This window comes from Arthrobacter sp. 147(2020) (genome assembly GCF_013116715.1).
Taxonomy (GTDB): domain Bacteria; phylum Actinomycetota; class Actinomycetes; order Actinomycetales; family Micrococcaceae; genus Arthrobacter_D.
Genome location: NZ_JABFOM010000002.1, coordinates 1 through 56,649 on the forward strand (window position 1 = coordinate 1; position 56,649 = coordinate 56,649).

54 protein-coding genes (1 of these 54 only partly in view) are annotated in these 56,649 nt (G+C 65.9%); 20 read left to right on the forward strand and 34 right to left on the reverse strand.

Going from position 1 to position 56,649, the window contains the following annotated elements; all coding sequences use genetic code 11:
* From HMI58_RS02230 to HMI58_RS02250, 5 genes are all read left to right on the forward strand, one after another.
* Window positions 1-1,602, forward strand: a 1,602-nt coding sequence (locus HMI58_RS02230) for an ABC transporter substrate-binding protein (protein WP_171618009.1), incomplete at its 5' end; no start/stop codon positions are given.
* 90 nt (window positions 1,603-1,692) lie between these two features.
* Window positions 1,693-3,195 carry a malate:quinone oxidoreductase gene (locus HMI58_RS02235; RefSeq protein ID WP_171618010.1) on the forward strand — a complete coding sequence of 501 codons (1,503 nt, stop codon included), beginning with the start codon at window positions 1,693-1,695 and terminating at the stop codon, window positions 3,193-3,195.
* 47 nt (window positions 3,196-3,242) lie between these two features.
* Complete coding sequence (locus tag HMI58_RS02240) at window positions 3,243-6,392, forward strand: efflux RND transporter permease subunit (protein WP_171618011.1); 3,150 nt, start codon at window positions 3,243-3,245, stop codon at window positions 6,390-6,392.
* Window positions 6,393-6,476: 84 nt separating this feature from the next.
* Complete coding sequence (locus tag HMI58_RS02245) at window positions 6,477-7,565, forward strand: LLM class flavin-dependent oxidoreductase (RefSeq protein ID WP_171618012.1); 1,089 nt, start codon at window positions 6,477-6,479, stop codon at window positions 7,563-7,565.
* Between the two features lie 37 nt (window positions 7,566-7,602).
* Window positions 7,603-8,106 (forward strand): MarR family winged helix-turn-helix transcriptional regulator, encoded by a 504-nt coding sequence (locus HMI58_RS02250; protein WP_345890608.1) that lies wholly within the window; start codon window positions 7,603-7,605, stop codon window positions 8,104-8,106.
* On the opposite strand, the gene HMI58_RS02255 is transcribed toward HMI58_RS02250, so the two are convergent.
* Complete coding sequence (locus HMI58_RS02255) at window positions 8,100-8,903, reverse strand: transglutaminase family protein (RefSeq protein ID WP_171618014.1); 804 nt, start codon at window positions 8,901-8,903, stop codon at window positions 8,100-8,102. The two genes, HMI58_RS02250 and HMI58_RS02255, sit on opposite strands and share 7 nt — an antisense overlap.
* A 103-nt stretch (window positions 8,904-9,006) precedes the next feature.
* On the opposite strand from HMI58_RS02255, the gene HMI58_RS02260 reads away from it, so the two are divergent.
* Complete coding sequence (locus HMI58_RS02260; protein WP_171618015.1) at window positions 9,007-9,924, forward strand: oxidoreductase; 918 nt, start codon at window positions 9,007-9,009, stop codon at window positions 9,922-9,924.
* Between the two features lie 10 nt (window positions 9,925-9,934).
* On the opposite strand, the gene HMI58_RS02265 is transcribed toward HMI58_RS02260, so the two are convergent.
* Window positions 9,935-10,720, reverse strand: coding sequence for a hypothetical protein (locus HMI58_RS02265; protein WP_171618016.1), 786 nt, complete (start codon window positions 10,718-10,720; stop codon window positions 9,935-9,937).
* 121 nt (window positions 10,721-10,841) lie between these two features.
* Here HMI58_RS02265 and HMI58_RS02270 point away from each other — a divergent pair, with 121 nt between their 5' ends.
* A complete protein-coding gene (locus tag HMI58_RS02270; RefSeq protein WP_171618017.1) occupies window positions 10,842-11,741 on the forward strand; it encodes an alpha/beta hydrolase in 900 nt (299 codons plus the stop codon).
* A gap of 33 nt (window positions 11,742-11,774) precedes the next feature.
* Here HMI58_RS02270 and HMI58_RS02275 read toward each other — a convergent pair whose 3' ends face one another.
* The 7 genes from HMI58_RS02275 to HMI58_RS02305 all read right to left on the reverse strand — a co-directional run bounded on the left by HMI58_RS02275 (window position 11,775) and on the right by HMI58_RS02305 (window position 19,177).
* Window positions 11,775-12,749, reverse strand: a complete 975-nt coding sequence (locus tag HMI58_RS02275; protein WP_318779212.1) for a DUF368 domain-containing protein — start codon at window positions 12,747-12,749, stop codon at window positions 11,775-11,777.
* 42 nt (window positions 12,750-12,791) lie between these two features.
* Window positions 12,792-13,940: a cysteine desulfurase family protein gene (locus HMI58_RS02280; protein WP_171618018.1), complete on the reverse strand. Its 1,149-nt coding sequence runs from the start codon at window positions 13,938-13,940 to the stop codon at window positions 12,792-12,794.
* Complete coding sequence (gene nadC / locus HMI58_RS02285) at window positions 13,937-14,857, reverse strand: carboxylating nicotinate-nucleotide diphosphorylase (RefSeq protein ID WP_171618019.1); 921 nt, start codon at window positions 14,855-14,857, stop codon at window positions 13,937-13,939. Before nadC ends, HMI58_RS02280 begins: the two co-directional genes overlap by 4 nt.
* Window positions 14,854-16,434: an L-aspartate oxidase gene (nadB, locus tag HMI58_RS02290; RefSeq protein ID WP_171618020.1), complete on the reverse strand. Its 1,581-nt coding sequence runs from the start codon at window positions 16,432-16,434 to the stop codon at window positions 14,854-14,856. The genes nadC and nadB overlap by 4 nt, the downstream gene beginning before the upstream one ends.
* Window positions 16,431-17,732, reverse strand: a complete 1,302-nt coding sequence (gene nadA / locus HMI58_RS02295; protein WP_171618021.1) for a quinolinate synthase NadA — start codon at window positions 17,730-17,732, stop codon at window positions 16,431-16,433. The genes nadB and nadA overlap by 4 nt, the downstream gene beginning before the upstream one ends.
* Window positions 17,733-17,749: 17 nt before the next feature.
* Window positions 17,750-18,520, reverse strand: coding sequence for an NUDIX hydrolase (locus HMI58_RS02300; RefSeq protein ID WP_171618022.1), 771 nt, complete (start codon window positions 18,518-18,520; stop codon window positions 17,750-17,752).
* Window positions 18,521-18,694: 174 nt separating this feature from the next.
* The gene (locus tag HMI58_RS02305) at window positions 18,695-19,177 is read right to left on the reverse strand and encodes an Lrp/AsnC family transcriptional regulator (RefSeq protein ID WP_171618023.1); all 483 of its coding nucleotides are present in this window, start codon (window positions 19,175-19,177) and stop codon (window positions 18,695-18,697) included.
* A gap of 297 nt (window positions 19,178-19,474) precedes the next feature.
* Between HMI58_RS02305 and HMI58_RS02310 the strand changes: the two genes are divergently transcribed.
* From HMI58_RS02310 to HMI58_RS02330, 5 genes are all read left to right on the forward strand, one after another.
* Complete coding sequence (locus tag HMI58_RS02310) at window positions 19,475-20,506, forward strand: thiamine pyrophosphate-dependent enzyme (RefSeq protein ID WP_171618024.1); 1,032 nt, start codon at window positions 19,475-19,477, stop codon at window positions 20,504-20,506.
* Window positions 20,507-20,570: 64 nt separating this feature from the next.
* Entirely contained in the window at window positions 20,571-21,536 is a 966-nt protein-coding gene (locus HMI58_RS02315; protein ID WP_225668085.1) for an alpha-ketoacid dehydrogenase subunit beta, read from the forward strand.
* Window positions 21,529-21,858 (forward strand): biotin/lipoyl-containing protein, encoded by a 330-nt coding sequence (locus tag HMI58_RS02320; RefSeq protein ID WP_171618025.1) that lies wholly within the window; start codon window positions 21,529-21,531, stop codon window positions 21,856-21,858. The genes HMI58_RS02315 and HMI58_RS02320 overlap by 8 nt, the downstream gene beginning before the upstream one ends.
* A 26-nt stretch (window positions 21,859-21,884) precedes the next feature.
* The gene (locus HMI58_RS02325) at window positions 21,885-22,685 is read left to right on the forward strand and encodes an alpha/beta fold hydrolase (RefSeq protein ID WP_171618026.1); all 801 of its coding nucleotides are present in this window, start codon (window positions 21,885-21,887) and stop codon (window positions 22,683-22,685) included.
* Window positions 22,686-22,823: 138 nt separating this feature from the next.
* Window positions 22,824-23,819 (forward strand): serine/threonine-protein kinase, encoded by a 996-nt coding sequence (locus HMI58_RS02330; RefSeq protein WP_171618027.1) that lies wholly within the window; start codon window positions 22,824-22,826, stop codon window positions 23,817-23,819.
* On the opposite strand, the gene HMI58_RS02335 is transcribed toward HMI58_RS02330, so the two are convergent.
* Both HMI58_RS02335 and HMI58_RS02340 read right to left on the reverse strand, forming a co-directional pair.
* On the reverse strand, window positions 23,816-23,971 hold the full coding sequence (locus HMI58_RS02335; RefSeq protein ID WP_171584257.1) for a hypothetical protein: 156 nt from the start codon (window positions 23,969-23,971) through the stop codon (window positions 23,816-23,818). The two genes, HMI58_RS02330 and HMI58_RS02335, sit on opposite strands and share 4 nt — an antisense overlap.
* A gap of 17 nt (window positions 23,972-23,988) precedes the next feature.
* Window positions 23,989-24,564, reverse strand: a complete 576-nt coding sequence (locus tag HMI58_RS02340) for a dihydrofolate reductase family protein (protein WP_171584256.1) — start codon at window positions 24,562-24,564, stop codon at window positions 23,989-23,991.
* Window positions 24,565-24,673: 109 nt separating this feature from the next.
* Here HMI58_RS02340 and HMI58_RS02345 point away from each other — a divergent pair, with 109 nt between their 5' ends.
* The gene (locus tag HMI58_RS02345; RefSeq protein ID WP_171584255.1) at window positions 24,674-25,159 is read left to right on the forward strand and encodes a PGPGW domain-containing protein; all 486 of its coding nucleotides are present in this window, start codon (window positions 24,674-24,676) and stop codon (window positions 25,157-25,159) included.
* 36 nt (window positions 25,160-25,195) lie between these two features.
* Here the strand turns inward: HMI58_RS02345 and HMI58_RS02350 are convergent, their stop codons facing one another.
* From HMI58_RS02350 to HMI58_RS02370, 5 genes are all read right to left on the reverse strand, one after another.
* Window positions 25,196-26,092: an Fpg/Nei family DNA glycosylase gene (locus HMI58_RS02350; protein WP_171618028.1), complete on the reverse strand. Its 897-nt coding sequence runs from the start codon at window positions 26,090-26,092 to the stop codon at window positions 25,196-25,198.
* A gap of 93 nt (window positions 26,093-26,185) precedes the next feature.
* Window positions 26,186-27,517, reverse strand: a complete 1,332-nt coding sequence (locus tag HMI58_RS02355) for an MFS transporter (RefSeq protein WP_171618029.1) — start codon at window positions 27,515-27,517, stop codon at window positions 26,186-26,188.
* Window positions 27,518-27,667: 150 nt separating this feature from the next.
* Window positions 27,668-29,404 (reverse strand): hypothetical protein, encoded by a 1,737-nt coding sequence (locus HMI58_RS02360; RefSeq protein WP_171584252.1) that lies wholly within the window; start codon window positions 29,402-29,404, stop codon window positions 27,668-27,670.
* A 115-nt stretch (window positions 29,405-29,519) separates the two neighbouring features.
* Window positions 29,520-30,974 carry a 4-hydroxyphenylacetate 3-monooxygenase, oxygenase component gene (gene hpaB, locus HMI58_RS02365; protein ID WP_171618030.1) on the reverse strand — a complete coding sequence of 485 codons (1,455 nt, stop codon included), beginning with the start codon at window positions 30,972-30,974 and terminating at the stop codon, window positions 29,520-29,522.
* Window positions 30,975-31,031: 57 nt separating this feature from the next.
* Window positions 31,032-31,583: a flavin reductase family protein gene (locus tag HMI58_RS02370; RefSeq protein ID WP_171618031.1), complete on the reverse strand. Its 552-nt coding sequence runs from the start codon at window positions 31,581-31,583 to the stop codon at window positions 31,032-31,034.
* 102 nt (window positions 31,584-31,685) lie between these two features.
* Here HMI58_RS02370 and HMI58_RS02375 point away from each other — a divergent pair, with 102 nt between their 5' ends.
* A complete protein-coding gene (locus HMI58_RS02375; RefSeq protein WP_171618159.1) occupies window positions 31,686-32,441 on the forward strand; it encodes a helix-turn-helix domain-containing protein in 756 nt (251 codons plus the stop codon).
* A gap of 12 nt (window positions 32,442-32,453) precedes the next feature.
* Here HMI58_RS02375 and HMI58_RS02380 read toward each other — a convergent pair whose 3' ends face one another.
* From HMI58_RS02380 to HMI58_RS02395, 4 genes are all read right to left on the reverse strand, one after another.
* Window positions 32,454-33,728 (reverse strand): MFS transporter, encoded by a 1,275-nt coding sequence (locus HMI58_RS02380; RefSeq protein WP_171618032.1) that lies wholly within the window; start codon window positions 33,726-33,728, stop codon window positions 32,454-32,456.
* Window positions 33,729-33,805: 77 nt separating this feature from the next.
* Entirely contained in the window at window positions 33,806-36,940 is a 3,135-nt protein-coding gene (locus tag HMI58_RS02385) for an SMC family ATPase (protein WP_171618033.1), read from the reverse strand.
* Window positions 36,937-38,103, reverse strand: coding sequence for an exonuclease SbcCD subunit D (locus HMI58_RS02390; protein WP_171618034.1), 1,167 nt, complete (start codon window positions 38,101-38,103; stop codon window positions 36,937-36,939). The genes HMI58_RS02385 and HMI58_RS02390 overlap by 4 nt, the downstream gene beginning before the upstream one ends.
* Before the next feature lie 75 nt (window positions 38,104-38,178).
* The gene (locus HMI58_RS02395; protein ID WP_171618035.1) at window positions 38,179-39,222 is read right to left on the reverse strand and encodes an aquaporin; all 1,044 of its coding nucleotides are present in this window, start codon (window positions 39,220-39,222) and stop codon (window positions 38,179-38,181) included.
* 197 nt (window positions 39,223-39,419) lie between these two features.
* On the opposite strand from HMI58_RS02395, the gene HMI58_RS02400 reads away from it, so the two are divergent.
* Window positions 39,420-40,469, forward strand: coding sequence for an ADP-ribosylglycohydrolase family protein (locus HMI58_RS02400; protein WP_171618036.1), 1,050 nt, complete (start codon window positions 39,420-39,422; stop codon window positions 40,467-40,469).
* Between the two features lie 80 nt (window positions 40,470-40,549).
* Window positions 40,550-41,470 carry an SDR family NAD(P)-dependent oxidoreductase gene (locus tag HMI58_RS02405; protein ID WP_171618037.1) on the forward strand — a complete coding sequence of 307 codons (921 nt, stop codon included), beginning with the start codon at window positions 40,550-40,552 and terminating at the stop codon, window positions 41,468-41,470.
* 7 nt (window positions 41,471-41,477) lie between these two features.
* Here HMI58_RS02405 and HMI58_RS02410 read toward each other — a convergent pair whose 3' ends face one another.
* Window positions 41,478-42,476, reverse strand: a complete 999-nt coding sequence (locus HMI58_RS02410; protein ID WP_171618038.1) for an exonuclease domain-containing protein — start codon at window positions 42,474-42,476, stop codon at window positions 41,478-41,480.
* Window positions 42,477-42,566: 90 nt separating this feature from the next.
* On the opposite strand from HMI58_RS02410, the gene HMI58_RS02415 reads away from it, so the two are divergent.
* Window positions 42,567-43,163 (forward strand): HAD family phosphatase, encoded by a 597-nt coding sequence (locus HMI58_RS02415; protein WP_171618039.1) that lies wholly within the window; start codon window positions 42,567-42,569, stop codon window positions 43,161-43,163.
* On the opposite strand, the gene HMI58_RS02420 is transcribed toward HMI58_RS02415, so the two are convergent.
* The 11 genes from HMI58_RS02420 to clpS all read right to left on the reverse strand — a co-directional run bounded on the left by HMI58_RS02420 (window position 43,160) and on the right by clpS (window position 51,051).
* Window positions 43,160-43,846: a hypothetical protein gene (locus HMI58_RS02420; protein WP_171618040.1), complete on the reverse strand. Its 687-nt coding sequence runs from the start codon at window positions 43,844-43,846 to the stop codon at window positions 43,160-43,162. The genes HMI58_RS02415 and HMI58_RS02420 overlap by 4 nt on opposite strands.
* Window positions 43,843-44,763, reverse strand: a complete 921-nt coding sequence (locus tag HMI58_RS02425; RefSeq protein ID WP_171618041.1) for an ABC transporter ATP-binding protein — start codon at window positions 44,761-44,763, stop codon at window positions 43,843-43,845. The genes HMI58_RS02420 and HMI58_RS02425 overlap by 4 nt, the downstream gene beginning before the upstream one ends.
* Entirely contained in the window at window positions 44,760-45,134 is a 375-nt protein-coding gene (locus HMI58_RS02430) for a GntR family transcriptional regulator (RefSeq protein ID WP_171618042.1), read from the reverse strand. The genes HMI58_RS02425 and HMI58_RS02430 overlap by 4 nt, the downstream gene beginning before the upstream one ends.
* Before the next feature lie 318 nt (window positions 45,135-45,452).
* The gene (locus HMI58_RS02435) at window positions 45,453-46,103 is read right to left on the reverse strand and encodes a GNAT family N-acetyltransferase (protein ID WP_171618043.1); all 651 of its coding nucleotides are present in this window, start codon (window positions 46,101-46,103) and stop codon (window positions 45,453-45,455) included.
* Window positions 46,090-46,788 (reverse strand): DedA family protein, encoded by a 699-nt coding sequence (locus HMI58_RS02440; protein WP_171618044.1) that lies wholly within the window; start codon window positions 46,786-46,788, stop codon window positions 46,090-46,092. The genes HMI58_RS02435 and HMI58_RS02440 overlap by 14 nt, the downstream gene beginning before the upstream one ends.
* Before the next feature lie 47 nt (window positions 46,789-46,835).
* Window positions 46,836-47,483, reverse strand: a complete 648-nt coding sequence (gene rdgB / locus HMI58_RS02445) for an RdgB/HAM1 family non-canonical purine NTP pyrophosphatase (protein ID WP_171584237.1) — start codon at window positions 47,481-47,483, stop codon at window positions 46,836-46,838.
* A complete protein-coding gene (gene rph, locus HMI58_RS02450; protein WP_171584236.1) occupies window positions 47,476-48,249 on the reverse strand; it encodes a ribonuclease PH in 774 nt (257 codons plus the stop codon). Before rph ends, rdgB begins: the two co-directional genes overlap by 8 nt.
* 48 nt (window positions 48,250-48,297) lie before the next feature.
* Window positions 48,298-49,101, reverse strand: coding sequence for an MBL fold metallo-hydrolase (locus HMI58_RS02455; RefSeq protein WP_171584235.1), 804 nt, complete (start codon window positions 49,099-49,101; stop codon window positions 48,298-48,300).
* Complete coding sequence (murI, locus tag HMI58_RS02460; protein WP_171618045.1) at window positions 49,098-50,033, reverse strand: glutamate racemase; 936 nt, start codon at window positions 50,031-50,033, stop codon at window positions 49,098-49,100. Before murI ends, HMI58_RS02455 begins: the two co-directional genes overlap by 4 nt.
* 90 nt (window positions 50,034-50,123) lie before the next feature.
* A complete protein-coding gene (locus tag HMI58_RS02465; RefSeq protein WP_171584233.1) occupies window positions 50,124-50,684 on the reverse strand; it encodes a DUF2017 domain-containing protein in 561 nt (186 codons plus the stop codon).
* A gap of 64 nt (window positions 50,685-50,748) precedes the next feature.
* Window positions 50,749-51,051 carry an ATP-dependent Clp protease adapter ClpS gene (gene clpS / locus HMI58_RS02470; RefSeq protein ID WP_171584232.1) on the reverse strand — a complete coding sequence of 101 codons (303 nt, stop codon included), beginning with the start codon at window positions 51,049-51,051 and terminating at the stop codon, window positions 50,749-50,751.
* Window positions 51,052-51,119: 68 nt separating this feature from the next.
* On the opposite strand from clpS, the gene HMI58_RS02475 reads away from it, so the two are divergent.
* Together HMI58_RS02475 and HMI58_RS02480 are read left to right on the forward strand one after the other, a co-directional pair.
* Entirely contained in the window at window positions 51,120-52,469 is a 1,350-nt protein-coding gene (locus HMI58_RS02475; protein ID WP_171584231.1) for a nicotinate phosphoribosyltransferase, read from the forward strand.
* On the forward strand, window positions 52,466-53,089 hold the full coding sequence (locus tag HMI58_RS02480; RefSeq protein ID WP_171584230.1) for a nicotinamidase: 624 nt from the start codon (window positions 52,466-52,468) through the stop codon (window positions 53,087-53,089). Before HMI58_RS02475 ends, HMI58_RS02480 begins: the two co-directional genes overlap by 4 nt.
* Before the next feature lie 7 nt (window positions 53,090-53,096).
* On the opposite strand, the gene HMI58_RS02485 is transcribed toward HMI58_RS02480, so the two are convergent.
* Entirely contained in the window at window positions 53,097-54,125 is a 1,029-nt protein-coding gene (locus HMI58_RS02485; protein ID WP_171618046.1) for a M12 family metallopeptidase, read from the reverse strand.
* Between the two features lie 215 nt (window positions 54,126-54,340).
* Here HMI58_RS02485 and HMI58_RS02490 point away from each other — a divergent pair, with 215 nt between their 5' ends.
* Window positions 54,341-55,240 (forward strand): hypothetical protein, encoded by a 900-nt coding sequence (locus HMI58_RS02490; protein WP_171584228.1) that lies wholly within the window; start codon window positions 54,341-54,343, stop codon window positions 55,238-55,240.
* A 35-nt stretch (window positions 55,241-55,275) separates the two neighbouring features.
* Here the strand turns inward: HMI58_RS02490 and HMI58_RS02495 are convergent, their stop codons facing one another.
* On the reverse strand, window positions 55,276-56,649 hold the 3' portion of the coding sequence (locus tag HMI58_RS02495; protein ID WP_171584331.1) for a DEAD/DEAH box helicase. Its footprint extends 408 nt past the window's final position; the window shows 1,374 of its 1,782 coding nt (coding positions 409-1,782); its start codon lies off the right edge, out of view — the gene reads right to left on this strand; it ends in the stop codon at window positions 55,276-55,278.

The window sequence follows — 56,649 nt, forward strand, 5'->3', positions numbered from 1 at the left end:
CCCACCACCACACCCCCACCCACGGTTCCCGCAGAGGACCCTGAAGCGGTCTTCACCTTCGGCACCGCTGCCGACCCGATCGGCCTCGATCCGGCGCTGGTAGCCGACACCGAGTCCTACCGGGTCACCCGGCAGGTCCTGGAGGGCCTGGTGGGCATCGACCCGACGACGTCCGAACCTGTCCCCCTCCTCGCCGCCTCCTGGGATGAGCGGGACGATGGCCGGGCGTATGCCTTCAGCCTCCGTGAGGACGTCACGTTCCACGACGGTGAGCCGTTCAATGCGGAAGCCGTGTGCGCCAACTTCGAGCGGTGGTATTCGCTGCCCGAGGAGACCCGGGCCTTCGACAGCACCATCACCTTCGGCTCGGTGTTCAATGCCTACTCGGACCAGCCTGAGCTTTCCATCTACTCGTCGTGCCAGCCGCTCGGCGAATATGAGGTGCTCATTGCGTTGAACAGCCGGCTCACCGGGTTCATCCCGGCCCTCGCCATGCCGTCCTTCGCGATGTCCTCACCCAGGGCCCTGGAGGAACTCTCCGCCGATGACCTGTCCGAGGAGATCAATGGGACTGCCGTGTCGCAGTATTCGTTGAACCCGGTGGGCACCGGGCCCTACACGTTCGAAAGCTGGGAGCCGGGAGAGGTCCGCCTGTCCTCCTTCGAGGACTACTGGGGTGTCCGCGGGGAGATCGGCACCCTGGTGTTCACCACACTCCCCCTGGCCGATGAGCGGCTCGAGGCGCTGAACACCGGCCAGATCGACGGCTACGACTTCGTCACCGTGGACAACGCCGGAGACCTGGTCCGGGAGGGCCAGCAACTCCTGCAACGCGACCCCTACTCGGTCCTCTACCTCGGCATGAACCAGGACTTCCCCGGCGTCGACAGCCTCCTGTTCCGCCAGGCAGTGGCGCATGCCATCGACAAGCAGGCAGTCATTGCTGGCCGGTTCCTCGACGGGACGGCGCCCGCGGACCAGTTCACGCCACCGAAGCTCGCGGTCACGAACGACGACATCACCACCTACGAGTACGACGTCGAACTGGCCCGGGAACTACTCGAAGCCTCCGGCTACGACGGCGAGCCACTGCCGTTCCACTACCCCACCGATGTGTCGCGCCCGTACCTGCCTGAGCCCGAGGGTGTCTTCGCTGTCCTGCAGGAACAGCTGGAGGAAGCCGGATTCACCATCGAGCCGGTTCCCACCTCATGGGCGGATGGGTACCTCGAGACAGTGCAGAACGACGACGACCGCGCGTTCCACCTGCTGGGCTGGAGCGGAACGTATCAGGACCCCGACAACTTTGTTGGCCAGCTCTTCGGCGCAACCACCGACGAGTTCGCCTTCGAGGACAACCAGCTGTTCAGCAAAATTGACCGTGCCCGCACCCTGCCGAACGGGGAAGACCGGGTGGCCGCCTACCAGGACATCAGCGACCAGCTCGCCCGCCGTCTGCCGGCCGTCCCGCTGGCCTTCCCCATCTCGGTCCTGGCAGTCTCCGAACGGGTGACCAGCTACCCGGTCAGCCCTGTGATGAACGAGGTGTTCAACCTGATCGATCTGGCCGACGTCGACCTGGAGCCCGCCGGGAGCGACTGATGACCGTTACCCCGCCGAGCGGGCGGGCCCAATTACCCAAGGAACCCACCAGACGCTACGCTTCAAAGCTAAGCGCCCTTGCCACTGGAGATGAAGTTGACTGCTAAGAGCCAGGCGGGAATGCCCGCAGAGAACACCGACGTCGTCCTGATCGGCGGAGGAATCATGAGCGCCACACTGGGCGCGTTCCTCAAACAACTCCAGCCCGACTGGAGCATTTCGCTCTTCGAGCGCCTTGACCGTGCCGGCCTTGAAAGCTCCGACCCGTGGAACAACGCGGGCACCGGACACGCTGCCCTGTGCGAACTGAACTACACGCCTGCCGGCCCTGACGGAACCGTAGACCCGGCCAAGGCTGTCGCCATCAACGAGCAGTTCCAGGTCTCCCGGCAGTTCTGGGCGCACATGGTCGAGAACGGACACCTGGGCGATCCCTCCGGATTCATCAATCCCGTACCGCACATGAGCTTTGTCTGGGGCGAAAAGAACACCGCTTACCTGCGCAACCGTTACGAAGCCCTGCGGGCCCAGCCCCTGTTCGAAACGATCGAACACGCAGAGGACCCGTCAGCCATCGCCGACTGGGCCCCGCTGCTGATGAGCGGACGGCCCGAGGGCCAGCCCGTTGCCGCCTCACGGGTGGCCGGCGGAACCGACGTCGATTTCGGCTCCCTCACCCGCGGTCTCACCAGCTACCTCGACTCCAATGGTGTCGACCTGAACTACAACCACGACGTGGCCGACCTGTCCCGCGGCTCCCACGGCCGCTGGGAAGTCAAGGTGCGTAACCGTGCCACCGGCCAGGCGCGGACCGTCAACGCACGCTTCGTGTTCATCGGCGCAGGCGGCGGCGCCCTGCACCTGCTGCAACGGACCGGCATCCCCGAGGGCAAGGGCTTCGCGGGCTTCCCCGTCTCCGGGCAGTTCCTCAAGTGCGGTAACCCCGAGATCGTGAACCAGCACAACGCCAAGGTCTACGGCCAGGCGTCGGTCGGCGCACCCCCCATGTCGGTGCCCCACCTCGACACCCGGTACGTCAACGGCGAGCGGTCCCTGCTGTTCGGCCCCTACGCCGGATTCTCCACCAAGTTCCTCAAGCGCGGTTCATTCTTTGACCTGCCAGGATCCATCAGGACCTCAAACCTGGTGCCCATGCTGGCGGTCGCCAAGGACAACGTACCGCTGACGAAGTACCTGATCTCCGAGGTGCTGAAAAACCGGGACGCCAAGAACACCTACCTCAACGAGTTCATCCCCGACGCCGACGGCGACCAGTGGGACCTGATCACGGCGGGGCAGCGCGTGCAGATCATCAAGAAGGCACCCGGCAAGGGCGGAGTGCTGCAGTTCGGCACCGAGGTCATCACCGCTGCTGACGGTTCGGTCGGCGCACTGCTCGGGGCCTCCCCGGGGGCGTCGACGGCCGCCCCGATCATGCTCGAGATCCTCAAGCGCTGCTTCCCCGCGCAGTTGCCTGCCTGGGAACCGAAACTCAAGGACATGATCCCCGGCTACGGCGTGAAGCTCAACGAGAACAGCTCCCTCGCCGCAGACATCCTGGCCCGCACCGACCGGGTGCTGAAGCTCCAGTAACCACCGCCAGAGCCCTGACCGGCCGGCAGAAGTAGAAGGCACGGCACATGTTCCGTCTGGCTCAGCTCTCCCTGCGAAACCGTGCGCTGATTGCACTGATCACCATCCTGGCCTCGGTGTTCGGTGTGATCACGATGGGCTCCCTCAAGCAGGAACTCATCCCCTCGCTTGAGTTCCCACAGATCACCGTCCTGTCGTCCGTGCCGGGGGCCTCCCCCGAGTACCTCGACCAGCAGGTCAGCGAACCGCTCGAGACTGCCTTGAGCGGTGTGGAGGGGCTGGAATCGTCGTCGGCAACATCCCGGACCGGGGTGTCGACCATCAACCTGATGTTCGCCTACGGGACCGACCTCGACCGCGCCCGCGGCCAGGTCGACCGGGCGATCTCCACGGTCAGCCCGTTGCTGCCCGAAGACGTCACCCCGCAGTCGCTGGCCGGCAGCATCGCCGACCTGCCGATCGTCTTCATGGCCGTGTCCTCCGACCAGCCGCTGAGCGAACTGAACGGCGACCTCGCCCGGCTCACAGTGCCGCGGCTGCAGCAGCTGGAGGGCGTCCGGGCGGCGGAAGTCAGCGGTGGGGCCAACCAGTACATCTCGATCCTGCCCGATCAGCGGGATCTCGCCGCCAACGACCTCACGGTCGCGGACATCACCACTGCGCTCGAGAACAACGGGGAGCTCATCCCGGTGGGCACGCTGGAGGACGGCGACCGATCGCTCACCATCCAGGCCGGGAGTCCGATTGCCTCGCTGGATGACATCCGCGCCCTCCCGCTCCTACCCGACGGCGGATCCAGCGAAGCGGGCCAGACGCCACCGACCATCGGTTCGGTCGCCGAGGTAGCCGTCGCCGACGACGACGCCACCTCGGTCACCCGCACCAACGGCACCGAGACCCTGGCACTGACCGTGACGAAGATTCCGGACGGCGACACCGTCGCGATCTCCAACCTGGTGGAAGAACTCCTGCCGCAGCTGGAGGCAGAGCTGGGGAACAACGCCGAGATCACAGTGATCTTCGACCAGGCGCCCTTCATCGAACGCTCCATCAGCGACCTCACCACCGAGGGAATCCTGGGGCTCGGATTCGCCGTCGTCGTGATCCTGGTGTTCCTGTTGTCAGTGCGGTCCACGCTGGTGACCGCGATCTCGATCCCCCTGTCCCTGTTGATCACGTTCATCGGACTCTGGGTGACCGGGTACTCCCTGAACATCCTGACCCTGGGCGCCCTGACCATCGCCATCGGCCGGGTGGTGGACGACTCGATCGTCGTCATCGAGAACATCAAGCGGCACCTCAGCTACGGCGAAGACAAACGCGAGGCCATCCTGACGGCGGTCAGGGAGGTCGCCGGGGCCATTACCGCATCAACGCTGATCACCGTCGCCGTGTTCGCGCCGATTGCCTTTGTCGGTGACCTCGCCGGTGAACTGTTCAGGCCGTTCGCGCTGACCACGACGATCGCCCTGTTGGCGTCGCTCGCGGTTTCGCTCACCATTGTGCCGGTGCTGGCGTACTGGTTCCTGCCCGCTGCGACCCCGGGCGTGGACCCCGACCGGGTGCGCCAGGACGCGCACGAGGCAGAGCGCAAGTCCTGGTTGCAGCGCGGCTACCTACCGATCCTGGGCACCACCCAGCGGCACCCGGTGTGGACTCTCTCCGCCGGGGTGCTGGTCCTGGCCGGCACTGCGGCAATGATTCCCCTGCTGCAGACCAACCTGCTGGGAAACACCGGGCAAAACAGTTTCAGCATCAACCAGACCCTTGAGCCAGGATCCAGCCTGGACACCACCGTGGCAGCGGCTGGCCAGACCGAGGAGGTACTGGCCGGGTTCCCCGGGGTGGAACAGGTGCAGGTCACCGTCGGCAATGCGAACAGTGGGTTCGCCGCACGGCTGTCCGGTGGCACCTCGGTAGCGTCCTTCACCGTGATCACCGCCGAGGATGCCGACCAGGAGCAGCTGCAGAACGATGTCAGGGAGGAACTGGAGTCGCTGACCGGCGTCGGCACCTTCGCCCTGTCCGCGCAGCAGGGCGGCCTCGGCACCTCCAGCACGATCGACGTGAACATCACCGCCCCCGGCCCCGATGAGCTGCAGGCTGCCAGCGACGCCGTCCTGGACGCCATGCAGGGTCTCGACGGCGCCCGGGACGTGACCAGCAACTTGGCCGCGGCCCAGCCGCAGGTACAGATCAGTGTCGACCGGGCTGAGGCCGTCGCCGCTGGCCTCAGCGAGGGTCAGATCGCGGGCCTCCTCGGTGGCAGCATCAGCCCGATTCCCGGCGGCCAGGTACGCCTGGAAACCACTGACTACCCAGTCCTCATCGGCGAGGGCACCGAGGTGACCAGCCTCGAGCAGCTGCAGGATCTTCAGCTCCCCACCCCCGCGGGACCCATCCCGCTCACCTCCGTGGCTTCAGCCGTCGAGGTCGAGGTTCCGCTGTCCATCACCAGCGCCAACGGCGAGCGGACGGCCCAGGTGTCCATCACGCCGTCGGAACAGAACCTGGGTGCCCTCACCACTACGGTCACCGAGCGGCTGGACCAGGTGGATCTGCCCGCCGGGACGACCGCCACCCTGGGTGGCGCATCGGCAGAGCAGGCGGAATCCTTCGCGCAACTGTTCCTTGCCCTCTGGGCAGCTGTCGCCATCGTGTACGTGATCATGGTCGCCACCTTCAAATCGCTGATCCAGCCGCTGATCCTGCTGGTCTCGGTGCCGTTCGCCGCCACCGGTGCCATCGCCCTGCTCGTGATCACCCAGATTCCACTGGGCCTGCCATCACTGGTGGGCATGCTGATGCTGGTGGGGATTGTGGTGACCAACGCCGTCGTGCTCATTGACCTCATCAACCAGTACCGACGCCCGCACGACGGCTCCCCCGGCATGGGGCTCGAGGATGCGATTATCCAGGGAGCCCGGCAACGGCTCCGCCCAATCCTGATGACCGCATTGGCAACGATCTTCGCGCTCACGCCAATGGCACTCGGATTCACCGGTGAGGGCGGGTTCATCTCGCAGCCGCTCGCCGTCGTGGTGGTGGGCGGTCTGGTCTCCTCGACCACGCTGACACTGATCCTGGTGCCGGTGCTTTACCGGCTGGTGGAAGGGCGTCGGGAGTCGCGAGAGAAGTCGCGTCATCCCGAGCCAAGCGAGGCTCCACGGACCGGGCGGCACGCGCTCCCCCAGTAACCTGGCACGGGTCAGGGAACAAACTGCCGGATCCTCCAGTTGACGCTATAGTAGATGCACATGCATCTACTTGGAGGAGGAACCATGCAGATCGGCATTTTCACCGTGGGAGATGTGACAGTCGACCCCATGACGGGGACGGCACCCACCGAGCACGAGCGCATCAAGGCGATGGTCACCATCGCCAAGCATGCCGAGGATGTAGGCGTTGACGTGTTTGCGACCGGCGAGCATCACAACCGGCCGTTCGTGCCCAGCTCCCCCACCACCATGCTCGGCTACATCGCCGCGCAGACCGAACGCATCATCCTCTCCACCTCCACCACCTTGATCACCACCAACGATCCGGTGAAGATCGCCGAGGACTTCGCGATGCTGCAGCACCTCGCCGACGGCCGGGTGGACCTGATCCTCGGCCGTGGCAACACCGCACCGGTTTACCCCTGGTTCGGCAAGAACCAGCAGGACAGCGTTGAGCTCACCGTCGAGAACTACAACCTGCTGCGCCGCCTGTGGGACGAGGATGTGGTGAATTGGGAGGGCAAGCACCGGACCCCGCTGCGTAACTTCACGTCGACCCCGCGCCCGCTCGACGGCGTCGCCCCCTTCGTGTGGCACGGGTCGATTCGCACACCACAGGTCGCCGAGATCGCCGCCTACTACGGAGACGGGTTCTTCGCGAACAACATCTTCTGGCCGAAGGAGCACTACCAGCAGCTCATCACCCTGTACCGCGAGCGGTATGCGCACTACGGCCACGGCACGCCGGAGCAGGCGATCGTGGGGCTAGGCGGACAGTTCTTCATGCGCCGTAATTCCCAGGATGCCGTGCGGGAGTTCCGCCCGTACTTCGACAACGCACCGGTCTACGGGCATGGGCCCTCCCTCGAGGACTTCACGTCGCAGACACCCCTGACGGTCGGCAGCCCCCAGGAAGTCATCGAAAAAACCCTTACGTTCAGGGAGTTCTTCGGCGACTACCAGCGTCAGCTGTTCCTGGTGGATCACGCGGGGCTGCCGCTGAAGACCGTGCTTGAGCAACTGGACCTGCTGGGTTCAGAGGTGCTCCCCGTCCTTCGCCAGGAGTTCGCCAAGCGCACCCCGGAGAATATCCCGGCCCCTCCAACCTTCCAGAACAGGCTCCAGGCACTGTCCGAGGCCCACAGTGCCTGAGTCAACGGGGACGGAAACCACAGTGCCTGAAACCAGAGTGCCTGAAACAGCTGTATCGGACACCACCGGACCGGAAACCACAGGACCGGCGATCCGACTGACGGCTGAAGCCTGGGAATCGCTGTTCCGGGCCCAGGTTGCGGTCATGCGGCAGCTTCGCAACGATCCGTCGTTCAAGAAGCTGGCCATCGGTGAGTATGACGTGCTGTTCAACCTCAGCCGCTGCCCCACCGGCTGGACCCGGCTCAACGAACTCAACCGCCAGCTGCTGATCTCCCAGCCCAGCCTCAGCCGCATGGCGGAGCGACTAGAGGGCAAGGGCCTGATCCAGCGGAAGCCAGCACCCGATGACCAGCGTGGTGTGATGGTGGGACTGACTGATTCGGGCAAGGAACTGCAGAGAGAGATCGGCGCGGCGCACGTCAGAGTGATTCATTCGCTGCTCGGCCCGATCCTTGGCACCGAGGAGCTGGAACAACTGCTGAGCCTGACCCGGCGGATCCGCGAGGGTGTCGACGACCCGGAGCGCGCCGACTACTGAAGCTGGACGAGCTTCTCCGGCTGATCGATGGGGAGTGAGTCCACCACCGCTGTCACTTCCATTGAGGAGAGCTGCAGGCTTCCTCCGACAGTGGAGAGGAACGCCGTGTCCGAGGCGTCCCGGCCGGTGGAAATGCGCAGCAGCGATTCGCGGGGTGCCAGCCCCGTGGCGTCGACAACGTGCCACGCATCATCCACCCATGCTTCCGCCACGGCGTGGAAGTCCATGGGGCTGAGCCCCGGCGCATACACGGCGGCCAGGCGCGCGGGGACGTCCTTGGCGCGCAGCAGCGAGATCACCAGGTGCGCGTAGTCACGGCACACGCCGCGGCGGCCCAGCAGGGTTTCCACCGCCCCGTCGGTGGGCCGGGAGGAGCCGGAGACGTACGCCAGCTCCTTGCCCACCCATTCCCGCACGGCGCCCAGCAGTTCGGTGCCGCTCAGGGATCCAAATTCGGCGTACGACGTCGGTAGCAGCCGGTCGGACTCGCAGTAGCGGCTGGGGCGCACATAGCGGATCAGATCAGCCTCCGAGACGTCCTCGGGGGTCGCGAACCCGGTGACCGTGGCCCGGTAGTCCAGCACGATGCTCGCCTCGCCGTCCACCTTGAGGGTGTGCAGGCGGCCGCCATGAATGTCAGCGAGTTCCCCGGGAATGACCGGCTGGTCGTTCACCGTGATCAACAGGTCCTCCTCAAAGCTGGTGTACCCCTCGTTGCGCACGGCAGCCAGGGCGAAAACGAGTGAGGACGCCGAGCGGGTCTGGGCGGTCAAACGGGCAGTCACGGATCGCTGCATGAGGGTACTCCTGATCAAGGGTGGGGATGCCAGTGCACGGGAAGGCCGGATACGGACTCTATGCTGAAAGCTATCACCACCGTAGAACAAGGAAGGCTCCTTAGTGAATTCCACTCCTCAGCTCCAGACCCGCGACCTCGACGGTCGCACAGTGGTGATCACCGGAGCCAACAGTGGCCTCGGCTTGCAGACAGCCATCGCCCTGGCCCGACGGGGCGCCCGGGTCACCTTGGCCTGCCGCAGCGAGTCCCGTGGCGCGCAGGCGCTCGAGACAGTTCGCTCACGGGTTCCCGGTGCGTCCGCCGAACTGAGGATCCTCGATCTTGCGTCGCTGGCCTCGGTGCGGCGCTTCGCCGAGGACTGGACCGAGCCGCTGGACCTGCTGATCAACAACGCCGGGGTGATGGCGACACCACGGACCGTCACCGAGGATGGCTTCGAGCAGCAATTCGGCATCAACCATCTGGGTCACTTCGCCCTCACCGGCCTCCTGTTGGAGCGGTTGCGGGCGGCCGAGTCGCCGCGGGTGGTGTCGGTGTCCAGCCTGGCCCACAAGCGTGGTTCCATTAACTTCGACGACCTGAACTCGACCGTCAGGTATCGCCGGTGGACTGCCTACAGCCAGAGCAAGATCGCCAATCTGTACTTCACCATGGAGCTGGATCGCCGGGTCAGGGCAACCGGTGAGCAACTGCTGGCGGTCGCTGCGCATCCGGGCCTGTCCAACACCAACCTCACCGCCGGCATGGGGACCACCCCGGTGCTCGACGTGCTGGGCGGATTCTTCAAACTGTTCGGCCAGTCCGACATCGCTGGTGCGTTGCCCATCCTCCGGGCAGCCACCGCCCCACTGGCCAGCGGCGGCGACTACTCGGGACCGGATGGACCCGGGGAGACCCGGGGCGACGCGGTCCTCGTGGCACCGGAGCCGAAGGTCCTAGACCCAGAGGTGGCGGGCAGGCTGTGGGAGTTCAGCGCCGCGATGACCGGGGTCACGTTCCCCAATCTGCCGGCGGCCTGAGACCCCAGCGCTACTGGGCCACCTCGAGCGAGGCGATCATCCGGCGCACCGCAGAGAACTGGTCGGAGTCGAAGAACTCCTCGGCGTCCGCGATGGTGTCGAACGACGCCGTCCGGGATCCTACCTGTTCGGGCGTTAAGGCCGTGAAAGAGATCGCGTCCCCGAAGGAGTAGAGCCCCACGTGTTCGGGACCCTGAACCGTGTTGTACAGCTCGCAGGCCGCGCCGTCGGCACCCCCCACCACGTCGGTCACCCCGAACGAGCTGAAGAACCGGTAGCCCTCAATCAGCCGCACCACCAGCCGCGGGTCGATTGACTGCTCAGCCTCGGCGGTGGACGGCAGGTCCACCGGCTGGCTGAGGATTACCGTGTAGGGGCTGGCGTTGTCCGGATCGCAGTCCTGCTCCACGGGCGTGATTCCGGTGTGCAACTCTGCCATCGGGTCGCCGTCGGCGTTATCGACGGCGAAGTGGATCGACTCGGGCTCAAAACCGTCACCCGGATCCTCGATCGGCTCGACGGTCCAATCTGGCGGTAGTTCGAAGCTCACGAGGGCTGCCGGGTCGGTGAAGACCTGCCAGTCGTCGTCGGGCGCCGGACGGGGGGCGACTGTCGGCACTGGCTCCTGCTCGGCGGTCGCTTCCGGGGCGGCGGAGCTGGCGTCCGACGACGGTGCAGCGGACTGCACTGGCCGGTCCCCGATCTCGACGCCGGTGCAGCCCGAGACCGTCAGCGAGGCGGCCAGCAGTAACGCACCGGCTGACACCACCCGCGTGGTTGACCGTGATCGACTCATCTGTGTGTCCTTTGGTGTCGGAGGTCAGGGCCTGTGATCCGAGTCTACCCAGTCACGTCCCTTCAGTGAGGCACCTCACCCGAGGGGCCATCCGCCCCGGCCGCCGTGGAGAATTACCCCTATGACCCCCGACCCCTCACTTACCTCGGCAGCTTTCCCGACAGCGCTGGGTCCGGTGCGCGTCCGCATCTCCAGGACTGCCGGTGTGGACGCTCCACCATGGGTTCTGCTGCACGGTGCCGCTGGTTCGTGGCGGACATTCAGGGAACTGCAGGCGGCCCGGAATTTCCCAACCGACGTCGACACCGTGGTGATCGACCTGCCCGGGTGGGGTGACTCTCCGGGCATCGGAGGATTCACCATCGAGGCGCAGGCCGCGGCGGTGGTGGAGGTTCTCACGCGGGCGGGATACCGGCAGTGGCGGCTTTTCGGGCACTCCATGGGCGCTGTGCCGGCGCTCGAGGTCGCGACCGTTGAGCCGGACCGGACCCTCACGGTGGTGGTGCTCTCTCCGACAGCGCTGGTCGCGGCACAGGCCCTTCGCCACCCCTGGCGGAACCTTTACCCGATGGGACCGCTGCTCGGGATGAAGACCATTATGAGGTTTCTTGAACTCACCGGGCAGCTGGGACCGCCGCTGGTGGCGATGGTGCGCCGCCTTGGGTTGCTCCGGCTGGTGTTGCGGCCATTCGTGGTCAGTCCCTCGGCCCTGACTGGGCCGGTGGTCACCGCTCTCGCCACCGACGCCCGACCAGCCGCGTTTGCGGTAGCGGCGGAGGCGCTGGAGCACTTCGACTTCGCCCACTGGAAGGCGGCCGGCGGCACCCAGGTATTGTTGCGGGGCGAACGGGATGTCTTCACTCCGGCCGCGGAGATGGACGAACTGGCACGGCTGCTCCCCCGTGCCCGGGCGCAGGTGCTGGCGGGTACCGGACATTTCGCCCACATCGAGGACCCGGAAGCCGTGGCATGGATCCTGGCGAACACACCAGCCCGGGACATCGAAGATGCGACGAGCTAGCCGGGGCGGGACCACGGTTAGCTGGGGCGGCTGCTAGAAAGGCTCACCGCGGGAAGGACCCGGCTCCTGGAGGGAAGCGGCGACGGCGTTCCCTCGGCGTTCCCGTGACCAGAGGAGCAGGACCACCGCTGCACCCCCGAGAGCGGCCAGCAGCGGAGCCAGCCAGTCGCCGTCGGGCGCCAGAAGTACACTGTTGTCCTGCCAGGGCCACAGCGCCCGGAGCGAACCGAGGATCAGGCCGGTGGCAACCAGTAGGACCGCCCGCCGGTGCACCCGCAAGAGGTACGCGAGAAGCTGGACAATCGAGGCCAGCCCCAGGACGGCGCCACCGGCGAAGAGAGCCAGGTAACCAAAATCCCGTTCGCTCACTGCCTCGAGAGTGGGTTCGTACATGCCGAAAGTCAGCAGGATGAAGGAGCCGGACAGACCCGGCAGGGCCAGGGCACACACCGCGGCAGCACCGCTCAGCACCAGGACCCACCACGCGGGCTCCTGCACCTGCAGAGCGGGCAGGCCCAGTAGCCAGAACGCGGCACCCGCCACGAGCAACACGACCACCGGACCGCCCACCAGGGTGGCCCGGGTGATTGGTCCCGCATCCAGAGCCATCGAGATGGGCACCAGCAGGCTGGCCGTCACCATCCCGAGGAACAGTGCACTCGAGATGGTCGGCTGGCCCTCGACGAAAGCGTGCAGGGGGCCGGACAGCGTGAACAGGGCGAAGAACATACCGATAACCAACGGCACGACGAGCGCCCATTCGACGCCAGAGAGGTGATGGGCCGCGCTGCGGCCCTGGCGCCTGAGGGTGAATCGGATGACGCCGCGGATCAGGTGGTTGGCCGAGGAGATCAGCCGGTCGAAGATGCCCAGGACCAGCGCGACGGTGCCGCCGGAGACCCCCGGCACCAGTTCGACGATCCCGATCAGCGCACCACGGATCACGTGGGCAAGGCTGGACCGGACAGAGGGAGCGGGCTTCACGGGGGTGGGGGCTGAAGAAGTCACCCTTTTAACTGTAGTATGCCGGAACTGGCGGGTCCTGCCAGATTACGCCGGGCGCCCCAATCCCCTGACGGTGGCAACAGCCGCAGTCACGGCCCGCGCGGCGAGGGCCATGTCGCGTTCGGTGGTGGCAGACGTCCAGGAGAAGCGTACGGCGGTCTGAGCGGTTTCCCGGTCGATACCCAGGGCCAGCAGGACGGCGGAAGGTTCGTCGCTGCCCGCGGCGCAGGCTGAGCCGCTGGAACACACGACGCCTCGCCGTTCCAGTTCCAGGAGGACTGACTCGCCGCTGGTGCCGGGGAAGCAGAACGATGCAAGGTTGGGCAGGCATTGTCCCCGGTCCCCGGTCAGGATCGCTCCCGGGACCGTGTCCAGCACGTGTCTGATCAGGTAGTCCCGCTGAGTTGTCGCGGCTACGACGGCCTCGTCCCGCTCCCCCTGCGCGCGGCCAAGCGCGACGGCGAACCCCACGGCTCCTGCGACATTCTCGGTTCCTGACCGGCGTCCGCGCTCCTGCCCGCCACCGTGAATCAGTGGTTCCAGCGGAATCCGGGACCTGACATACAGCAGGCCGGTCCCCTTGGGTGCCCCCAGCTTGTGGCCGGACAGCGTGAGAGCGTCGACGCCCAGGTCCGCGACACTGAGCGGCAGCCAGCCCCCAGCCTGCACCGCGTCCGTGTGGAAGGGCACGCCGGCCGCTGCGCACCGGTCGGCGAGCGCCCTGATGTTCTGGACCGTGCCCACCTCGTTGTTCGCGTACATGATGGAACAGCAGGTGGTGCCGGGGGTCAGTGCGTCGCTCAGGCCGTCGGGGTCGACGAGCCCGGTGGCGGAGACCGGGAGCACGGTGATCCTGAAGCCGTGGAGACGGTGCAGGTAGTCGAGGGTTTCCAGGACAGCGGGATGCTCGATGGCGCTGGTGACGATGTGCCGGTCGCCGGGCGAGGCGAGCGCAATGCCTTTCAGGGCAAGGTTGTTGGCTTCGGTCCCACCCGAGGTGAAGGTGAGTTCACCGGGGCGGCACCCCAGGACCCGCGCGGCGCTCTTCCGGGCATTACTCAACGCAGTGGCGGCCGTCTCGCCCGGACCGTGGTGACTGGAGGGGTTGCCGAACTCCGAGGTCAACAGAGGCCACATTGCCTCCAGGACTTCCTGGCGGACCGGTGCGGTGGCGGCGGCATCCAGGTAAATCACCGGGCGCCACCTGGGACGTCATGGTCCCGGTCCAGGTCGAGATCGAGTCCCAGGTCGAGATCGAGTCCCAGATCGAGGGCGTGGACGCTGTGGGTCAGTGCCCCGGAGGAGATGATGTCCACCCCGGTGTGGGCGATCGCGCCGACGGTGTCGAGCCGGACGTTGCCGCTGGCTTCAACCAGTGCACGCCCTGCCACGCGTTGCACTCCCTCGGCCAACTCGGCCAGCGAGAAGTTGTCGAGCATGATTGTGTCCACCCCCGCGGCGAGCACGGGCTCGATCTGGTCGATCCGGTCCACCTCCACCTCGAAATGGATGGTGTGGGGAAGCCGGGACTTCGCTGCCCTGAGCGCCTCGGTCAACCCGATGGCGCCGCCGCGGGTCAGGAGGGCCAGGTGGTTGTCCTTGGCCATCACGGCGTCGGACAGGCTGAACCGGTGGTTGAAGCCTCCCCCGCAGCGGACCGCGTACCGTTCCAGCACCCGCAGCCCGGGGGTGGTTTTGCGGGTATCGACGATTCGGGCGCGGGTACCCTCCACCTCGGCGACGAATCGGGCGGTGAGAGTGGCGATACCGCTGAGCCGTTGCGCCAGGTTCAGCGCCACCCGTTCGGCCCGCAGCAGTGACCGCGCGGGTCCCGACAGGACGGCCAGGACGGCGCCCTCGTCGAAGGGCTCCCCATCCGCGACCAGGAACCGCACGCTGGCGCGCTGGTCGGTCAGTCGTAGCGCTGCCTCAATGACCTGCTGGCCACAGAAGACTCCCGCCTCCCGGGCGACGATCGAGGCTTCGGCGGAGGCCGACGGGGGGATCAGGGTCTCCGACGTGATGTCGCCCCAGGGCGCGTCTTCGGCGAGCGCTGCGGCTACGATGGGGTCGACGTCGGGCGTTGCCGGCTGACCGGTCGGCTGGTTCATGGGTGTGACCTTCGGAAGGCGGTGGAGTGTGGTGCGCTGCCGGGGACGGCGCGGCCCGGGAAATCGGTGCGGTAGTGGGCGCCGAGGGACTCTTCCCGCGCGGCAGCGGCATGGACCAGCAACCGGGCAGACGTCAGCAGGTTGCCGGTCTCGCGCTCCTCAGGAGAACCGGTCGCACCGGCGAACTGGTCGAGCTGTTTGGCGGCGACCTGCAGGCCGGCCGCGCTGCGCGTCACCGCTGCGTGGTCACTCATGAGCTGCTGCAGGGTGCGGCGGTCGCAGACCTCCCTGCGTTCGCCGTCGGGAAACCTGAGCCCTGTCGCGGCGAACCTGGGCCAGCCAGGGGTCAGGGCGTGGGAGGTCACCGCTTGGGAGGTGATCGCGGCAACAGCCCGGCCCGCGAAGACAAGGCCCTCCAGCAATGAGTTCGACGCCAGGCGGTTGGCGCCGTGGACTCCCGTGCATGCGGCCTCGCCGATCGCGTAGAGCCCCGGGAGCGAAGTCCTCCCCCAGAGGTCGGTCTGGATTCCGCCCATCCAGTAGTGGGCGGCTGGGATTACCGGCAGCGGGTCGACCGCCCAGTCAAAGCCATGGGCGGCGGTGTGCCGGTGCAGGGACGGGAACCGGCTGGCGAGGAAATCCGCCCCCAGCCCGGTGGCGTCGAGGTACACCCGGTCCTCACCGCGGTCCCGAAGGTGCAGGGCAATGCTCCGGGAAATGACATCCCGCGGCGCCAGCTCGGCTGCCGGGTGATAGGTGCTCATGAAACGGTTCCCCGACGCGTCCCGCAGCACCGCACCCTCGCCGCGGACTGCTTCCGAAATCAGCAGGTTGCCGGGGACATCGAGGGCAGTGGGATGAAACTGGAAGAACTCGAGGTCCTTGACGACGGCACCGGCACGCCAGGCGGCGGCGAGCCCATCACCGGTGGCCACCAAAGGGTTGGTGTTGTGGGCGAACAGTTGCCCCGCTCCCCCGGTGGCGAGCACCACCGCGTCGGCGTCGACGGTGATCGGTTCACCCTCCCGAAGGAGGAGCGCGCCGCGTACCGACTGCTCCGCAGCCCCCTCGGTGAGCAGATCGGCGAGGAAACAGTGGTCCAGCACCTCGATTCCGGGGTTGTGCAGGACCGCAGCAATGAGCGCCCGGGCGACGGCGGCCCCCGTGGCGTCACCGCCAGCGTGCAGGATGCGGGACGCTGAGTGGGCGGCCTCCCGGCCGAGGGCCAGCTCACCAGCAGGAGTGCGGTCGAAGGGTGTACCGAGGTCCAGGAGAGCCGCTATGTGGTCGGCGGCCCCAGAACACAGGGCCTGAACCGCATCCGGCACGCAGGCCCCGCCGCCGGCTGCCAGGGTGTCGGCAATGTGGTCGGCAACCGAGTCCTGGCCCACTGCAGGATTCGGAAGCACCGCGGCGATCCCGCCCTGTGCGTGCCAGGTGTTGCTGTGCTCCAGCTCTCCCTTGGTGGCAAGGATGACCGCCGTACGGGGGCTGGACCGTTGCAGGCAGAGTGCGGCGTACAGACCGGCGATACCGCTGCCGACCACAAGGACACGCCCCAGCGGTGCAGCGGTCATGGCTGCACGGCGAGCATACGCTCAAGTGCCACCCGGGACGGGACCGTCACGGATTCATCGACGGTGATCTGATTCAGGACCTTCCCGTTGACCAGTGCCTCAAGGACCCAGGCCAGATAGCCGGGGTGGATCCGGTACATGGTGGAGCAGGGGCAGATCACCGGGTCCAGGCAAAAGATGGTGTGTTCGGGGTGCTGGGCAGCGAGCCGGTTGACCATGTTGATTTCGGTGCCGACGGCGAAGGTGGTGCCCGGTGCGGCGGCTTCGATTGCCTTGCGGATGTAGTCGGTGGAGCCGGCCTCGTCGGCTGCGTCCACCACTTCCATGGGGCATTCTGGGTGCACGATCACCCGGACGCCAGGGAATTCGGCCCGGGCCTTGTCGATCTGGTTCACCGAGAACCTCTTGTGTACGGAGCAGAAGCCGTGCCACAGGATGACTTTCGCGTCCTGCAGGGTGGCCTCCTGGTTACCGCCGAGCGGCTTGCGCGGGTTCCACAGGGGCATCTGTTCCAGCGGCACACCCATGGCTTTGGCTGTGTTCCGGCCGAGGTGCTGGTCGGGGAAGAACAGGACACGCTGCCCGCGCTCGAACGCCCATTCAAGAACTGCAGCCGCGTTCGAGGAGGTGCAGACAATACCGCCGTTCCGCCCGCAGAACCCCTTGAGCGCGGCCGATGAGTTCATATAGGTGACAGGGATGACCGGGACCCGCCCGTCGGCGTCGGGCTCGGTCCCGAACAACTCCGCCAGGTCCTCCCAGCAATCGGTCACGGAGTCGATATCGGCCATATCGGCCATCGAGCAGCCGGCCGCGAGGTTCGGAAGGATGACCGCCTGCTCAGGCTGGGAGAGCATGTCGGCAGTCTCGGCCATGAAGTGGACGCCGCAGAAGATGATCGCTTCCGCAGCTGTCTTCTCGGTGGCGGCGCGCGCCAGCTGGTAGGAATCTCCCACGAAGTCGGCGTACCTGACCACTTCATCGCGCTGGTAGAAGTGACCGAGAATGACTGCCCGGTCCCCCAGCGTGGCCTTCGCGGACAGGATCCGCGCGTCCAGCTCCGCGTCGGTGGCGAGGCGGTACTCCTCGGGCAACTCCCCTTGCCGTGGCGTGGTGGCCGGAGCCCTGTCACCCATCGAGGCGCCGGGCCCATAGGTGGGTGCCACCTCCCGGTCAACCGTCCATGGGTCCTTAGCGAGGGCGGGCGAGCAGGTGGTAGCGCGCCCGGTCAATGCTTGTTCACGCGACATTGCTTGTTCACGGGTCACAAGCTCGATGGCGGTGGCGACACTGGTCATGGGAGGCTCCTGGAAATCTAGTCAGTGGGGGCGGTGCGGGACGTGCTGGAGGTAGTGGAGGCAGGCGTCGGGGCGGCCTGGGTGCCGAGGGTGCCGGCGGTCCCCGTGTAGCGGTACAGCCGGGGCGGCCGGTGGCGGACTCCCTGCAGGTACTCGTCGGTGGGCGTGATGTCCGGGGTGGCGCGGAGTTGACGACGGAAGTTCGCCGGATCCAGGTGCCGGTCCAGCACCGCCTCGTAGACCTCCCGGACCTGCGCCAGCGTGAAGGTTTCGCCGAGGAAGTGGTAGGCGATCGACCCGTACTCCATCTTGCTGCGCAACCGCCAGAGCGCGTAGTCAACGATTGAGTTGTGGTCGAACGCGAGGTCCTCCAGCTTGTCCGCCCGGAACCATCTCACGTTCTCGGACTCCTGGGTGAGCGCCGCCTCGTCGGGCTGGACCAGCGCCCAGTAGACGATCGAGACGAGACGTTGCGTGGCCGCCCGGTCGAGCCCACCGAACGCGTACAGCTGTTCCAGATAGTTGGGCACCAGTCCAGTGGTTTCCTTCAGGTTGCGGGATGCTGCGTCCTGAAGTGATTCGATCTGGGCGAGCGGACCGCCGGGCAATGCCCACTTGCCCAGATGCGGTTGCCTGATCCGGCGGACGAGCGGTAGCCAGAGGGTGGGGCGGCCCGATGTCACACTGGGTCGGAGGGCGAAGATCACTGTGGAAATGGCCAGTGCGGGAGGCTGCAGCTGCCGCTCGGAGACGTTCGCCGCATCCGTATAGGTCACACCTCCATACATTGGTTCCCCTCGATCCTGCGCCGAATGCATTGCTGCCGGTGCCGCTGCATGATTTCCATCCCGACTTAATGTCAGAGTGACTATAACTAATTTTAGCGGCAAATAGCCGGTTCTCCAACCCGCCCGTTTTAGTGCCCACGCCGGGACAGCGGAGTGAGAGGAGGGCCGGGGCGTTTAGCCCGTCGCGTCTTGGTCCGCAGCAGCCCGCATCAGCGGAAGGGTGCGCCCCTCGAAGTGGGTGTTGAGCACAATGACAGTCGACGAGCGCACGACAGTCCGCGTGGCGATGATGGCGTCGATCACTCGCTGGAGATCCGAATTGGACCGCGCTGCCACCTTGGCGAGCAGGTCACTCTCCCCCGACACAGTGTGCACCTCCTGGATTTCGGGGATCTTCGCAAGCGCCGTGGAGACGGCATCGTGTCCGGAATCCTGGTGGATGATCAGTGAGCAGTACGCCACCACCGGGTAGCCAAGGCTGCGCGGCTCGATCCGCGGACCCCAGCCGGCAATCACACCGTCGCGCTGCATCCGGTCCAGACGCGCCTGAATGGTCGCCCGGGCAACTGACAGACGCCGCGACGCCTCCAGCACGCTCATTCGCGGATCATCAGTGAATAGCTCAGCGATACGGGAGTCGAGCGGGTCAATGGACATGTGCTACCTCTCGGACACGCCGGGGATCGGCCCGTGTTGTGTCACAGTGGATTAGTGACTACTGTCACAGTCATTGGTCTAACGACCAAGCGGCAGGGGTGGGTTCGACGGCGCACGTGCTCCTGTCGCTTTTTTTGTGTCGGTCGATTTCCAGTCTAACGAACACTTTGTGCAGTGATCACCGGAAACCCTCACCGATTCTCTACATAGTGCTCAGGTTCTTATACACAGATTGCAGTGACCACTCCGAAGACGTACCGTCACTGCAGCAGAGTGATCCCCATCATAAGGACGGCAATGAATTCCACGCCCACCCCTCCCCAGGAGGAACTGACGAAGCTCTACGAGTTACTGGTCAGAGTGCGTCAGCTGGACATTGCTGCCGTACGCTGGCAGCGGCAGGGCATCATCCCCGGTTACGCTCCGCTGCTGGGGCAGGAGGCTGCCCAGGTGGGTAGCGGCTACGCCGTCGACACCGCCCGCGATTTGGTTTTCCCCACCTATCGTGAAATGGGCGTCGCCCGGGCCATGAACGTTGACATGGTTCAGTACATGGCCACCCACAAGGCAACCTGGCATGGCGGCCTCTATGACCCCGCTGCCACCCACCTGGCCCCGATCCAGGCAGTCGTCGCGGGCTCGGTCTTGCACGCCGTCGGGTGGGCCCACGGACAGACCCTGGCCCAGCACGAGCCGGTTCACGGCGCCGGGACCGGTGTCGCCCTCACCTACTTCGGCGACGGCGCCAGTTCCCAGGGCGACGTCCACGAGGCGATGAACTTTGCCGCAGTGATGAAGGCGCCGGTGGTCTTCTTTGTACAGAACAATGGCTGGGCCATCTCCGTCCCCACCGCCGCGCAGGTGGCCGGCGGCGCCGTTGCCGCCCGCGCCGCGGGTTACGGAATGCCGTCGATCGCAGTGGACGGGAACGACGTCGTCAGCGTCCTCGCTGCCACCCGGCAGGCCATCGGGCACTGCCGCGCCGGCAACGGGCCGATGCTGATCGAAGCCACTACGTATCGCCTGGGCCCCCACTCCACCAGCGACGATCCAGGCCGGTACCGCTCCCTCGCCGATGAGCAGGCCGCACGCAGCCTCGACCCTGTGCAACGGTGCGCGGACCTGCTCCGCACCGCCTACGGGACCGGTGACGACTACTTCGAGTCGGTCTTCGCCGACGCCGAGGCGGAAGCCGAGCGCGTCCGCGAGGGCCTTGAATCCCTCGCGCCGCGACCCGGTGCCGACATGTTCAGATACGTCTTCCAGGAGACCACCCCGGCACTGCAGCACCAGGAAACCACCTGGCGAGAGGAATCAGAGCGTGTCTGAGCAGACAGCAGAGATCACGGCACCGGATCTGGCTGGGACCGGGTCCCACCTGGAGCACCTCTCCATGCAGCAGGCCCTGAACCGGGCGCTTGCCGAATCGCTCGAAGAAAACACCAAAACCCTCATCTTCGGTGAGGACGTCGGGCAGCTGGGCGGCGTCTTCCGGATCACCGACGGACTGCAGCAGCGGTTCGGCGCAGACCGGGTGTTCGACACCCCCCTGGCAGAGTCGGGCATCCTCGGCATGTCAGTCGGTCTGGCCATGGCGGGGTTCCATCCCATCCCCGAGGTACAGTTCGACGGATTCGCCTACCCGGCCGTGAACCAGATTGTCTGCCAGATCGGCCGGATGAATTACCGCAGCCGCGGCACCCTCCCGATGCCCATCACGTTGCGCGTCCCCAGCTTCGGCGGAATCCGTGCACCCGAACACCACGGGGAAAGCCTGGAGAGCCTCTTCGCCCACGTGCCCGGGTTGAAAGTGGTCTCGCCGGCTGATCCGCACCAGGCCTACCACCTGCTCAAGCACGCCATCCGGCGGCCCGACCCCGTGATCTTCATGGAACCGAAGGCCAGGTACTGGCAGAAGGGTCCGGTCGACACAGCCGACGGTGGCACGCTTGAGGGAGCGCGGGTGGCGCGTCTCGGGCGGCACGTCACGCTCATCGCGTGGGGCGCCATGGTGGCTCGCTGCCTGCAGGTCGCCGAGCTCGCCGCCGAGGACGGAATCGACGTCGAGGTTCTCGACCTGCGCTGGCTGAAACCGATCGACACCGCAGCCCTGGCCGCCTCGGTGACCAGGACCCGGCGGGCCGTCGTCGTGCATGAAGCGCCACGCACCAGCGGGTTGGGTGCCGAAATCGCTGCGCTGGTGACCGAGGAGTGTTTCAATGTCCTGAAGGCACCGGTGGAACGGGTGACAGGATTCGACGTTCCCTACCCCTCCGGTGATCTGGAAGACGAGTACGTGCCGAACATCGACCGGATCCTGTTCGGCATTCAACGAGTATTGGAGCATCGTCGTGGCTGAACTTTCGTTTCCGCTACCCGACCTGGGTGAGGGCCTCATCGAGGCAACCGTGCTGGAATGGCTGGTGGCCGTGGGTGACACCGTCGAGCGCAACCAGCCCCTGGTCGAGGTGGAGACCACTAAATCCGCGGTGGAGCTCCCCTCGCCGCAGGCCGGCGTCGTGGTGAGGGTTCACGGTGAGCCGGGCGAGACGGTATTGGTCGGCGACCCACTGATCGTGTTTGAGGTCCCCGACAATACGGCAGGCATCGTCGGAACGGTTCCGCAGGAGCAGGCACCCAAACGGCGGGTGCGCCTGAGCCCCATCGACGACGACGACTAGACGCTTCTCACCTGAGGGAGATCGACATGGGACGGCACCGGGACCACCTGGTAGAGGGCATTGACCCGCACTTGTTCGTTGAGGAACACAGCCCGGCGCAGGAGTCGGCCTCCCGGCCGGTGCTGCTGCTGCACGGGTTTGCCTCCTCAACGAAACTGAACTGGCAGGACACCGGCTGGATTCGGGCACTGACCGAGGCGGGGCGCCGGGTAATTACCGTTGACCTACCCGGTCACGGCAACAGCGCCTCCCCCGAGGAGCGCGACGCATACGCGCCCAGCCGCATCCGGGCAGATCTTCTGCAGCTCCTGCAGGACTTCCACGTCATTCCACTCGATGACGCCACGCCGGGCAGCGGAGTGGACATCATCGGCTACTCCCTCGGCTCGCGCCTGGCCTGGGAATTCGGCGCCACCCAGCCCGAGCTGGTGCATCGCATGGTGCTGGGCGGTCCCGGATCGGCCGATCCGCTGGCCGACTTCGACCTCGCCGCCGCACAGCGGCACCTCACCGACGGCACACCGGTGGAGGACGCCTCGACAGCCGACCTGCTGCGGATGGCACGGATGGTGCCGTCCCACGACGTGTTTGCGTTGCTGACCATGGTCGAGGCCATCAAGGGCGAGCCCTTCACTGCCGCGGAGGCCGTCCCCCACATGCCGCTACTGCTGGTCGCCGGGGAAAACGACGACCGGGCAGCCACCATGCCCGACCTCGCCGCTCTCAGCGACAGGACGGAGACGCTCTGGCTCCCCGGCCGCACCCACACCAACGCCATCACCTCGCGGGCCTTCAAGAAGGCGGCAATCGACTTCCTCAACGCGTAGGCGGTGCCGGAAGCTGTTTCCGGGGGCCAACGTGTGGCGCGCAACCCTTCACCCCGCGAGTACGATAGCGTGGCATAGTCAGCGGGCTTAGCTTTACAGGTGCTGATCCTCGCCGACCATGAGTAATTTAAGGAACCCGTGAACCAACTGTTAGGGCAGCGGTACAGGACCGCTGAGCTGCTCGGAACGGGCGGCGCGTCCTCGGTGTACCGGGCGACCGACGAGAACCTTGGCCGCGATGTCGCAGTCAAGGTGTTCAATCCGAGCACATCGGATGACGACGACTACCGGCGCCAGCACACCGAAACCCTGTTGTTGGCCACGCTGAACCACCCGGGCCTGGTCACGCTGCATGACGCGGGTCTGCACGAGGACGAATCAGGCCGCACCACCAGTTTCCTGGTGATGGAAATTGTCGACGGCAGGGACCTGCGGAAGCTGCTGAAGGCAGAGCGCCTGGAACCTCTTGAGGTGGCGCAGCTTGGTGCGGACCTGGCCGACGCGCTGGCCTACATCCACTCGCAGGGGGTCATCCACCGTGATGTGAAACCTGCCAACATTTTGCTTTACCGAGCCGGGGAGCATGACACCCGGCTGTATTCCAAGCTGACCGATTTTGGGATTGCCCGGATGGTGAATGCCACCATGGCTACCGCCACGGGAGCCACCATCGGGACCGCCAACTACCTCAGCCCGGAGCAGGCGCACGGTTCGGTAGTCGATGCCAAGTCCGATATATACTCCCTCGGCCTGGTCCTGCTGGAGTGCCTCACCGGTCAGAAGGCCTTCCCGGGTGCGGTGGTCGAAGCCGCGGTGGCCAGACTGCTGCGCGACCCGGAGGTTCCCGACTCGCTGGGACCGGTGTGGGGCACCCTGCTCACCAGTATGACTGCGCGCGATCCCCAGCAGCGTCCCGATGCCCATGAAGTGGCCCTGGTCCTGCGGGAGTACGCACTCGATGCCGACGAGAGCAAGGTGCTCAGGCCCTTGATCGGCACGCGCTCCGACGAGCCCGCAGACGCGTCGGAGCCGGTGACCGGCGGCGTGATGACCGGTGGCATCGTGACCGGAAACGTCATCACCGGCAAGGTGTACATCCCCGCACCACCGGCCCACGCGCCGAGACTGGGCTAGTTTTCTTCTTCTGCAGGTTCCTCGGGCTCAAAGCTCGATGGATCCTCGGTGACTCCTGCGCCGACGCCGTCCTCGGACTCCGGGATGGTGCCGTCGGGGCCCTTCGACTTCTCGTCGGCGTTCGCGTCCTCGTGGTCAGGCTGCTCAGTCATGGCGCTCCTTCTGGTTGCTATTCGACTCGTCCTGCCATCCTAACGACCTCATACCGGAGCCAGGCCATCGAGTTTCCAAAGGTGCGGCTGTCGCGCAGCACCAGGGGCACGTGGGCCTTCGGGTAGAACGCCGTTCCTCCGCCCACGATCACCGGCGCCACGATCACCTGGATCTCGTCAACCAGCCCGGCGGTGAACGCATGGGCGGCGAGGGTGGGCCCAGCGATGTTGACGTCGGCGGTGGCGCCGTCGAGCAGTTGCCTGACCTCGTCGGCGTCGAACGCGCGGCGCAGGCCGGTATGCCGGGTCGACACGTCGGCCAGCGTGGTGGAGTAGACGATCTTTTCAGCCCCCTGCCAGATGCCCGCGAAACGCGCTGACTGCGGCGACTGTGCGGCGTAGCTATCATCGGTTTCCCAGCCGGTCATCATCTCGTACGTGGTGCGCCCGTAAAGATAAGTACCAACTTTGAGCTCCTGGTCGTTGATGAAGTCAAGCACCTCCTCGTCGGGGACAGCCCAGTCGAAGGTGCCCGCCTCATCGGCGATGTAGCCGTCCAGCGAACTCATGATGGAGTAGATCAGTCTGCCCATGGGGTCATCCTTCCGTTCTGGGCGGTCCGGTGTCCAGCATCTAGCCGGTGGGGCTGTGCCGGTCGCGGCCGCGCGCCCGCCTGCCTGCCGAGTATGGGAAGCTAATTCCATGATGAAGTCGGATCGGGTTCACCCGTGGATACGGCGGGTCGCCATCGAAGTGGGCGGGTGGACCCTGGTGGTTCTGGGCGTGGCAGCACTGGTGTTGCCCGGCCCCGGTCTCCTGATGCTCGCTGCCGGGCTCACCATCCTGTCCCTGCGGTACGCATGGGCCGACCGGCTGCTGCACCCCATCAAGGCGCGCGCCCTGCACGCGGCGGAGTTGGGAGTTCAGACCTGGCCCCGTATCGCCTTGAGCGTCCTGGGTGCCCTGATCCTGATGACGATCGGTGTCATCTGGGGGCTGCAGCCACCCACACCCGGATGGTGGCCACTGGAGGAGCGTTGGTGGCTTCCTGGCGGGTGGGTCACGGGCGGCACCATGATCGGCTCGGGCGTGATCGCCATTTCCCTGATCGTGTATAGCTTTCGCCGGTTCCGCCCCCGCCGGGTATCGGCGACCGGAGCACCTGTCTCCCCTCCCCTGCGCCCGTAGGCGACGGAGCCCGCAGCCTACGAGGTTGCGGGCTCGCTACTTCAGGAACTTGGAGGTTCGCCGGTCGGCGAGGGGCTTCCCGCCGGTCTGGCAGGTGGGGCAGTACTGCAGCGAGGAATCCGCGAAGGACACCTCACGCACCGTGTCTCCGCACACCGGGCAGGGCTCCCCGGTCCGCGCATGGACCCGCAGCGCCTCCCGTTTGGTGTCCTTGAGTTCCTTGGCTGGCTTTCCCGACGCCGCCGTGATGGCCGTCTGCAGCATCTGCCGCATCGTGGCGTGCAGGGTAGCGACGGCGTCGTCGTCCAGTTTGTTCGCGTGGGCAAACGGCGACAGACGGGCGGCATGGAGGATCTCGTCGCTATACGCGTTCCCGATTCCCGCCACCTTCGACTGGTCCCGCAGGAGGCCCTTGATCTGGCCGGCGTGGGACTTCAGCAATTCCGCGAAGGAGTCCAGGTCCATGTCCAGGGCGTCCGGCCCCAGACGGGCGATCCCGGGCACCTCGTCGGGATGCTCCACCAGATAGGCTGCCAGCGACTTCCGGGTGCCCGCCTCGGTCAGATCAAAACCAGGCTGGTCGCCCGCGCCGGCGTCGTCCCCGCCGTGGGCGAACCGTACCCGCAACGCGATCGGCCCCTTGCCTGGTTTTAGCCGCGTGGTGCTGAGATTATCGGACCACCTGAGCCACCCGGCCCGTGCCAGGTGCATCACGAGGTATTTCCCGCCGATCTGAAGCACCAGGAACTTCCCGCGCCGGTGAGCTGACTGCACCGGCTCGCCGGTGAGCGCGCGCACCGGTACCTGCGCCGTCTTCAGCACCGAGAAGGATGCGACTTCAACGTCGGCGACTATGGCGGGGGGTCCGTCGTCGGGAATCAACTTCCGTCGCAGGAAATCAACTAGCCCCTGCACCTCAGGCATCTCTGGCATGGACCTAGGTTAACACTGTCCGGCAAGACGAGAGGCCGGAAACAGTGGGAGTTCTCCCGCCGCTTCCGGCCTCTTGAGGTTGGGCTGGTCCCGCTAGTGGTGCGACACACCCAGGGGTGCGCCCTTGGTTTCCTTGACCAGGCTCACCCCGATGAAGGAAATCACGCAGAGCACCATGATGTAGATTGCGACCGACCCGGACCACTCGTATGCCTCGAGCAGGGCCTGTGCCACTGTCGCGGCGAAGGCACCACCGAGGATCGCACCGAGGGCGTACCCGATCGAGATGCCCGAGTACCGCACCTGGGCGGGGAACATCTCGGCGTACATGGCGGACATGGGCCCGTAGGACAGTCCCAGTCCGATGGTCAGCACGAACAGCGCAATGCCGTAGAGCACGATGTCACCGGTGTCAATCATCATGAACATGGGGATCATCCAGACAAAGACCCAGGCGTAACCGATCTGGAAGGTGCGGACCCTGCCGATCTTGTCGGAGAGCCAGCCACCCACCATGGTGAAGATGAGCCAACCGAACGAGGCCAGCACCGTCGCGAGCAGAACGTCGGTGATGGGAAGACCCAGCCGTCCGGTCGCGTAGGAGATGAAGAAGGCGATCAGGAGGTAGCCAGCCGCGTTGTTGCCTATGAAGATGGCGGCGGACAGGAGTACGTTCCTCGTGTGGTTCTTGAACAGTTCGCGCAACGGCGCCTTGCTCTCAGCTTTGCGCTGGGCCATTTCCTTGAACACGGGGCTCTCGGCGACTGAGCGACGAATCAGGTAGCCCACCACGATGAGGACCACCGAGAGGAGGAACGGAATCCGCCAGCCCCAGGCGAGGAACTCGTCCTCGGTGAGGACCGTGCGCAGCAGCAGGAGCAGGCTGGTTGCCAGGATCATGCCGATCGGGACGCCGATCTGCGGGTAGGCACCGAAGAGTCCACGCTTGTGTACCGGTGCATGCTCTACAGCCATCAGGGCCGCACCGCCCCATTCGCCACCCGCCGAGAAGCCCTGGATGATACGGAAGAGGATGAGCAGGATAGGCGCCCACATGCCGATCTGAGCGTAGGTCGGCAGCAGGCCGATCAGCGCGGTGGCGCCGCCCATCAGGAGCAGGGTCATCACCAGGACTGCCTTGCGGCCGATCCGGTCGCCCAGGTGGCCGGCGACGATGGCGCCGAGCGGACGGAACAGGAAGCTGATACCGATCAGGGCGAAGGAGAGAATCTGGGCCAGGCCCGCATTGGACTCCGACAGCGGGGTCAGGAAAAGCCCCGCCAGGACTGTTGCGGTGAGCTGGGCGAAAATGAAGAAGTCGTACCACTCGATGGTGGTGCCGACCAGGGTCCCCGCGAGAACCTTGCGTTCCTCGCGGGTCACGCGCTGGTTGGTCTGGCCAACGCTGGTTGAAGAAGACGTCATTGTGTACTCCAGGGTGGGGCGGACTATTTACTGACAGAACGTTCGGTAATTGTGACGCTGATCATACTACCCCCTGTCACTTTAATCCGTGCACCCCGCGGGAACGTCGCCGTCAGAGGTCAGGAAGGGCGACCCCAGCACCCCGGCAGGTTACCGGCGACCCTCCAGCTCCGGGTCCAGCGCTTCCGGCTCGGCGGGATCATCGGTTCCAGGCCACAGATGGGTCAACCACCACCAGACGAACACCGCCATCGCCGCGTACACCAGGTACAGCGCGATCCACGTGATCAGTGACGTTTCGACTGCCTGCCAGCTTTCAGGGAAGGGAATCACGACGACGACGAAGGTCAGACTGGCTACAAGATAGCTGGCCGCCCACAGCCGGCGATTAAACGCATACAGCGTGCCTCCGGGCAGGCCGCGCCACGGCAGCAGGACCAGGGGCAGCGCGGCGAGGCATCCGATGGCCAGGCCGGCAGCCGTCTCGATGACAAATACATCCAGCGGCCCGGGCGATGCGCCGCTGCGTTCAGTGAGCTCACTGTAGGTGAGCCAGCTCCCGATCCCCAGGGCCAGGACGTACCCCACCTCCGCGCCGGTGAGTGCGGCCTCCCGCCGCAGGGACCCGGTCGATGCGTAGCTCAGCGCAATGATGAGGCCGAACACCACGCCGGGCTGGAATTCAGTTACCCGGCTGAGGACCACTGCCGCCACGATCACCAGCAAGGAACCATACCTCAGGTGCAACCCCACGGTCTCACCTCTGCTCCGCAGGATGAGGGCAATCACCGCGAGCCCGAGCAGACCCTCCACCATGAAGGTCACGGCGAAGGAGAGGAACATCCTGAGCGACCCGGGATTGAGGCCGAACTCCGGGTCAATGAATCCCGAGAGGATGCTGGCGATGACCACACCGCCTGCGATGGCGGCCCACTGCGGTGCGGCGGAGAGCCTGGCTGTGACGGTCCGGGCCCCCGGTGATTCTCGCCAGCGGTGCAGGGGCGTGGTCAGAGGGGTGAGATGACGCCGGATCCGGTCCCAGTTCCCGGCCAGGGCCTGTTCCATCAGTTTGCCGGGCAGTCCGACAATTGCGGCGAAGATGACCGCTACTGTGACGGTGCCCGTGACGACGGCGGGGGTGAGCACCACGTCTCCGACCGGGCGCAGCCCGCTCAGGACCGACGGTTCAGCTGCACCGAACACCTGGATTTCGGGCGGCTGGTCGGGAAGGAGCGCGGTAACCGGTTCCTCAACCAGTACTTCCTGCTGGGTGACTTCCGGCAGCGGATCGGGTTCCACAGTGGGCTCCGGTTCGGGTTCGGCAGGTGGTTCCGCGGCGTCGACCGTCTCACGCATCTGGGCAATGATTTCAGGGCTGCCCGCGTTGAACCAGAAGCCATCAGTGAAGACGTACTGGTAATCCGGGAAGAAGTTGCCGAAGCCCTCCTCGGGCGGCGGCCGGAGGATGAGGCCGTCGTCGGTCTGTTCCTGGCTGTACCCCTCGCCCAGAAGTCGGTTCCGCTGCTCCTGCGCGGCGGCGTCGTCCAGCGGTGAGTAGCTGAAGGGTTCAAGAATGTCCGACTGGGGTATCCCCCACCGGCAGCTGCTTCCGCCGTTGGCGACGAAGGGGTCGTTGGGATCCCCCGACGGATCCTCACCCAGGTCGACAAGTTCGTAGCCTGCACCGGCGAAAGCCTCGGCGTAGTCCGGTGGGAGGAGCTCGGCGCACGGGATACGCTCGTCGATCACCACCGCCGACGACGGCGTGGCGGTGACTATGAGCCCGGCGTACCCGCCGAGCAGGACCGCGGCCACCGCCAGGGCAACGGGCCCTGATCCGGTGCCCGACGACGATCGATTGGTGGACTCTGACCCGGTGCCGGACACGGTTCTCTCCCATCGCTGGTGAGACCGATAGCGCAAAAGTAGCCGACCGGGTCCGGGCTATCAAGTACCTGGGCGGCGGCGCAGCCCGTCGCGGTTAGTCGCCAGTCAGGCCAGGTCAGTCCGAACGGTTCAGGAACTCACGGACCCGCGCCTGCACCGGCGCCGTGTCATAGCTCTTCACCAGTGCTCCGGCCATCCGCACTGGGTCACCGAAGAAGAAGTATTCGTACAGGGCCTGGCGCCCGGAGAACCCGGAGATCGACGCGTCGTGCGCCAGCTTGAACAGCCGCACCCGCTCGGGTCCGGTGAGGGTCTTCGCCTGCAGGTATAGCTCAATGTCCGGCAACGCCGCGCTGGCCAGATCGGCTTCCCCGGGCAGTGCCATCAGGCCGCTCGCGGCGAACTTCCTGATGATCTCGGGGAACCGCTGAGCCACCTTCGGATACCAGTTCCGAGCGGCGTTCAGGGTGGTCCACTTCGGCAGCATGACGCCGTCGTCGTTGCGCTGCGCATCCACTTCCGATGCCCGCATCAGGGCCTTGCCGATTTCCACCGTCTGGATCAGTTCGGCGAGATCCTCCTGGATGTGCTGGAAACCGTCGATGCCGATCGATTGCGACAGCTCCGATGCCAGGCCCAGGAAAAACTCGCTCTTGGCGATGGTCCGGCTGACCACCTGGTGGGTCATCAGCGCTCCGGCGCCCGTGTCGGAGTAGAAACTGTTGCACAGCTCCGGGTGGCCCAGCATGAAGATCCGCTCATTGGGCACAAACACGTTATCGAAGACGACGACGGCGTCCATCTCCTCAAAACGCGACGCCAGCGGCTCGTCGTGCGTCGATCCCCCGTTGTAGAGCGAGGTACGGCAGAGGTACCTCAGGCCTTCGGTGTCGCTCGGCAGCGCAAACGCATAGGAGTACGGAGCATCCTCCGGTGTTCCCCGCAACAGGGTGGAGGGGAACACCAGCAGTTCGTCGGCGATGGGTGCGATGGTAGCGAGCATGCGCGCCCCGTTGATGATGATTCCATCGTCGCGCTCCTCAGTGATCCGGGCGGAGAGCTGGCCACCCAGCTGCTCGGACCCGGCCACCGACCGGTTGACCTGCGGCGGGATGAGGGTGTGGGTGGTGAGGAGATCGTTCTCCCGGCAGTGCTCGTAGAACCGGCGGATATTCTCGCCGAACATCGGATCCGCCTGCGCGAACCACTTTTCGGCGGTGCTCAGCGCCGTCAGGCAACCGTTCATATAGTCACCCGTCCTGCCCAAAAACCCGTGCGAGTACTCCGCCCAGCAGGAGGTTGCCGCTCGGCGCCGCTGAAGATCCGCAACGGTCCGGGGCACCAGAAAGGAGGCGTTCACCAGGTCGCCGCTCGTCGGCGAGACGTAGGTGAGCTGCTCGGTGTAGTCAGGATCGTGCTGCAGATCGTAGAGCCGGGCGTAGGTCCGTGCGACGTTCCGGAACGCCGGGTGGTCGGCGACGTTTTCGCTGACCGTCTCGCCATTGATGACCACGTGCGGCCGCATGGAGTTCAGCTTGTCCAGGTACTGCGTGCCGGATCGGATTCCCATTGTGCTCCAGTTGCCGTGAGGTGTGGCTGTTGATTGTGCTGCCGGTGGTGCAACCCGCTAGAGCAGGTCTTCCATTCCCAGCTGGTTCTCCGGAATGGTCGTGAAGGTGCTGTTGGCGTACGCGAGCGCATCGCCCTTGCGGTAGTTGAAGTCCTGCACTTCCCCCAGGTACAGGGTGTGGTCACCGCCGTCGTACGCTGCCCAGGGCGTGCACTCGAAAAAGGCCAGCACATTGGCCAGGCGGGGCGCCGTGGTGCCCTCCAGCCAGGTGGGCTCGTTGGTGGGCCGGCCCGCGAAATGCATGGCGAGCGAGCGTTGCTCGGCGCCGAGAATGTTGACGGTGAAGGGACGTCCGGCCAGTTCATCGTGAGCCTTGGTGCTGCGCGCAATGCTCACCAGAACCAGCGGCGGGTCCATCGACACCGAGGTGAAGGAATTGACGGTAATCCCGTGGCGCTTGGTGGCGCCGTCGAACGTCACGATGGCCACCCCGGTGGCGAACCGGCCGAGGCTCCCCCTGAAGTGGTGCGCGCGGGGCGCGTTGAGCGAGCGGCGGCGGGCGGCGAAACCGTCACCAGCCGCACCCCAGTTCTGCGGTGACGCGATCATTGCGGGACTCCTTCGATGGGCTCGTTGGCTCCTTTCCAGCCTAGCTGTTCTATAGTTGAACATTTCATTCAGATAGTGAAATATTGACCGGAAGTGACCGAGATGACAGTCGAAGCGCCAGGAGGGACCGCCGTGGAGAGTGCCCGGAGTGGGACTGCGGTGGCAGCCTCAACGCACTCGCAGACCCTCTCCCGCGGTATTCGCGCCCTGGAGATCCTGGCCGAAGCGAGTTCACCGTTGTCGATTGCCGAGCTGTCGTCGCGTCTCGGCGTTCACCGCTCCATCGCCTACCGGATCCTGCGGACGCTCGAGGATCATTCGCTGGTCGTCCGTGATGCGGCTGGAGGGGTGAAGGCCGGGCCCGGCCTGGCAGTCCTGGCCCGGGGCGTCGCGAGCGATCTGCAGTCAGCTGCCCTCCCAGAGCTGACCCAGCTGGCGAACACGCTGGGCATGACCGCCTTCGTGGTTGTCCTCGACCAGCAGGAGTGCGTGACGCTCGTTGCGGTGGAACCCCGTCACACCGGAGCCACAGTGGCCCAGCGGCCCGGCACCCGCCACCCGGTGAGCGCCGGGGCGCCGGGAGTAGCCATCCAGTCGGCGCTCTCCGAACCGGCGTGGGAGCGCTGCGCACCGGGGCAGCCGTACCGTGCCGATGCCCGCACCGCCCAACGCACCGGCTATGCGGTGAGCCACGACGAGGTGATCGATGGGGTGTCGTCGGTGGCCGTACCGGTGAGGATTCCTGGCGAGCCGCCGGCGGCGGTGGCGGTCGTCTATATCCGTTCGCTTCACACCCCCGCAGAACTTGGCGCCCGCCTGCTTGACTGCGCGCGGATCATCGAGGATCAGCTGCGCTGACCTCCGGATGAGCTAGTCCGCGGGCTGCTGGCGGGGAACCGCGAGGGAGACGACGCCCAGCAGCAGCAGGGCACCGGCAGCGGCGACAGGAACTGCGAAGGCCGCACTGAATCCCTCGGCTTCGGCGATGGTCCCGGCCACCGAAGCACCGATCGCTGTGCCAGCGACTATTCCGCTGGCCAGGAGGGTCATGACGGTGCCCATGAGCTCTTTGGGAGCCACCATGGACCCGATGCTGAAGATGGTGACCATGGTGGGTCCCACCGGGACGCCGAGCACCAGCAAGACAAGCAGCATCAGGGGGACCTCCTGCGGGATGAAGAGGAACAGGGTGAGCAGGCTCATCCCTCCCGCTGAGAGAATCCAGCGCCACGACGCCGAGAACCGTGCGGGCCAGTAGGCCACCGACAGGGCGGCGGCCGCCGAGCTCAGACCCATCACCGCGTACAGCAGGCCGGCCGAGGTCGCCGCACCGAATTCTCCCGCGAAGGCAATGAGCGCTGTCTGTGTCGAGCCGAAGAAGGTGCCCATTGCCACCATTCCGAACACGGGCAGGGGAACCAGTAACCAGAACCGTCGGCTGCCGGGGGCGCCACGAAGGGGCGGTGACTGACCCTCCGGGGCGCGACGGGGCCGGCGGCTGAGCGGGACGACCGCCTGGACGGTACTGTGCACGGCGAAGGCGCTCACCATCACGACGGTGAGCACGGCGGCGAGGGTCAGCGGCAGCCAGGGAGCGATCAGGCTCGCGAGGAGTCCCACCAGTGCTGGCCCAAGGACGAAGGTCAGCTCGTCAGCGGTGCTTTCATAGGACAGCGCCGTGTCCAGGTCACCGGGTTCGGAGCGTCGGGTCAGCGCGATCCAGCGCACCCGCGCCAGTGGCCCGATCTGGGGGCAGGTCAGACCCATACCGAACGCTGCGGCCAGAATCATTGCTGTTGATGCTCCGGAGAAGTCCGGGACGAGGTAGCTCGACGCGACCACCCAGATGATGGCGGCGGTGTTCAGTGCTGCCGAGATCAGCAGGACGGGCCGCTGCCCGGTGCGGTCGGCGAGGTACCCGAGGATCGGTGCGCCCAATGCCGAGCCCACGCCCACAGCTCCGGCGGCGAATCCGCCGGTAGCCACGGATCCGCTGGCTGCGGTGACCAGGGTGAGGGCTCCGACGGTCAGCATGGCCAGCGGGAGCCGTGCGAAGAAACCGATGGTGAGGAAGGATGATCCGGCCAAGGCGGGGAGACGGCCAAAGCGTCCCAGCCGGCTGCCGGCTACTGCGGGTGTTGTCATGGTGTGGTCTTTCCGGATACTACTGAGCGCGCATCGTCCCCCCTCCCGATGCGCCCAACCCGGTCAACAAGCCCAATTTACACTGTCTGCAGCACGCCTGGGGGGTGCACCTGGCCTGGGACCTGGTCGACGATGTGCAGTGTGGACCCATCGCGTTCCTTAACGACCTGCAGCTGGGCACCGATACGCTGCTTCAGCTCCGCAACGTGGCTGACCAGTCCCACCATCCGGCCACCGTCCCGGAGCCCCTCCAACGCGTCCATGACCTGCTCCAGGGACTGCTCGTCCAGGCTGCCGAACCCTTCGTCGACAAAGAGGGTCTCAATCTCGATTCCGCCCGACTCGGCCTGGACGACGTCGGCCAGGCCGAGCGCCAGCGCCAGTGCGGCCATGAAGGACTCACCGCCCGACAGGGTAGCGGTATCCCGCCGGTTTCCGGTCCACCCATCGATCACGTTCAGGCCCAGACCGGACTTCCGGTTTCCTGAGAGTGCATCACTGTGCACCAGAGCGTAGCGCCCGTCGGACATTGCCAGCAGACGCTCGGTGGCGGCGTCGGCCACCTGCTCCAGGCGCGCCGCCAAGACATAGGTGCCCAGGGACATCTTGAACGAGTTTTCTCCGCCTCCGGCCGCGGTGTCGGCGAGGGACTTGATCAGGTCACGCTCCTGCAGCAGCGGCAGCACCACCTGCTCCTGACGGGTGAGCTCGGTCGCATAGCGGTCGAGCTGCAGCGTTGACTCCTGGACCATCCGCAGCCTGAGCAGGCTAGCGGTGGCCCGCTCAGCGGCTTCTGCCTCCGTTGCTGCTGCGGCGGCGACCTCTTCGCTGGTCACGATCGGCAACCCCGCCGCTTCGTCCCTGAGTGCCCCGGCAATGTCGGGGCGTGCTCGGTCGGCCTCCAGCCGATCTCCGGCGCGGTGGTAGGTGGCGAGGAAGAGCTCGGCATGGTCGAGTTCCACTGGGGACAACAGTGCCGACCGCACCTCCTCGGGGTGGTCGAAGGCCGAACCTACGAGCGCCTCGGACAGGGTGGCATAGGCCAGCTCCCGGCTGGAACTGGCCCGCGCCAGATCCTGAAGGGCGTCCCGGCAGCCGGCCATTGCCTGGTGTGCTGCCGCCAACTCACCGGTCCGCTCGGCAAGGGTTTCGTACTCCCCGCGAAGGGTCGCCAGCCGCTGGTGCACCTCACCCAGTTGTTCCTGCAGTCCAGTCCTTGAGGTACGGGTCTCGGCCTGGGCCGTAGCCAACCCGGCGTGCTGGGCAGTGAGTGATTCTTCCCGGGCAGTCAGAGCGGTCAGTCGCCCGGTCGCACGCTCCAGCGCCTTCTCGGCAGCAACGGCCTCCGCCAGGAGGGCGGTGTCAGCTTCGAGAGCCTCCCGGACGGCACCCACCTCGCGGTCCCCGCCCTGGGCCTGCAGCCGTGCGGCATCCAGGACGGCGTCGTCGCGCACCCGCCGAAGACCTTCCACCACCTGTTCGGCGGCATGCTGCTCCTGCTGTGCCGCCTGTTCCTGCTCGTGGGTGATCAGGCTCGCGCCGTCGGCCGTTGCGGGGTGCGGATGGGACCGGCTGCCGCAGACCGGGCAGTCGCTGTCGTCGGTGAGGCCGGCCGCCAGTTCTGCTGCTGACTGCTCCAGGCGTTGCCGGAGGGTCTCCAGCCAGATGCTCTTGAGTTCGAGGAAACGCCGTTCGGCTGCGGAGTACCGGTCCTCTTCGCTCGCCATCTTCGCCCGCGCTGCGTCCAGCGCGGCGATGGTCGCCAGGAGCCGTTCACCCTCCGCCACCCGCTCGACGAGCGCCGATGTCCCATTGACTGTCCGTTCGAGTTCGACCCGCTCCGCCTGGACCAGTGCTGTCTGCGCTCGGACCTCAACCAGGGACTCCGCGCACTCCCCGAGGGCTGCGTCGATGCGCTGCAGCTCGGTCGATGAATCAGCGAGCCGTTGCTCAAGGCTCTGCAGCCGCTGTTCTTCCGGCAGGGCGGCACGGAGGACGCCGAGTTCCGACATCGCTGCGGTGCAGGCTGCATCAAGCATGGCGATGGTTTCTGCAGTCGCGGAGAGCTCGTCCTCCTGGCCGGTGCTTTCACGGTCCGGGAGGCGGGAACTCGCGACCGGCGAGCCGGCCATCGCGCGGGTTGCCTCCTGCGCCCGGCCTGTTGCCAGCCGTAATGCCTTCTCCGCCAGGTCCAATGTGCGCAGTCCGCTCTCCAGGATGCGTGCCTTACGGTCCCGGTCCACCGCCGTCTGGAAGTCCCCAGCCTCCCCGCGTTGCGCAGCGTGTGACTCTTCGGCGGCGCGGAAGGCTCCCAGCGCTTCCCGACGGGTGTAGGCAGCCAGGGTTTCCTGATGCTGCTGCGTCAGCAGTGTCCGGTTCCGTGAGTCCTCGTCCGATTGCCGTCGGGCGTTCTCCAGGACGGTTTCGAGCCGGCCGCTAAGGTCGGCAAGGGTAAGGGGACTCTCGTCGCCGTCAACGCCCCCTGCCGCTGCCGGCCCTCCCGGTGCTGTCCCGTCCGTCGGCGCATCGTCGGTGAACGCGTAGCGCTGCACCTCGTCCACCGCACGACGGTGAATGTGGGTCAGCCCCGCTTCAGCCTCGGCCACCCGGGCACCGACCGTCCTGGCACGCTCGGACAAGACCTGTTCGACCTTCTCGAACCGGTCGGTGGCGAAGAGTTTCTGGAGCAGGTCCCGCCGGGATTTGGCATCGGAGCGCAGGAAAGCGGCGAACTCGCCCTGCGGCAACATGACCACTCGGGTGAACTGTTCACGGTCCATTCCCAGCAGGGCCTGGATTTCGCCGCCGGCCTCATCATTGCGGGCGGACTTCTGCACCCATTCGCCGTCGATCTTCTCCCTCAACAGGGTCCGCGCCGGCTCGGGGGTGGTGCCGGTCCCGCGCTTGGCAGGACGGTTCCACTGGGGATTGCGAATCACTTCCAGCCGTCGGCCGCCCACGCTGAACTCGCAGACCACCTCGGGGGCAAGGGACTCCGGTGCATGATCACTCCGGAGCCTCTTCGCTCCCTGGCGGGCACCCGGAACTGACCCGTACAGCGCATAGCAGATCGCATCGAGGACGCTTGATTTTCCGGCCCCTGTGGGACCGTTCAGCAGGAAGAGCCCATGGGCGCCCAGGCGATCGAAGTCGACCTCCTGCCGGTGCGCGAAGGGGCCGAAGGCCTGCAGTTCAAGGCGGTGGATTCTCACCGTTCCACCTCTGCCGAGCGAACGGTTTCCAGGACAGATGCCAGCACTGTGCGTTCGCTCTCGCTCGCTGGTCGGGACCGCACATGATCGAGGAACCCGCAGCACACGTCCACGTCGTCGGTGGCCTTGGCAATCCGCTGGCTGTAGGTCTGGGCGGCGCTCTGGCGGTCACCCAGTGGTTCGAAAACCAGGACCAGGGTCGAAGGGAAGCGGCTGCGCAGCCGCTCCATGGCGTGGCTGGGCCGGTCCGGATCCACCAGCGTGATGTGGCAATAGGCGGTCTCGGCCCATTCGTGGCGGGGATCCGACAGCAGTTCTTCGAGTTCGCCGGTCAGCACCGCGAGCTCACGGTAGCCGGGCCATTCGACGGCGCGGACGTCACCCAGCCCCTCAGGGCCGATCTCCACCAGCCACGCGCCCTTAGACTGACGGGCCTCGGAGAAGGAGTACGGCAGGGGCGAACCGGAGTAGCGCACATTCGTGGCGAGCTGCTGCTGACCGTGCAGGTGCCCCAGCGCCGCATAGTCGAAGGTCTCAAAAAGATCCAGGGGGACGGCTCCCACCCCTCCTACGCTGAGATCGCGTTCGCTGTCCGAGGTGATGCCGCCGCTGGCAAAGGTATGGGCCATCACCAGCGACCGGACGGGTCCTGCGGACCGGCGGTGCGCCAGATCGGAGCGAACCAGGTCCAGCGCCGCACGGGTGACGGCTGTGTGGCTGGGGGCCTCGGCACCGAGCGTTTCCGCGACCAGCCGTGGTTCGAGGTATGGCAGGCCGTACACAGCGAGCTCGGCGCCGTCGTCGTCCAGGGGAAAAATGACCGGCCGGGCAATATCCTCGAGCCGGGTGCGCAGGTGCACTCCCCCGCGTTCCAGGATGCGACCGCCGAAGCCCAGCCGGGTGGCAGAGTCGTGGTTTCCGCTGGAGACCACCACCTGCGCGCCGGCGGCGGTCAGGCGTTCCAGCGCCTCGTCAAAGAGGCCGACGACGTCCACGCTGGGCAGCGCCCGATCGTAGACGTCGCCGGCAATCAGCACCACATCCACCTCAAACTCACGGACCGACTTCTCGAGGTGATCAATGAAGAGCCGCTGCGACTGGAGGGTGCCCACACCGTGGAACGACCGTCCCAGGTGCCAATCGGATGTGTGCAGTAACCTCATGCTTCCAAGCTACCGGCCCCCACCGACATTCCTGCGGAGCGCACCCGGCGGTGCGGACTTTGCCCGCTGGGTGGCCTATTTTTCGTCGCGGCGTTCGTCCGATTCGTCGAAGAATGCGCGGGCGTCGTCGGTGCCTGCCGGGCGGTCCACTTGCCCCTCGTCAGCATGGTGGCCGGTGCGCGCGTGGTCGGCGGGGTACCGGTCAGTAGCTGGCGAAGAAGCTGAAGCCGGGGAGGCACCCGGCGTGGCGGAGGCCTGGGTGCCATCGGCGGGAGTAGCTGAAACCGCACTGGTGTCCGGGGCGTCGGTCACCGTGGCCGGCTTTGCACCCTTCGTGCGCCCGGCGAACAGATCGGTGCTGCGGTAGATCAGTCCGGCGATTGCCGCGCCCAGGATGGGTGCTACCCAGAAGAGCCACAGCTGCTCGATGGCCCAGCTTTCGGAGAAGATGGCTGCGGCAGTGGAACGGGCAGGGTTCAGTGATCCGTTGCTGATGGGCAGCAGGAAGGTCAGCAGCGCCGCGTACACCAGGCCGATGGCAAAGGGGCCGCCGGCATTGCGCAGCGATCCGGTGGCGGTCCGCGACATCGCGCCGATGACAACTGCCACGAAGATCGCGGTGCCGACCACCTCGGCCAGGAAGGCGCTGCTCAGCGCGAACTGGGTCGGGGAATGGTCAGCGTAGCCGTTGGCCGAGACGGCGAACAGCGCCTGGACGCTTCCGGCGAACTGCTGGTTGGCGCTCAGGAGCAGCCAGATGAAGACAGCAGCGACAATGCCGCCAACAACCTGCGCCACGATGTACGGCAGCACCGAGGTCCATGAGGTCTTGCCCGCGATGGCCGAGCCGAGCGTGACCGCCGGGTTGAAGTGACCGCCCGATACATAGCCGAAGACGACAATCGCACCGATCAGGGCCAGCCCGAACGCGAGGGTGGGCTGCACCCCCGTCTGGGTGTTCAGGATGGTGACCCCGAGACCGGCCAGGACCAGGAGGAATGAGCCGGCGGCCTCGGCCAGGGACCGGGCCACCAGGGAGAAGTCGCTGATCATTGCGGCGCGGCCGGACGGTTCCGGTTCTGCGTGCTGTTCAGTGGTGGGCAGTGATGTCTGCGTCATGGTGGACGAAATCCTTTGAGCTGTGGGAGAAGCTGAAGTTGTGGCCGACGCTGTTGTCGGGACCGTGCTGGCTGCCGGGACCGTCTTGTGCGGTCGGGCAAACCCGTCAAGCCTTCCACCTGTTGCTGAACGCCCGCTGAGAGCGGGCGCCATAGTGGGCGCGGCAGTAGAACACTACCCGACACTAGACTGTTGTGGTGCTGACCGACCCCACCTTCTCCGACCGTGTCCATGGCTGCCTGCTGGGCGGCGCGCTCGGCGATGCGCTCGGCTTCGCCGTCGAAACCCTCGATCTTGAGTCGATCAGGGCCGCCTATGGCCCGGCGGGGCTGACCTCCCCCACCCAGTTGTCCGGGGTCTTTCGCTTCTCGGACGACACCCAGCTGTCCCTCTACACGGTCGACGGTCTCGTGGATGCCATTCAGTGGGCCAACGAGGGAGTGGCCGCCGACGAGACGGCGTGTCTTTGGCTGGCCTACCTCCGCTGGCTAGCGACGCAGGGTGAGACGCCACCGTCGTCGGCTCCCATCGCCCCGCCCCGCTGGATCGATGCCCAGACGGTGCTCCGGCACCGTCGCCGGCCCGGCGCAGCCTGCCTCAGTGGTCTGCGCGGCGGGGAAATGGGAACCCTGTCCCGGCCGGTGAACTCCGAGGCGAAGGGATCGGGCACCGTGATGCGCTCCGCACCCTTTGGGCTGGTGCCGCACATTCCGGTGGAGGTAGCCGATCGACTGGCCATGAACGCTGCCGCCCTGACCCACGGCCACCCCGCCGCCCTGCACGGGGCAGCGGTGGTGGCGGTCCTGATCCATGGCATCGTGCGCCAGGGAATGTCACTGCGGGAAGCAGTTTCCGCGGCGGTCGCGCGGGCGCACATCTCCAACGTCGCGGAACTGGCCGAGTTCCTTGAGACGGCGGTTCGGCTGGCCGACGACGACGGCTCACCGGAACAGATGAGCGCTGCCCTCGGCGGGGGTTGGACGGCTGACGAGGCACTCGCAATCGCCGTCTATGCGGTCCTGGCCAGCGAAGCCGCTGCCGGGCCGGAACAGCACTTCCGCGCCGCGATTGCACTCGCAATCAACCACGACGGCGACAGCGACACCACCGGATCGCTGGCCGGCAACATCCTGGGCGCGCTTTATGGCCGGGACGGGCTCCCGGACAGCTGGGCCGCCGCACTGGAGGGGGCCGACGTCGTCACCTCCATGGCCCGGCTGCTGGTGGACACCACCTCGGCCGGGTGAGCGTGACGCACGATGCACGCTGTCGCCTGCCCGGTACCCCTGGGTCAATGCGCCTGGGCTTGGGGAATTAGTCTTGTCGAATGGATAACTGGAACCCCACCGACCTGTCTGACCTGAGCGGCCGCACGGTCGTCGTCACCGGCGGAAACGCCGGACTCGGCTATTTTGCCTGCGAGCAGCTCGCAGCCGCCGGTGCGAGCGTTGTGATGGCCTCCCGGAACGAGCAGAAGGCCAGGGCAGCGATTGCGGCGATCCGGCACCAGGTTCCGGAGGCGCGGGTCGAGTTCCAGGAACTCGACCTGGCCCGCCTGGACTCCGTACGACGGGCGGTGGACCTGCTGTCCGCGAGAGGTCCCATCGATGCCCTGCTGGCCAACGCCGGGGTGGTGGGGGCCGCTGGCCGCCAGCAGACCGCCGACGGGTTCGAACTGCAGTTCGGGACCAATCATCTGGGCCACTTCGCCCTGACCGCTGGCCTGCTGCCCGCCCTCACCGCGGCACGTGGGCGAGTGGTTCACCTGGGCAGCATCAGTCACCGATGGGTCCGCCTGGATACCGCGGACCTGATGCCCGCGAGGTACAACAACCCCCGGGCCTACGCCACGTCGAAGCTCGCTGTCATGACCTTCGGTTTCGAACTCGCTGCCCGGCTGCATCTGCTGGGAAGCCCGGTACAGAGCATTGTCGCCCACCCCGGCCTGGCACTGGACATGCTCACACCCCAGCGTCCGGGCATCGGGCTGAATAACACCTCGCCCGCCCCGCAACGCCGCATCCTCGCACCCGTCTCCCATGGGAAGGACACCGGGGCGTGGCCCCTGGTCCGCGCGGTAGCCGATGCTGCGGTAGGCAATGGGTCCTACTGCGGGCCGCAGGGATGGTTCCAGCTACGGGGCAACCCGGCACTTGTCCCGGCGCAATCACACGCCCGCGAGCGCAACACGGCGTCGCGGCTGATCGACGCCTCGCAGGAACTCACCGGCGTGCAGTTGAGCCTTTAGGTACCGGTTATGGACTGTCGGCCGGCCAGCGGCCCTCGGTCATCTGCAGGAACTCAGCCTCGGAGAGCACCTCAATCCGCTGGCCGCGTTCGTGCAGGTCAAGGACCCGCCGCGCCTTCCCAGTGACCCGGCCGTTCCGCAGGTCGGAGGCCACAAATCCGTCCCCAACCACGAGCACTGTGGTGCGGCGGGTGACTGTGCTCGCTGGCTGCGCCCCCAGCCATGCAGCCCGTTCCTTGGCTTGCGGGCGGGGCATGCCGAGCGTGCCGGTGAAGACCACTGTCTGGCCGTACAGCGGGTTGGCGGGGTCGGCTGCGCCGTTCGCCGGCGGGTTCAGCCCCTCGTCAGGCCATCCCGATGGTCCTGTGCGGACAGCGGCCGCCCCGCGGGCCAGCGCCCCACGGGTCGCCTTCGACACCTCATTCATGCCGGGCACATACGCGTCCTGGGTGGACAACGGGAGCCGCTGGATCGATGCCAGTTCCTCGAGGCTACCGGCGTTGTTCATCCGGGCGATGTCAATCATGATCCCGGCGCAGGCGCGGGCGTCCTCCACCGCATCGTGGTGGTTGACCAGCGGGACGCCGGCCGCTTCTGCGACAAACGGCAACGAGTAGGACGGCAGCGAATAGTTCCGCCGCGACAGCACTACCGTGCACGAATAGTTGTAGGCGGGACCGGCAATCCCCGAGACTTCCTGTCCCGATCTGATCACGCCCATGTCGAATGCCGCGTTGTGGGCCACCAGCACGTCGTCGCCAATGAACGCGCCGATTTCGGGGAAGAGGTCGCCGAAGCGGGGCTGCGCAGCCACCATCTCCGGGGAGATGCCATGGATCCGGACGTTCCGCCAGTCGAAATGGTCGTGGCCTACGGGGGGCCGCATCAACCAGTGGGCCTCATCCACAATCCTGCCGTCCCGGACCTTGCTCAGACCCACGGCGCACGGCGAACCGCGGAACCCGTTTGCTGTCTCGAAGTCGATGGCCGTGAACTCAATTCCCACCCGGTCAACGCTACGGGGCGCAGCACTGAATTTTACCCAACGTTCACCCGCGCGCCGGGAGATACCTGCCACATTCCCCTACCCTGAAGTATGGGAAACACACAGTGGTACCTCTTTGACTACGGCATGGTGATCACCGACGCGCCCACCCCTGAGGACTGGCTGAACCTTGAGGATGCTGCGGGCGTCCCTCTCATGGATCCTGGGTCGCCCTACTGGCAGCACCGGCTGGAATTCGACGCGGGCCGGTATACCTCGGTCGAATACTGGTCGCTGGTCACCGGTCGGGAGGTCCCTGAGTCACGGACAGACCTGCTCGACACTCTTGACGCCAACCAGTGGTCCCACTTCAATCTGGACACCCTCGATGTGCTGGAGGAACTCAGTGGCCAGGGCGCCCGGTTGGCGCTGCTGTCCAACATGCCGGCCCCGATGGTGTCGCGGTTCGAGCAGGCCTCCTGGACCGGCTACTTCCAGCGCAGGTACTTCAGTTCGAAGCTGTCACTGGTGAAGCCGCAGCGGGAGATATTTGAGCACGTCCTGCGGGACCTTGCGGTGGAACCCGGGATGGTCACCTTCGTTGACGACAATCCGGCCAATGTAGCCGCGGCCCAGGATGTGGGACTCGATGCCCGGCTGCACCAGCCGGGCATCGACCTGCAAAGGGAGTTGGTGCCCAGGAGTTAGGGAACCGCCCTCCGCAGGGTGAGATAGGATCCTCCCGCCAGGGCGACGCCCACGACGGCGAGCCATCCCGCGACGCTCAGCTGCGACTGGCTGCCCAGGAACTGTCCCACCTGTCCCCAAAGTTCGGCCCGGGTGATGTAGAAGACGAGGCCCACCACAATCAGCGCGGCGCCGATCCCCGTGACGAGGAGCCCGGTGGTCTGCCACCGCTCGTAGATGGTTGCAGCCCAGAAACCGATCAGGAACAGCACCATCATCACCGTGAAGTAGAAGATCATCATCGGCAATCCGGATCCCTCGGCGATCCATTCGAGAGCAAAGAACCTGCCGTTCACTCCCCAGCCGTCGGTCGCCACCTCGATCAGGCTCAACACGTAATAGAGCGCCGTCGTGACGACCGCGATGATCGAGAACAGTCCGAGGGTTCCGAGGAAGAAGGCCTTGCGGCTGATGCTCAGCCCCTGTGAAAACGGAAAGGTCATGGTGAGCGACTGGATTCCCAGCGCCAGGAAGTACCACATGATGGCTTGGGAACCACCCGAATACTTCGCTCCCTCATAGGGAACCAAGGACCAGATCAACCAACTCAATCCGAAGGACGCGACGAGGATCACCGCGGGAATGCCGATAAAGGTCCATCGGTTGATCAGCTGCATCCGCATGACGTTGACAATGCGGTTCATTGCGATACCTCCAGTGAAGGGTTGGCCACGGCATTCAGATCCCCGGTGCTTGCAGCGAGGGTTCGACGGATCACCAACTGCTGCAACGAGACGGGGGCCAACTCCAGGCCGAGCTCGGCTGCCTCCCGTTTTTCCCCCGGTGTGAGGACACCAAGGGCAGTGACCGAGGCGAGCGAGGCGAAGTTGTCGGTGTGCAGGATCTCCCGGCCGGAGAGGAACGACCCCACCACCGTCGCTGATCCAACCACGGTGAAGGCTGAGCCCCTGATGCTCTCGGCGTCGTCATTCATGATGATGCGACCCTTGTCGATCACGATCACATGCTCAAGGAGGTTGGCCACCTCGTCGATCAGGTGCGATGACAGCACGATCGTGCGGGGGTGCAGCGCGTAGTCCTCGACCAGCCGATCGTAGAACAGCTGGCGGGCCACGGCGTCCAGGCCGAGATAGGGTTCGTCGAAGAAGGTGAGCTCAGCCCGCGAAGCCAATCCGATGATCACGCCCACGGCGGACAGCTGCCCCCGGGAGAGCTTCTTGATCGAGCGTTTGAGCGGCAACTGGAAGTCATCCACCAGCCGGTCCGCGAGTACCTGATCCCAGTTGCTGAAGAACAGCGCGGCCGAACGGAAGGCGTGCTTCGGCGTGAAGGCGTCGGGATATTTCTGCGATTCGCGGATGAAGCAGATCCGGCTCAGGACCCGATCGTTTTCGTAGGGGCTTTCACCGAACACCCGGACACTTCCCGAGGTCTGGAACCCCTGCGCCGTCAGCATAGACATGAGGGTGGTTTTGCCCGCCCCGTTGCGGCCCAGCAGGCCGTAGATTTTCCCTGGCTCCAGGGAGAGGTTCACCCCATCGAGTGCGGTGGAGTTGCGATAGGTTTTGATCACATTGTGGGTTTCGATGACGCTGGTCATGGCGTACCTCCCGTAACTGATTCGCTGCTCCGGACCATCTCGGCAAGTTCGTGGGGGCTGATTCCCAGTTTCCGCGCTTCGACGGCCAACGGTCGTACGTACTGATCAAGAAAGCGGTCCCGCCGGCGCTGCAGGAGCGCGGCTCGGGCCCCGGTGGCTACAAACATTCCTATTCCCCGTTGCTTGTACAGGATGCCCTCATCCACAAGCCGGTTGACCCCTTTGGCAGCGGTGGCCGGGTTGATGCGGTGGAAAGCGGCAAACTCGTTGGTGGATGGGACCTGTGCCTCTTCGGCGAGTGTCCCCTCGACAATTTCGTTTTCAATCTCCTCGGCGATCTGCAAGAAGATGGGCCTACTGTCGTCGATCATCTCGGCCCTCCGTTGACCGTTAGTTGGTCAGTTGGTTAGTTACTTATGTAACTAACCATACAACCGCAATGGATGCGTGGCAATGCCTCTTGAAAGTGACTTCTGGGCCCTCGGGGGCGCGATGACGTCGGGACGACTTGTGCAGCACTGGCGGGTGAGCAACCGCCAGCGCGACGACGTCGGAACCGTTTGTGCAGCACTGGTGGGTGACACTCCCTCGGACCCGCCACATCTGTACAAATGCCTCAGACAACCCGCCGCATCTGTACAAGGGCTTTGCGTCCACTGTCGCCCCGCTGGGATTTCGGTCGGCGACGCCTAGGTGGCGATCAGCGTGGAGCGCGCCGCGTCGAAGCCCGCCACCGAAATGGACCACCCGGGCCGGGCGAAGGCTTCTGCGGCCAGGCGGACGTGATGAATCGTGGTGGCTTCGCCGGGTCGGACGACCGTCCGGGTAACACCGTTGGCGACATAGCCGAGGTTCCGGGACACCGCCAACGACGCCGCGTTCCAGGAGGCAGCATCAGAGACGGCCCACTTGGCACCCAGGTAATCGAAGGCGAACTGCAGGACGGCAGACCGCATCTCGGTACCCAGCCCCTTCCCTTGCTCGGCTTGGGTGAGCCACGAACCGGTATGCACAGTACGCTGGATGCTCAGGTCGCGTGCTGAGAGGTCCTGCACGCCGATCACCCGTCCCCCACAACACACCGCCAGGTTCAGGGTCCAGTTCTCCGGCTCGACAGTGGTGCGCTGCCGCCACTGGTGCCGCGCCGTGCCCTTGATCAGTTCGTCGCGTGGCGCGTCGGTCCAGGGCACACCGAAGGGCATCACTGCCGGATCGTGGATACCGGCGAGGACCGCGTCGATCATGCCTGGTAGCTGCTCATCGCGGACAGGGTTCAGCGTGAGCCGGGGCGTGGAGATCTGCAGGCCGAAAAGCGGCCAGACGTCCTCAAGGCGTGTCATGCGTTGCGCGGTTGCGCCGTATCTTCATGATCCGGCTGATGACGAAATAACCGACTAACAGGATGACCGACACGATGACGATCTTCTGGAAAACATCCGCGTAGGCTTCGACCACATGCCAGTTCTCTCCCAGATAGAAGCCAGCCATGACGAAAATACAGTTCCAGATGAGGCTTCCAGCGGTGGTCAGTCCCAGGAATTTCCAGACCGGCATTCGTTCAATGCCCGCGGGTATGGACACCAGGCTTCGGAAGAGCGGGATCATCCGGCCAAAGAACACCGCCTTGTACCCGTGGCGGCTGAACCAGGCCTCGACCCGGTCCACGTCCTGCAGGTCCACCAGCGGCACCCGGGAAACGATGGCACGCATCCGGTCGCGGCCCAGCCAGGCCCCGAGCAGATAGAGCGCGAGGGCGCCGACCACCGATCCGGCGGTTGTCCAGAAGATGGCTTCGAACAGGGTGAAGCTGCCTCGGCTCGCGGTGAAGCCTGCCAGCGGCAGGATGACCTCGCTGGGCAGGGGTGGGAACAGGTTTTCCAGGGCAATCGCCAGCCCCGCGCCAGGCGCGCCAATGGTTTCCATCATGGACACGGCCCAGTCGGAGATGGAATCCAGCCAGGATCCTCCGCCTGAGGGTGCGCCAAGTGTTGCGGGGAGGGAAGTCGAGTGCAGGAGAGTAGTCATATCCCGATCAAGTTTGCCTTACGATCCTGGTTATCGCCTGCGCCGCGCTAGCTCAGGGCATCGACAAGGTGCGGCACCAGTGCCGCAAAGGCCTGTGCCCGATGGCTGATCGCGTTTTTTTCCGCTGGGGTCAGCTCGGCACAACTCACCTGCATGCCGCGTGGTTGCAGGATCGGGTCGTAGCCGAATCCCCCGGTGCCTCGCGGTGCCGTCAGGAGTGAACCTTTCAGCTCACCCCTGGTGACGTGGGCGGTGCCGTCGGGCAGGGCCACCGCTGCCGCGCAGACAAACGACGCTCCCCGTTGCTCAGCCGGGATATCGCCCAGCTGCGCGAGCAGCAGGCTCAGGTTGGCTTCGTCGTCGCCGTGGCGCCCTGACCAGCGTGCCGAGAAGATTCCCGGAGCTCCACCGAGCACGTCGACCGCTAGGCCGGAATCGTCGGCGACGGCGACGAGCCCGGTCGCGGCGGCCACTTCCCGTGCTTTCAGCAGCGAGTTCGCTTCGAAAGTGGTGCCGCTCTCGACGACGTCGGGCGCTCCCGCTGCCTGCGCATCGATCACCTGCGTATCCACATCGAGACCGGGGACCCTCCCGCGCAGCAGCTCCCGCAGTTCCCGGAGCTTGCCAGGGTTGCGGGTCGCCAGGACCAGCCGGGCTCCCTCGGGACGCGAGGCTGCCTCGGGGCTCTCAGGCACCTGCGCCCTCGGCGAGAATGTCGAGTTGGATCTGGGTCAGCTGGGAGGTACCGAGCAGGGCCAGATCCAGGAGCGCGTCCAGCTCGTCCCGGTCGAAGGGTGCGCCCTCAGCGGTGCCCTGCACCTCGACGAACTTGCCGCTGCCGGTCACCACCACGTTCATGTCGGTTTCGGCGCGCACGTCCTCGACGTATGGCAGGTCCAGCATGGGGACCCCGTCGATGATGCCGACGCTGACAGCTGCCACCGTGTCGATGAGGGGCCGGGCCGAGGCAGCGATGAGCTTGTTTTCCTTGGCGTAGCGGATTGCCTCGGCCAGCGCCACATAGGCGCCGGTGATGGCGGCGGTCCGGGTGCCGCCGTCGGCCTGCAGGACGTCGCAGTCCAGCACGATGGTCGTCTCGCCCAGCGCCTTGGTGTCGATGATCGAACGGAGGGACCGCCCGATCAGGCGGGAGATTTCGTGGGTCCGGCCACCGATCTTGCCTTTGACTGATTCACGGTCCGACCTGGTGTTGGTGGCTCGCGGCAGCATGGCGTACTCAGCTGTCACCCAGCCCTTCCCTTCGCCCTTGAGCCAGCGGGGAACTCCCTGCGTCAGCGAGGCGGTGCACAGGACGCGGGTGTTACCGAACTCGATGAGGGCAGAGCCCTCAGCCTGCGTGGACCACCCGCGGGTGATGGTGATGGGCCTGAGCTGGTCTGCGGTCCGACCGTCGGCCCGAAGCGGGGCAGCGGCAGTGGAGGAAGTGTTTGCGGGATTCATGGGGTCAAGTCTACGGGGCATGGCTCTACGGGCGGGGGCGAGCTGCGCTCAGATCTCGTAGGACACGCCCGCCACGGCCACAGCAAGGTCGCCCTGGTAGCTGGTCCTGGCTTCCTCTACAGTCCGGTTGGCGTCGTTCCAGACCGGGATGTGGGTCAGCAGCAGCCGGTCCGACGACGCCGCTGCCGCCACCTGCCCGGCGCGCCTGCCCGTGAGGTGCACACCCTCGATCGCGTCGTCGCGGCCCTCGTGGAACGCGGCTTCGCAGAGGAAAACATTGGATCCGGAGGCAGCCTCGATCAGCCCCTCACAGGCGTCGGTGTCACCGGAGTAGGTCAGCACCCGCGGTGGGTCCCCCGGATTCTCCCCCGCCACCTCGACGCGGAGGGCGTAGGCCTCCTCAACCGGGTGCAGCACCGGGTACGGGGTGATTTTGAACGGGCCCACGGTCACGGAGCCGCGGGAGCTCCACTGGTGGAAGTCGAAGTCCTCGTGCATCCCCGGATCGAGCTCCAGGCCGTACGCGGTCGCCATCCGGTCCGCGGTTCCCCCGGGACCCCACACCGGGATGCGCGGCCGGTTCCAGCCGTTGGGGTCCCAGTGCACAGCGACGTGAAGGCCACAGAGGTCCATACAGTGGTCGGGATGAAGGTGACTCAGAAAGACTGCGTCAATGTCGCGAAGGTCCATGTAGCGCTGCAGTGCCCCCAGTGCCCCGTTGCCCAGATCCAGGAGGATCCGCCAGGTTCTCGTGCCCTCGCCGTCGGGAACGGTGGCGGTGACCAGATAGCACGACGCCGGTGACTGGGGGCCGGGGAAGGAGCCACTGCAGCCCACAATGGTCAACTTCATGGGCGGGAGGTCCCCAATGCGTCGGCGCGGGCGGTAGCGATCATCTCGGGGGTGATCCGGGCCATGCTCCCGGTCGGGTACTGCGCTGCCACGTGGTCCACGTGTTCGACGCTGAGCACCTCGGGCCCGAGGAAGCGACGGGCCAGTTCCCCGAAGCGCTGGGCGTCTCCGGTAGCTACGAAATGGTGCTTCGGCGGGGAATCCCCCACCCGCTCCAGATCGTGGGAGATCAGGGCCCGGTACACATCCTTGGCGGTCTCCTCGGCGCTGGAAACCAGTGTGACCGCGTCCCCCATGACATAGGAGATTGCCCCGGTCAGCAGCGGATAATGCGTGCATCCCAGCACCAGGGTATCGACCCCCGCGCGCTTGAGCGGTTGCAGGTACTGCTGCGCCGTGGAGAGAAGTTCGGGACCGGAGGTGATCCCCGCCTCAACGAACTTGACGAAATCGGGGCAGGCGGCCGAGGTAATGGACAGGTGCGGCGCGGCGGCAAACGTGTCCTCGTAGGCACGGGAGCCCACCGTCGCGGACGTCCCAATGACACCGATCTTTCCGCTGCGAGTGGACGCGACGGCACGCCTGACGGCTGGCTGGATCACTTCGATCACCGGGATGCCGTACCGCGCCGTGTAGCGTTCGCGGGCGTCACGGAGGACCGCGGCAGAGGCAGAGTTGCAGGCGATCACCAGGAGTTTCACTCCGGAGTCGACCAGTTCATCCATCACGCCGAGCGCATGTGCGCGGACCTTGGCGATGGGGAGCGGCCCGTAGGGGCCGTGAGCGGTGTCCCCGACGTACAGGATCGACTCCCGCGGCAGCTGATCGATGACGGCGCGGGCGACGGTCAACCCCCCGACGCCCGAATCGAAGATACCGATCGGGGCCTCGGTTCGTTTCAGCGATGAAATCTCACCCGGGACGTTGGTCATAATCTACCGACCATAAGACGTGCGACAGCCATTAGACGAACCCGCGGCCAGTGCAATTAGTCACAGCGCGGGAGCGCGCCGGCAGGATCATCACTTGTCCTTGAGCCCAAACAGGGCCTGGATCAGTGACTCCTGCAGCCAGCTAGCGAAGTTGTAGACGAGTGCCAGGTAGGTCTCGACGTCGTCGGCGTCGGCGACGTCGTCAATCTCGTGGAGGCGGGCGGCATCCTCGTCGGATTCAATCTTCAGCCGGTCCGCGAGGACCAGCCGAACGTCGTTGAGGGCACGCGCCATCAGCCGCGCCTGGTCCGCGCTCAGGGTCATCGGGCTGGATTCCAGCAGCAAGGCGCTGCCGCGCAGGGTGCCGATCTTGTCTTCCCGCAGTGACCGTTCGGTCAGCCGGCGGAACTCGAGCGCCTCGTCGTCGTCGTTGCGGACCGCATCCGGCAGCAGCCGCCGGACAGCACTGTCGGAGGGGGCAACGGCGACGCTGTCCACCCCGACCATCGCGGCGAGCGGATCGGCGTCGGCGGGCTCGGCGGGCTCCAGCAGCTCAATGATGTCCTCGAACAGCTTGCGCAGCAGCTGCCGCTCCCCCGGGTCCAGGGTGCCGATGATCCCTCGGCGGGTTGCCTTGAATGCCTTGGCCAAAAAATCTCCTTAACGCACAGTCAACATCGAAAATAGTGGTTGCTCGGGTGAGCTGGGGCAGGCGCTAGGGTTCGTCGGACTTCTGGAACGTCGCCCACAGCCCGTAAGAATGCATGGCGAGCGTGTCTCGTTCAGCTTCCTCACGGCTTCCGCCAGCCACCACCGACTTGCCCGCCTCATGGACTTCCATCATGAGCTTGTGCGCCTTGGCTTCGCTGTAGCCGAAATAGGTCTGGAACACGTAGCTGACGTAGCTCATCAGGTTCACGGGATCGTTCCAGACGATCACCACCCAGGGGATGTCGCTGGCCGTCAGCTGGTCCGTTTCCTCGAGGCGTTCGGTGTCCGGAGCGGTGCCAACTGTCATAGAACCATTGTAGGACCGGGCACCACCTGAAGAGTCCGGGTATCTGAGGGTGCAGAGGGGCTAGAGTTTTGCTTGTGAGCCCCACCGACGCCGCCCCGGTCATCAGCACCCGGGCCAACACCGCCCTGTATACGGACCACTATGAGCTGACCATGCTGCAGGCCGCCCTGCACTCGGGGGCAGCCCACCGGAAGTCAGTGTTCGAGGCCTTTGCCCGCAGACTCCCGGAAGGACGGCGCTACGGCGTGGTTGCCGGAACCGGGCGGCTGCTTGAAAGCCTCGAGAACTTCCGCTTCGGTGCGGAGCAGCTCGACCACCTGTCCTCAGCGTCAGTTGTGGACAGCATGACGCTGGACTGGCTGGCCAACTTCCGTTTCAGCGGAAACATCTGGGGATACGCCGAGGGCGAAGCCTACTTCCCGCACTCCCCCATCCTGATTGTCGAGGGCACTTTCGCCGAAGCCTGCATCCTGGAAACCCTGGTGCTGTCCATCCTCAACCACGACAGTGCGATCGCCTCTGCCGCGTCCCGGATGACTGGCGCGGCCGGCCAGCGGCCCTGCATCGAGATGGGATCGCGCCGCACCCAGGAAGAGGCTGCGGTGGCGGCCGCGCGGGCCGCGGTAATCGGCGGCTTCGCCAGCACCTCCAACCTTGAGGCGGGCCGGCGGTACGGCGTGCAGACGGTCGGTACCGCCGCCCACTCCTTCACCCTGCTTCACGACTCCGAGCGGGACGCCTTCACAGCGCAGGTGGCCGCGCTCGGCGCCGGCACCTCGCTGCTCGTCGATACCTACGACGTCGAACGGGGTGTCCGGACGGCAGTCGAGGTGGCCGGTCCGGCGCTGGGTGCGGTCCGGCTCGACTCCGGCGACCTGGTGGCCCAGGCCCGCTGGGTCCGCCAGCTCCTGGACGACCTGGGCAACCACACCACGCGCATCGTGGTGACCTCCGACCTCGACGAGTTCGCGATCGCGTCGCTTGCCTCTGCACCGGTGGATTCCTACGGCGTCGGCACTTCACTGGTCACCGGGTCGGGAGCTCCCACGGCGGGTCTCGTCTACAAGCTGGTAAGCAGGACCGACGACGACGGCGAGTTCGTCTCGGTCGCCAAGTCCGCGCTGAACAAGGCCTCACGGGGTGGGCGCAAGTACGCCCTCCGTCGGCTGGACGACGCAGGCACCGCCACCGCCGAGGTGGTGGGCATCGGCCGATCCCCCCACGACGACGGCAACGACCGCCCTTTGCTGCAGCAGTTCGTCAGCAACGGCGAGATCCTGCCCGGCTGGACCGGCACAGAGGGTGTCCGGCGGGCCGTGGCCCACCACAGCGCGTCAATGACCGAGTTGCCCGGTTCCGTCATGCGGCTGCAACGCGGAGAACCTGCCATTCCCACCGAGTATGAGGAGGAGCCATGACCCGAGCCCTGATTATTGTCGACGTCCAGAATGATTTCTGTGAGGGAGGCTCCCTAGCAGTCGACGGAGGCGCCGACGTCGCTGCACGCCTGAGCGACTTCATCGACGCTGAAGGTGGGGAGTTCGACTACATCGTCGCCACCCAGGACTGGCATATCGATCCTGGAGCGCACTTCTCGGACACCCCCGACTACCGTCACTCCTGGCCGGTGCACTGCGTCGCTGACACCAAGGGGTCCCAGTTTCACCCGGAACTGGACACCGAGAACGTTGAGGCAGTGTTCCGGAAGGGACAGTTCGAGGCGGCCTATTCGGGTTTCGAAGGGGTCCTTGCCCCGGAGGACGAAGTGCCGACCGGAGAGCAGAAGCTCGGCGCCCTCGACGATCTGACGCCTGACGAACCCGTCACGCTCGACGACTGGCTTCGTGAACGCGAGGTCGACGAGGTCGCCGTAGTGGGCCTTGCCACTGATTTCTGTGTCAGGGCAACGGCCCTGGACGCCGTTGCGGCCGGCTACAGCACCGCGGTGCTGCTGCGCTACACCCGGGGAGTCCATCCCGACGGCGTCGAGACCGCCCTCGAGGAACTTGAGGACGCCGGCGTCGAACTGGTGGACTAGGCCCCACTTACCAGTACATGACGGCTGTCTGACCCGACTGTCCTGCCCAGTACAGCCGGACCCTGAGCACATATCTCCTGCCTTGGATCAGTCTCGCGCTGAACAGCGCATTGCGGTCCTCCCCACTGTCATCGTCGCCAGCGAGGAACCGTGGCTCACCGTCGATCTCCTCGAACAACACGAGCACTGTATCCGCCGTGCCGAAGGTACCGAGTTGGTAGGAACGGGACGACGGCGGGTCGATCACGAAGTCGGCCTGTGCCCCGGGGGCGAGTGACAACGACACGGATTCGAATGGCGTGAGCGCTGGGGAGGACCCGGTGAGCCCGGGATAGCTTCGCCGCGCCCACTCCTGGTCCACCGCCGAGAGCCCACCGGGGGGTGTCAACCCGTCACTGAACTCCGCGGGCTCGGTAATCAGCCCCGCGGGGAACCAGTACTCCATCACCGAGTCAGGGTCCCAGTTGGACCCCTCGACTTCGTGGGTATTGATCTTCCGGAGGACATTGTGGAAGGTCTGCTCCCGGGTCCACCTGTTGGGTGCCCCGGTGAAGTACTCATAGACCTTCTGTTCGTTCCACACAATCCCCGCGAAGGGGTTCTGGTGTTCATGCGGCAGGCCCAGGGTATGCCCAATCTCGTGCAGGGCCGTGGTCCTGCCGTAGTCAGTGGTGAGGTCCCAGCCGAAGTTCATGGTGGGCTCGTTGGCCCCGATGCCCAGAACATCCTTTCCGAGGTAGGACCAGGACCCGTCGCCCTGGTCGAAGTTGATCCGGATCTCCGCCTCACCAGGGTCGCCCACCTCAGCGAACTCCAGGCCGATCCCGAGCGCTTTCCACTCGGCGAAGGCACTCCGGACCGCCTGCTGCTGGGCGGCAGGGCCACCCAGGAAGTGATAGTGCAGCACCGTGCCGTTGACCCATTTGGTCCTCAGCAACACAATGAGCCGCATCCGCGGGTCCGAAATGCCAGCGGGTAGGGCAATCGGGATGCGGGGCTTGGGATTGCAGTGCGGTCGCGGTTGGTCCTCTGACATGTCGTGCTCCTCGGGCGCCGTTGGTCGCCTGGACGTTCGTCCAGCCGAATTCGATCACACCATTCCTCGCGTTACTCGGGTGTTATTTATTTGTTCCCCCATCTTGAAATTCGGTGCGAATAAATAACACTCGGATAACGGTCTCTTTGTACAGTTTTAATTTCCACTGCAATACCCAATAACTGACCTTCAACCAATGATTGAGGATGAACACCATGACACGGATTACCACTGAGGTGGACCAGGTACTCGAGCAACTCGTCGCCGAACGGCGGGAAGAGGTGGTGGACCTGCAGAAGGCGGAGGCCAACCAGCTGGAACAGCTGGAGAAGAGCGGCGCCGCCCGGCTGAGCCAGTTGCAGAAGGAATTGCCGGACGAGCTTTCCAAGGCCCTCGCGGCGCAGGACAAGACCCACCAGGACCTCGCAGCCGACACGGCCAAGGACACCGAGTCAATTGTCGAGAAGATGTCAGGCTACGAGGTAGCCCCGGAAATCGCTGCCGCAGCCCATCCGGGACTCGTGCGGGGCAGCCTCGCCGCTGAGCCGAGCGCCGTCGGCTGGGTCTATCCCTACTACGGAACGCTGCACGGATCGAACGGGGCGGTGTACTGGCAGGGGTACAACCCGGGGAACATTGACGCTTCAACTTTTGCCAGCGGCGCGGGATCCGGCCTGTTCGGTACGGGCGCCGGCTCGTTCACCGTCTACATGGACTGGTGGTTCACCTACCAGGCACCGCAAAACCGCAACTACTCCCACACCGTCTACGTCCCCTTCAACGGATTCCATATTGTGAAGGCTGATGACGGGTTCTGGGATTCCAAGGAAGCGAAAGTCAAGATCGATCTGACGACAATTGGCTACCAATACAACTACAAAGCGTCGGCAACAACAAACGTGCTGAGCATTTCGGACGACAACATCAATATCAATGATCGATTTGATGGCTGGCGGACCATGTACTACGCGCAACTGCTCGGTGCGGACCAGGCCTATCTCCGGGTGACCGCATCACTGTACGTCTATGCCAGGGGCGGTGGTTCCCACGCACAACTGAACTTCAGTGATGGGGCGGCCAACTATTTGGGCGTGCCAGTAGTCTCGGTCGACTAGCTCCCCGGCCCGGTCACGCGGCGGTAGAGTCTGCCCTACTTCCGGCCGATGAACCAGTCCTGAAGCTTCTTCAACCGTCGCTGCAGCTGATCCTCATTGGCCTGGGCAACGGCGGGGCCGCCGCAAGCCTTCCGCAGTTCGGTGTGCACCACGCCGTGCGGCATTCCGGACCGCGCGGACCACGCCGAGACGTTCTTCGCGAGCTCGCCGCGCAGTTCGGTCAACATCCGGTGATCCACGACCAGCGGCTCCGGCGCTGGCGCAACGGCTCCCCCCTTGCGTCCACGCCGGGTCTGCTGCTCTTGCTGGCGCTGCCGCAGCAGCACTCCCACCTGATCGGCGTCGAGCAGCCCGGGAATGCCCAGGAAGTCCTGTTCGTCCTCGCTCCCCATCTCCCCGCCGGTGCCGAACTCGCCGCCGTCGAACAGCACCCGATCGAAGGACGCCTGCGACTCGAGCGCCTCGAACTTCTGCTTGGTCAGTTCGTCGGAGGCCTTCTCGGAACGGTTCGCCTCCTCCATCAGCGCTTCCTCGGGGGCAAACCCGTCCTCGTCGGTCGCTGGCCGATCCAGGGCGTGGTCCCGCTCCAGCTCCAGCTGGTTGGCGAGGATCATCAGGTTGGGAACCGAGGGCAGGAAGACCGATGCGGTTTCCCCCCGGCGTCGCGCACGCACGAAGCGTCCTACCGCCTGGGCAAAGAACAGGGGCGTTGCCGTGGACGTCGCGTAGACGCCGACGGCGAGCCGCGGCACGTCGACACCTTCGGACACCATCCGGACGGCCACCATCCAGCGCTGCTCGCCGGCCGAGTACTCTTCGATCTTCTCGGAGGCCTTTGCATCATCCGAGAGAATCACCACCGGGGACTCACCGGTGATTCTCTTCAGGAGACCGGCGTAGGCGCGGGCGTCGTCGTGGTCGGTCGCAATCACCATCCCGCCAGCGTCGGCCACCGTCCGGCGCACCTCGGAGAGTCGCTTGTCGGCGGCCGCGAGGACCGCAGGGATCCACTCACCGGTCGGGTTCAGCGCGGTTCGCCAGGCGTGCGCGGTGATGTCCTTGGTGACAGCCGCCTCACCCAGCGAGGCAGCCATCTCCTCACCGGCGCTGGTACGCCAGCGCATCTGCCCCGAGTAGGCCATGAAAATCACGGGACGCACCACGTGGTCCCGGAGGGCCTCGCCGTACCCGTAGGTGTAGTCGGACTTCGAACGCCGGATGCCGTCGGCATCCGCTGCGTATTCAACGAACGGAATAGCGGCGGTGTCCGAACGGAACGGGGTACCGGTCAGCGCCAGGCGCCGGGTCGCCGGCTCAAACGCTTCACGGATACCGTCACCCCAGGAGAGGGCGTCGCCGCCGTGGTGAATTTCGTCGAGGATGACGAGGGTCCGTGCGGCCTCGGTCTT

Bases quoted from the DNA above. Each gene is read 5' to 3' on its own strand.
- HMI58_RS02345 (WP_171584255.1), top strand. From the start codon at position 24,674: ATGATGAAGTCGGATCGGGTTCACCCGTGGATACGGCGGGTCGCCATC.
- HMI58_RS02245 (WP_171618012.1), top strand. From the start codon at position 6,477: ATGCAGATCGGCATTTTCACCGTGGGAGATGTGACAGTCGACCCCATG.
- HMI58_RS02265 (WP_171618016.1), bottom strand. From the start codon at position 10,720: ATGAGTCGATCACGGTCAACCACGCGGGTGGTGTCAGCCGGTGCGTTA.
- HMI58_RS02405 (WP_171618037.1), top strand. From the start codon at position 40,550: ATGGATAACTGGAACCCCACCGACCTGTCTGACCTGAGCGGCCGCACG.
- nadC (WP_171618019.1), bottom strand. From the start codon at position 14,857: ATGAACCAGCCGACCGGTCAGCCGGCAACGCCCGACGTCGACCCCATC.
- HMI58_RS02255 (WP_171618014.1), bottom strand. From the start codon at position 8,903: ATGCAGCGATCCGTGACTGCCCGTTTGACCGCCCAGACCCGCTCGGCG.
- HMI58_RS02390 (WP_171618034.1), bottom strand. From the start codon at position 38,103: ATGAGGTTACTGCACACATCCGATTGGCACCTGGGACGGTCGTTCCAC.
- hpaB (WP_171618030.1), bottom strand. From the start codon at position 30,974: ATGGGAATCCGATCCGGCACGCAGTACCTGGACAAGCTGAACTCCATG.
- nadB (WP_171618020.1), bottom strand. From the start codon at position 16,434: ATGACCGCTGCACCGCTGGGGCGTGTCCTTGTGGTCGGCAGCGGTATC.
- clpS (WP_171584232.1), bottom strand. From the start codon at position 51,051: ATGACAGTTGGCACCGCTCCGGACACCGAACGCCTCGAGGAAACGGAC.
- HMI58_RS02235 (WP_171618010.1), top strand. From the start codon at position 1,693: ATGAAGTTGACTGCTAAGAGCCAGGCGGGAATGCCCGCAGAGAACACC.
- HMI58_RS02370 (WP_171618031.1), bottom strand. From the start codon at position 31,583: ATGATCGCGTCACCGCAGAACTGGGGTGCGGCTGGTGACGGTTTCGCC.
- HMI58_RS02270 (WP_171618017.1), top strand. From the start codon at position 10,842: ATGACCCCCGACCCCTCACTTACCTCGGCAGCTTTCCCGACAGCGCTG.
- HMI58_RS02335 (WP_171584257.1), bottom strand. From the start codon at position 23,971: ATGACTGAGCAGCCTGACCACGAGGACGCGAACGCCGACGAGAAGTCG.
- HMI58_RS02355 (WP_171618029.1), bottom strand. From the start codon at position 27,517: ATGACGTCTTCTTCAACCAGCGTTGGCCAGACCAACCAGCGCGTGACC.
- HMI58_RS02455 (WP_171584235.1), bottom strand. From the start codon at position 49,101: ATGAAGTTGACCATTGTGGGCTGCAGTGGCTCCTTCCCCGGCCCCCAG.
- HMI58_RS02430 (WP_171618042.1), bottom strand. From the start codon at position 45,134: ATGATCGACGACAGTAGGCCCATCTTCTTGCAGATCGCCGAGGAGATT.
- HMI58_RS02340 (WP_171584256.1), bottom strand. From the start codon at position 24,564: ATGGGCAGACTGATCTACTCCATCATGAGTTCGCTGGACGGCTACATC.
- HMI58_RS02310 (WP_171618024.1), top strand. From the start codon at position 19,475: ATGAATTCCACGCCCACCCCTCCCCAGGAGGAACTGACGAAGCTCTAC.
- HMI58_RS02485 (WP_171618046.1), bottom strand. From the start codon at position 54,125: ATGTCAGAGGACCAACCGCGACCGCACTGCAATCCCAAGCCCCGCATC.
- HMI58_RS02350 (WP_171618028.1), bottom strand. From the start codon at position 26,092: ATGCCAGAGATGCCTGAGGTGCAGGGGCTAGTTGATTTCCTGCGACGG.
- nadA (WP_171618021.1), bottom strand. From the start codon at position 17,732: ATGACCAGTGTCGCCACCGCCATCGAGCTTGTGACCCGTGAACAAGCA.
- murI (WP_171618045.1), bottom strand. From the start codon at position 50,033: ATGACCAACGTCCCGGGTGAGATTTCATCGCTGAAACGAACCGAGGCC.
- HMI58_RS02490 (WP_171584228.1), top strand. From the start codon at position 54,341: ATGACACGGATTACCACTGAGGTGGACCAGGTACTCGAGCAACTCGTC.
- HMI58_RS02240 (WP_171618011.1), top strand. From the start codon at position 3,243: ATGTTCCGTCTGGCTCAGCTCTCCCTGCGAAACCGTGCGCTGATTGCA.
- HMI58_RS02440 (WP_171618044.1), bottom strand. From the start codon at position 46,788: ATGACTACTCTCCTGCACTCGACTTCCCTCCCCGCAACACTTGGCGCA.
- HMI58_RS02415 (WP_171618039.1), top strand. From the start codon at position 42,567: ATGGGAAACACACAGTGGTACCTCTTTGACTACGGCATGGTGATCACC.
- HMI58_RS02325 (WP_171618026.1), top strand. From the start codon at position 21,885: ATGGGACGGCACCGGGACCACCTGGTAGAGGGCATTGACCCGCACTTG.
- HMI58_RS02305 (WP_171618023.1), bottom strand. From the start codon at position 19,177: ATGTCCATTGACCCGCTCGACTCCCGTATCGCTGAGCTATTCACTGAT.
- HMI58_RS02395 (WP_171618035.1), bottom strand. From the start codon at position 39,222: ATGACGCAGACATCACTGCCCACCACTGAACAGCACGCAGAACCGGAA.
- HMI58_RS02480 (WP_171584230.1), top strand. From the start codon at position 52,466: ATGACCCGAGCCCTGATTATTGTCGACGTCCAGAATGATTTCTGTGAG.
- HMI58_RS02435 (WP_171618043.1), bottom strand. From the start codon at position 46,103: ATGACACGCCTTGAGGACGTCTGGCCGCTTTTCGGCCTGCAGATCTCC.
- HMI58_RS02380 (WP_171618032.1), bottom strand. From the start codon at position 33,728: ATGACAACACCCGCAGTAGCCGGCAGCCGGCTGGGACGCTTTGGCCGT.
- HMI58_RS02300 (WP_171618022.1), bottom strand. From the start codon at position 18,520: ATGTATGGAGGTGTGACCTATACGGATGCGGCGAACGTCTCCGAGCGG.
- HMI58_RS02425 (WP_171618041.1), bottom strand. From the start codon at position 44,763: ATGACCAGCGTCATCGAAACCCACAATGTGATCAAAACCTATCGCAAC.
- HMI58_RS02420 (WP_171618040.1), bottom strand. From the start codon at position 43,846: ATGAACCGCATTGTCAACGTCATGCGGATGCAGCTGATCAACCGATGG.
- rph (WP_171584236.1), bottom strand. From the start codon at position 48,249: ATGAATCCCGCAAACACTTCCTCCACTGCCGCTGCCCCGCTTCGGGCC.
- HMI58_RS02315 (WP_225668085.1), top strand. From the start codon at position 20,571: ATGCAGCAGGCCCTGAACCGGGCGCTTGCCGAATCGCTCGAAGAAAAC.
- HMI58_RS02375 (WP_171618159.1), top strand. From the start codon at position 31,686: ATGACAGTCGAAGCGCCAGGAGGGACCGCCGTGGAGAGTGCCCGGAGT.